This is a genomic window from Kosakonia sp. R1.Fl (genome assembly GCF_023516815.1).
Taxonomy (GTDB): domain Bacteria; phylum Pseudomonadota; class Gammaproteobacteria; order Enterobacterales; family Enterobacteriaceae; genus Kosakonia.
The window spans coordinates 3957057-4014727 of record NZ_JAMGSQ010000001.1 but is presented as its reverse complement, the minus strand read 5'-3'; the positions used below and the strand labels follow the sequence as shown (position 1 = coordinate 4014727).

At 55.2% G+C, this 57671-nt stretch carries 47 protein-coding genes (2 of these 47 cut by a window edge); 25 read left to right on the top strand and 22 right to left on the bottom strand.

The window, feature by feature from the left end; all coding sequences use genetic code 11:
- The 5 genes in view from M8Q36_RS18950 to nifH are tightly spaced (at most 55 nt apart) and all read right to left on the bottom strand, a layout consistent with a single transcriptional unit that may run on beyond the window.
- Window positions 1-364 carry the 5' portion of a NifB/NifX family molybdenum-iron cluster-binding protein gene (locus tag M8Q36_RS18950; protein WP_065368547.1) on the bottom strand. 299 nt of this gene lie to the left of the window's left edge, so 364 of the gene's 663 nt are visible here — the first part of the coding sequence; the start codon lies at window positions 362-364; its stop codon lies off the left edge, out of view.
- 11 nt (window positions 365-375) lie between these two features.
- Window positions 376-594 (bottom strand): putative nitrogen fixation protein NifT, encoded by a 219-nt coding sequence (nifT, locus tag M8Q36_RS18945; RefSeq protein ID WP_016496132.1) that lies wholly within the window; start codon window positions 592-594, stop codon window positions 376-378.
- 39 nt (window positions 595-633) lie between these two features.
- On the bottom strand, window positions 634-2196 hold the full coding sequence (gene nifK / locus M8Q36_RS18940) for a nitrogenase molybdenum-iron protein subunit beta (protein ID WP_016496131.1): 1563 nt from the start codon (window positions 2194-2196) through the stop codon (window positions 634-636).
- Window positions 2197-2251: 55 nt separating this feature from the next.
- Window positions 2252-3700, bottom strand: a complete 1449-nt coding sequence (gene nifD / locus M8Q36_RS18935) for a nitrogenase molybdenum-iron protein alpha chain (protein ID WP_249881943.1) — start codon at window positions 3698-3700, stop codon at window positions 2252-2254.
- Between the two features lie 16 nt (window positions 3701-3716).
- Entirely contained in the window at window positions 3717-4598 is an 882-nt protein-coding gene (gene nifH, locus M8Q36_RS18930; RefSeq protein WP_016496129.1) for a nitrogenase iron protein, read from the bottom strand.
- Between the two features lie 369 nt (window positions 4599-4967).
- On the opposite strand from nifH, the gene nifJ reads away from it, so the two are divergent.
- Together nifJ and M8Q36_RS18920 are read left to right on the top strand one after the other, a co-directional pair.
- Window positions 4968-8480 (top strand): pyruvate:ferredoxin (flavodoxin) oxidoreductase, encoded by a 3513-nt coding sequence (nifJ, locus tag M8Q36_RS18925; protein ID WP_249881942.1) that lies wholly within the window; start codon window positions 4968-4970, stop codon window positions 8478-8480.
- Between the two features lie 173 nt (window positions 8481-8653).
- Window positions 8654-9151 (top strand): cupin domain-containing protein, encoded by a 498-nt coding sequence (locus tag M8Q36_RS18920; protein ID WP_249881941.1) that lies wholly within the window; start codon window positions 8654-8656, stop codon window positions 9149-9151.
- A 45-nt stretch (window positions 9152-9196) separates the two neighbouring features.
- Here the strand turns inward: M8Q36_RS18920 and M8Q36_RS18915 are convergent, their stop codons facing one another.
- Together M8Q36_RS18915 and M8Q36_RS18910 are read right to left on the bottom strand one after the other, a co-directional pair.
- Window positions 9197-9925: a metallophosphoesterase gene (locus tag M8Q36_RS18915; RefSeq protein ID WP_249881940.1), complete on the bottom strand. Its 729-nt coding sequence runs from the start codon at window positions 9923-9925 to the stop codon at window positions 9197-9199.
- Window positions 9926-10105: 180 nt separating this feature from the next.
- Window positions 10106-11008: a LysR family transcriptional regulator gene (locus M8Q36_RS18910; protein WP_249881939.1), complete on the bottom strand. Its 903-nt coding sequence runs from the start codon at window positions 11006-11008 to the stop codon at window positions 10106-10108.
- A 101-nt stretch (window positions 11009-11109) separates the two neighbouring features.
- Here M8Q36_RS18910 and M8Q36_RS18905 point away from each other — a divergent pair, with 101 nt between their 5' ends.
- The gene (locus tag M8Q36_RS18905; protein WP_249881938.1) at window positions 11110-11934 is read left to right on the top strand and encodes an SDR family oxidoreductase; all 825 of its coding nucleotides are present in this window, start codon (window positions 11110-11112) and stop codon (window positions 11932-11934) included.
- Here M8Q36_RS18905 and M8Q36_RS18900 read toward each other — a convergent pair.
- The gene (locus tag M8Q36_RS18900; RefSeq protein ID WP_249881937.1) at window positions 11931-12872 is read right to left on the bottom strand and encodes a zinc-dependent alcohol dehydrogenase family protein; all 942 of its coding nucleotides are present in this window, start codon (window positions 12870-12872) and stop codon (window positions 11931-11933) included. The genes M8Q36_RS18905 and M8Q36_RS18900 overlap by 4 nt on opposite strands.
- 45 nt (window positions 12873-12917) lie before the next feature.
- On the opposite strand from M8Q36_RS18900, the gene bla reads away from it, so the two are divergent.
- The 7 genes from bla to glgX all read left to right on the top strand — a co-directional run bounded on the left by bla (window position 12918) and on the right by glgX (window position 25085).
- Window positions 12918-13787: a class A beta-lactamase gene (gene bla, locus M8Q36_RS18895; RefSeq protein ID WP_249881936.1), complete on the top strand. Its 870-nt coding sequence runs from the start codon at window positions 12918-12920 to the stop codon at window positions 13785-13787.
- A gap of 162 nt (window positions 13788-13949) precedes the next feature.
- Window positions 13950-17000 (top strand): formate dehydrogenase-N subunit alpha, encoded by a 3051-nt coding sequence (fdnG, locus tag M8Q36_RS18890; RefSeq protein ID WP_249881935.1) that lies wholly within the window; start codon window positions 13950-13952, stop codon window positions 16998-17000.
- 12 nt (window positions 17001-17012) lie between these two features.
- Window positions 17013-17900 carry a formate dehydrogenase subunit beta gene (gene fdxH / locus M8Q36_RS18885; protein WP_249881934.1) on the top strand — a complete coding sequence of 296 codons (888 nt, stop codon included), beginning with the start codon at window positions 17013-17015 and terminating at the stop codon, window positions 17898-17900.
- Window positions 17893-18534: a formate dehydrogenase-N subunit gamma gene (gene fdnI / locus M8Q36_RS18880; RefSeq protein ID WP_249881933.1), complete on the top strand. Its 642-nt coding sequence runs from the start codon at window positions 17893-17895 to the stop codon at window positions 18532-18534. Before fdxH ends, fdnI begins: the two co-directional genes overlap by 8 nt.
- Window positions 18535-18640: 106 nt before the next feature.
- Entirely contained in the window at window positions 18641-20428 is a 1788-nt protein-coding gene (gene treZ, locus M8Q36_RS18875) for a malto-oligosyltrehalose trehalohydrolase (RefSeq protein WP_249881932.1), read from the top strand.
- A complete protein-coding gene (gene treY, locus M8Q36_RS18870; RefSeq protein ID WP_349654606.1) occupies window positions 20425-22935 on the top strand; it encodes a malto-oligosyltrehalose synthase in 2511 nt (836 codons plus the stop codon). Before treZ ends, treY begins: the two co-directional genes overlap by 4 nt.
- A 71-nt stretch (window positions 22936-23006) precedes the next feature.
- Window positions 23007-25085, top strand: a complete 2079-nt coding sequence (gene glgX / locus M8Q36_RS18865) for a glycogen debranching protein GlgX (RefSeq protein ID WP_016496116.1) — start codon at window positions 23007-23009, stop codon at window positions 25083-25085.
- 42 nt (window positions 25086-25127) lie between these two features.
- On the opposite strand, the gene M8Q36_RS18860 is transcribed toward glgX, so the two are convergent.
- From M8Q36_RS18860 to M8Q36_RS18830, 7 genes are read right to left on the bottom strand one after another with little or no spacing between them, the layout of a single operon-like run.
- The gene (locus M8Q36_RS18860; protein WP_249881931.1) at window positions 25128-27329 is read right to left on the bottom strand and encodes a glycoside hydrolase family 2 protein; all 2202 of its coding nucleotides are present in this window, start codon (window positions 27327-27329) and stop codon (window positions 25128-25130) included.
- Complete coding sequence (locus M8Q36_RS18855) at window positions 27326-30025, bottom strand: response regulator (RefSeq protein WP_249881930.1); 2700 nt, start codon at window positions 30023-30025, stop codon at window positions 27326-27328. The genes M8Q36_RS18860 and M8Q36_RS18855 overlap by 4 nt, the downstream gene beginning before the upstream one ends.
- A complete protein-coding gene (locus tag M8Q36_RS18850) occupies window positions 30022-30459 on the bottom strand; it encodes a globin family protein (RefSeq protein WP_249881929.1) in 438 nt (145 codons plus the stop codon). The genes M8Q36_RS18855 and M8Q36_RS18850 overlap by 4 nt, the downstream gene beginning before the upstream one ends.
- A complete protein-coding gene (locus M8Q36_RS18845) occupies window positions 30456-31862 on the bottom strand; it encodes a DUF3131 domain-containing protein (protein WP_249881928.1) in 1407 nt (468 codons plus the stop codon). The genes M8Q36_RS18850 and M8Q36_RS18845 overlap by 4 nt, the downstream gene beginning before the upstream one ends.
- Complete coding sequence (locus tag M8Q36_RS18840; RefSeq protein WP_249881927.1) at window positions 31847-33394, bottom strand: DUF3131 domain-containing protein; 1548 nt, start codon at window positions 33392-33394, stop codon at window positions 31847-31849. The genes M8Q36_RS18845 and M8Q36_RS18840 overlap by 16 nt, the downstream gene beginning before the upstream one ends.
- Window positions 33391-34722 (bottom strand): DUF3131 domain-containing protein, encoded by a 1332-nt coding sequence (locus M8Q36_RS18835; RefSeq protein ID WP_249881926.1) that lies wholly within the window; start codon window positions 34720-34722, stop codon window positions 33391-33393. Before M8Q36_RS18835 ends, M8Q36_RS18840 begins: the two co-directional genes overlap by 4 nt.
- Window positions 34719-36533: a glycosyltransferase family 2 protein gene (locus M8Q36_RS18830; protein WP_249881925.1), complete on the bottom strand. Its 1815-nt coding sequence runs from the start codon at window positions 36531-36533 to the stop codon at window positions 34719-34721. Before M8Q36_RS18830 ends, M8Q36_RS18835 begins: the two co-directional genes overlap by 4 nt.
- A gap of 293 nt (window positions 36534-36826) precedes the next feature.
- Between M8Q36_RS18830 and opgC the strand changes: the two genes are divergently transcribed.
- From opgC to M8Q36_RS18805, 5 genes are read left to right on the top strand one after another with little or no spacing between them, the layout of a single operon-like run.
- Complete coding sequence (opgC, locus tag M8Q36_RS18825) at window positions 36827-38047, top strand: OpgC domain-containing protein (RefSeq protein ID WP_249881924.1); 1221 nt, start codon at window positions 36827-36829, stop codon at window positions 38045-38047.
- 11 nt (window positions 38048-38058) lie between these two features.
- On the top strand, window positions 38059-38958 hold the full coding sequence (locus M8Q36_RS18820) for a hypothetical protein (RefSeq protein ID WP_502825480.1): 900 nt from the start codon (window positions 38059-38061) through the stop codon (window positions 38956-38958).
- 8 nt (window positions 38959-38966) lie between these two features.
- Complete coding sequence (locus tag M8Q36_RS18815) at window positions 38967-40184, top strand: PP2C family protein-serine/threonine phosphatase (RefSeq protein ID WP_249882810.1); 1218 nt, start codon at window positions 38967-38969, stop codon at window positions 40182-40184.
- Entirely contained in the window at window positions 40174-40512 is a 339-nt protein-coding gene (locus M8Q36_RS18810) for an STAS domain-containing protein (RefSeq protein ID WP_249881923.1), read from the top strand. The genes M8Q36_RS18815 and M8Q36_RS18810 overlap by 11 nt, the downstream gene beginning before the upstream one ends.
- 5 nt (window positions 40513-40517) lie before the next feature.
- Entirely contained in the window at window positions 40518-40931 is a 414-nt protein-coding gene (locus tag M8Q36_RS18805; RefSeq protein WP_249881922.1) for an ATP-binding protein, read from the top strand.
- Window positions 40932-40935: 4 nt separating this feature from the next.
- On the opposite strand, the gene tehA is transcribed toward M8Q36_RS18805, so the two are convergent.
- Window positions 40936-41898 (bottom strand): dicarboxylate transporter/tellurite-resistance protein TehA, encoded by a 963-nt coding sequence (gene tehA / locus M8Q36_RS18800; protein WP_249881921.1) that lies wholly within the window; start codon window positions 41896-41898, stop codon window positions 40936-40938.
- Window positions 41899-42123: 225 nt separating this feature from the next.
- Here tehA and yahO point away from each other — a divergent pair, with 225 nt between their 5' ends.
- From yahO to M8Q36_RS18760, 8 genes are all read left to right on the top strand, one after another.
- Entirely contained in the window at window positions 42124-42399 is a 276-nt protein-coding gene (gene yahO, locus M8Q36_RS18795) for a DUF1471 family periplasmic protein YahO (protein WP_249881920.1), read from the top strand.
- A gap of 184 nt (window positions 42400-42583) precedes the next feature.
- A complete protein-coding gene (locus tag M8Q36_RS18790; protein WP_249881919.1) occupies window positions 42584-44149 on the top strand; it encodes a type 2 periplasmic-binding domain-containing protein in 1566 nt (521 codons plus the stop codon).
- The gene (locus M8Q36_RS18785) at window positions 44146-44547 is read left to right on the top strand and encodes a fucose-binding lectin II (protein WP_200551973.1); all 402 of its coding nucleotides are present in this window, start codon (window positions 44146-44148) and stop codon (window positions 44545-44547) included. Before M8Q36_RS18790 ends, M8Q36_RS18785 begins: the two co-directional genes overlap by 4 nt.
- Before the next feature lie 10 nt (window positions 44548-44557).
- Entirely contained in the window at window positions 44558-44959 is a 402-nt protein-coding gene (locus M8Q36_RS18780; protein ID WP_249881918.1) for a fucose-binding lectin II, read from the top strand.
- A gap of 193 nt (window positions 44960-45152) precedes the next feature.
- Complete coding sequence (locus tag M8Q36_RS18775; protein ID WP_249881917.1) at window positions 45153-47423, top strand: AAA family ATPase; 2271 nt, start codon at window positions 45153-45155, stop codon at window positions 47421-47423.
- On the top strand, window positions 47410-48468 hold the full coding sequence (locus M8Q36_RS18770; RefSeq protein ID WP_249881916.1) for an HNH endonuclease family protein: 1059 nt from the start codon (window positions 47410-47412) through the stop codon (window positions 48466-48468). Before M8Q36_RS18775 ends, M8Q36_RS18770 begins: the two co-directional genes overlap by 14 nt.
- Window positions 48469-48605: 137 nt before the next feature.
- The gene (locus M8Q36_RS18765; RefSeq protein WP_249881915.1) at window positions 48606-49046 is read left to right on the top strand and encodes a hypothetical protein; all 441 of its coding nucleotides are present in this window, start codon (window positions 48606-48608) and stop codon (window positions 49044-49046) included.
- Between the two features lie 14 nt (window positions 49047-49060).
- A complete protein-coding gene (locus M8Q36_RS18760) occupies window positions 49061-49615 on the top strand; it encodes an RNA polymerase sigma factor (protein WP_249882809.1) in 555 nt (184 codons plus the stop codon).
- A 28-nt stretch (window positions 49616-49643) separates the two neighbouring features.
- Here M8Q36_RS18760 and M8Q36_RS18755 read toward each other — a convergent pair whose 3' ends face one another.
- The 4 genes from M8Q36_RS18755 to lysC form a co-directional block, all read right to left on the bottom strand.
- On the bottom strand, window positions 49644-50378 hold the full coding sequence (locus M8Q36_RS18755) for a hypothetical protein (protein WP_249881914.1): 735 nt from the start codon (window positions 50376-50378) through the stop codon (window positions 49644-49646).
- A gap of 72 nt (window positions 50379-50450) precedes the next feature.
- The gene (locus M8Q36_RS18750; RefSeq protein ID WP_249881913.1) at window positions 50451-51749 is read right to left on the bottom strand and encodes a glycoside hydrolase family 10-like protein; all 1299 of its coding nucleotides are present in this window, start codon (window positions 51747-51749) and stop codon (window positions 50451-50453) included.
- A gap of 7 nt (window positions 51750-51756) precedes the next feature.
- Window positions 51757-52044, bottom strand: a complete 288-nt coding sequence (locus tag M8Q36_RS18745; RefSeq protein ID WP_249881912.1) for a VF530 family protein — start codon at window positions 52042-52044, stop codon at window positions 51757-51759.
- Window positions 52045-52308: 264 nt separating this feature from the next.
- On the bottom strand, window positions 52309-53670 hold the full coding sequence (lysC, locus tag M8Q36_RS18740; protein ID WP_249881911.1) for a lysine-sensitive aspartokinase 3: 1362 nt from the start codon (window positions 53668-53670) through the stop codon (window positions 52309-52311).
- Between the two features lie 639 nt (window positions 53671-54309).
- Here lysC and M8Q36_RS18735 point away from each other — a divergent pair.
- Together M8Q36_RS18735 and M8Q36_RS18730 are read left to right on the top strand one after the other, a co-directional pair.
- Window positions 54310-55695: a diaminobutyrate--2-oxoglutarate transaminase gene (locus tag M8Q36_RS18735; protein ID WP_016496095.1), complete on the top strand. Its 1386-nt coding sequence runs from the start codon at window positions 54310-54312 to the stop codon at window positions 55693-55695.
- A 17-nt stretch (window positions 55696-55712) separates the two neighbouring features.
- The gene (locus M8Q36_RS18730) at window positions 55713-57176 is read left to right on the top strand and encodes a pyridoxal phosphate-dependent decarboxylase family protein (RefSeq protein ID WP_249881910.1); all 1464 of its coding nucleotides are present in this window, start codon (window positions 55713-55715) and stop codon (window positions 57174-57176) included.
- A gap of 76 nt (window positions 57177-57252) precedes the next feature.
- Here M8Q36_RS18730 and M8Q36_RS18725 read toward each other — a convergent pair whose 3' ends face one another.
- A complete protein-coding gene (locus tag M8Q36_RS18725) occupies window positions 57253-57480 on the bottom strand; it encodes a helix-turn-helix domain-containing protein (protein ID WP_249881909.1) in 228 nt (75 codons plus the stop codon).
- 2 nt (window positions 57481-57482) lie between these two features.
- Window positions 57483-57671: the 3' end of a DUF2975 domain-containing protein gene (locus M8Q36_RS18720; RefSeq protein ID WP_249881908.1), read on the bottom strand. Its footprint extends 345 nt past the window's final position; 189 of the gene's 534 nt are visible here — the last part of the coding sequence; its start codon lies beyond the right edge, outside the window; the stop codon is at window positions 57483-57485.

The window sequence follows — 57671 nt, the reverse complement described above, 5'->3', positions numbered from 1 at the left end:
CAAATCCATAAATAAAGAAAAGTCGCCCCTGGCCGAAATGACCATTGATGGTGAGCCCATCCTGCGAGCAGAAGGCGACAACCAATTGCGGACGGCGGCTTTTGGCTTCCTGCACCTGCAAATGCGCGGGCAGTTCGCCGCGCAGGCAGGCTTTAACCCGCGCCCAGCGACCATTCGACATCAGGGCTTCCGCATACGGAAAATGGGCTTCCAGTTGCGGTAATTCGAGTGCCGCCAGCCCATTGGGTGTCAGCACTTCATCACTGCTGTGGGTAAGCCAGGCCATGATTTGCGCGGGTTGCAGCTCCGGCAGGCACTGAAACAGCGCCAGCATCCGCCAGAACAGCGTATCGTTGTCGGACATTGCTCACCTCCTTATGCCTGCGCGTCGCGGGTGGCGCGCAGGCTGAGCGGAAAAGCCGGGCGGCCGGGTTGCAGATTGACGTAATAACGGCGTCCACCTTCCAGTTCAAGCGCGCCGCCCCAGTGTTCCGGCGTGTCGTGTTCAACCTGTAACACGCGGGCTTCGAGATCCTGTTTCGCGATATAGCAATAGAGATCCGCGCCGCGCTGGCGAAGAATAATGACCGGCATAAAACCTCCTGGCCCCGCGTGGCGCGGGGCGCGTGATGGTTAACGGATAAGATCGAAGCTGTAGTCGGTTTTGCCGAGCTTGATGGTCTCTTTGTCCACTTTCTCCAGTACCGCATTCACAAGGGTAGTGAGAATGCTCATGGCGCCCTCATAACCCCAGGTGGTCTGACGGTGCAGATGGTGGCGGTCAAACAGCGGAAAACCGAGGCGGATCAGCGGAACTTCAAACTGTTCACCCTTGGCTAAGGTGTCGCGCTGAATAAACTTGCCGTACGAGTTGCCAATCATAAAGTCCGGCTGGCGGGTAAACATCAGCGAGCGGAAATGCCACAAATCGCAGTTGATAAACACTTCGCTCTCCTGGCCGTACGGTGAGGCGTCGAGCATTTTCTTCATCGCTTTCTGCCAGCGCTTGTTACCGTTATGGCAGAGGATAACGGTCGGTTCGCAGCCCAGCTCCAGCAGGAAACGGGTCAATCCCATGACAAAATCCGGGTCGCCAAACAGACCGAATTTTTTACCGTGCAGCCAGGTGTGGGAGTCGAGCATCATATCGACCAGCCGCCCGCGCTCCAGCGCCAGCGAATCGGGAATGGCCTTGCCGGTTAACTGACTGATCGCCATCAAAAGTTCATCCGTTCCTGCCAGCCCAACGGGAACAGAAACCTCGGTGGCGGGCTGATTCCACATCTCCTGTACCACTTTTTTGCTTTTCACCAGTTGCCAGGGTTGCAGCAACAGCGTGTCGATAGCGTCCGGCGCCTCGCGCATCTCTTGCTGCGTCGTCCCGCCCGCGTACATCTGGTAATGCCCGTTAGCAGGGGTATCCAGCACTTCCGACGGATCGGAGAGCACACTCGCCTGCACCTCCATTTGTTCCATCATGCGTTTCAGCACGCGGAAATTACCGAGATAGGTTTCAAACCCGGTCACCAGGTTGATGCGTGACAGTTTCCCGGGCTGTGCCTGATGGTCTGCCGTAAAGGTACGGGCAAAACCTTCAAACATGTTGTCCCAGCCGGTGATATGGCTGCCGATAAAACTGGGGGTGTGCGCGTAAGGCACGGGGATGGCGGCATCAAGAAAACCATCTTTTTTGGCGTTGGCGATAAAAGCCTGCAAGTCATCGCCGATCACTTCCGCCATACAAGTGGTAGAGACGGCGATAATCTCCGGTTTATACAGCGCGCTGGCGTTTTGTAAGCCGGTATTGAGGTTGTTATTCCCGCCGAACACGGCCGCGTCTTCCGTCATTGAATCCGACACGCAAGCCACCGGTTCTTTAAAATGGCGGTTAAAGTATGTGCGGAAATAGGCCACGCAACCCTGTGAACCGTGCACATACGGCAGGGTGTTGGCAAACCCCAGCGAACAGAGTACCGCGCCCAGCGGCTGGCAGGCTTTTGCCGGGTCGATAGTCAGCGCTTCGCGTTTGAAGTTCAGCGCTTCGTATTCCGGGGTGGTGGTCCATTGAAACACTTCCTGCACCCGCTCCGGCGAGTGCGCCTCTTCGAGTGCCCGTTTACCGGCAAATAACGTCTGGTAGGCATCCTGTTCAAACAGGGGATGGCAATTCTGTATTTTCTCAGCAGTCTGGCTCATGGTGTTCTCCTCCCGCGCCACAAATCGGTGAACAAACGGGATAACAGGATAAAAATCAGGCGGATTTCAGCCACGGCGCGGTCAACTGGCCCCACGCGGGGTTGTTGAGCGTCATATCCATATCGCGGGCGAAGATGGCGAAGCCGTCATAGCCGTGGTACGGGCCGGAGTAATCCCAGGAGTGCATCTGGCGAAACGGCACGCCCATTTTCTGAAAGATGTACTTCTCTTTGATGCCGGAACCGATGAGATCCGGTTTCAGCGCGTTGACGAACGCCTCCAGCTCATAGCTGCTGGCATCATCAAACAGCAGCGTGCCCTCTTTCAGATCCGGCAGGGTGCGGTCGTAATCATCGTTATGAGCGAACTCATAACCGGCTGCGATGATCTCCATTCCCAGGTCTTCATAGGCGCCAATCACATGGCGCGGACGCAGCCCGCCCATATAAAGCAGCACCTTGCGACCCTTCAGACGTGGGCGATATTTGGCGATAATGGCGTCGTTCTGCGCCTGGTATCGGGCGATCACCGCTTCGGCATTGGCGCGAATGGTGTCGTCAAACTGGTCGGCGATTTTGCGCAGCGATTCCGCGATTTTCGTCGGACCAAAGAAGTTGTATTCCATCCACGGAATACCGTGCTTCTCCTCCATATGGCGCGAGATGTAGTTCATTGAGCGGTAGCAGTGCACCAGGTTCAGTTTGACGAACGGCGTGTTTTCCATCTCCACCAGCGTACCGTCGCCGGACCACTGCGCCACCACCCGCAAGCCCATCTCTTCGAGCAAAATGCGCGAAGCCCAGGCATCGCCGCCGATGTTGTAATCGCCGATGATCGCCACATCGTAAGGGGTGGATTCGAACGGTTTACCTTCGCGGTTTTCCAGCACCCAGTCGCGGATCACATCGTTGGCAATATGGTGACCGAGGGATTGCGACACGCCGCGAAAGCCTTCGCACCGCACCGGAATAACCGGTTTGTTGATGGCTTTACGACTGGCGTTCGCGACGGCCTCTATGTCATCGCCAATCAGGCCGACCGGGCATTCCGACTGAATCGAAATGCCTTTGGTCAGCGGGAACAGTTCTTCCAGCTCTTCAATCAGTTTGGCGAGCTTTTTGTCGCCGCCAAACACGATGTCGCGCTCCTGAAAATCGGAAGTGAAATTGAGCGTGCCGAAGCTGTCCACGCCGCTGACGCCGGTGTAGTAGTTCCGCCGCCCGGCGCGGGAGTACTGCCCGCAGCCGATCGGACCGTGGGAGATATGCGCCATATCCTTGATTGGCCCAAATACCACCCCTTTCGATCCGGCATACGAGCAGCCGCGCACGGTCATCACGCCCGGCTGCGATTTGCGGTTAGAGATGATGCACTTACCGACGCTTTCCTGCTCCGGGTCCGTCACCATCATGTGTTTTCTGCGTTCTTTGCGCGTCTTCTCCGGGAAAACTTCGAGCACCTGCTCGATTATCTCCAGGTTACGTTCGCCTGTTGCATTGCTCATGGGTGTGCTCCTGTGATCAGACGGCGTTTTCTTCGGCGGCGGTTTTACCAATGATGCTGGTGTCTTCCACATCCATAATGCCGAACTCCATCAGCAGCGCTTCCAGCTCATCCATGGTGCAGGGGGTTGGCACCACCATTTTGGTGTTGTTGACGATTTTGCTGGCAAGGCTGCGATATTCATTCGCCTGATTGCAGGTCGGGTCATATTCGATAACCGTCATACGGCGGATTTCCGCACGCTGCACGATGTTGTCGCGGGGAACAAAGTGGATCATCTGCGTGCCGAGTTTTTCAGCCAGCGCAATGATCAGTTCATCTTCACGGTCGGTCTGGCGCGAGTTACAAATCAGCCCGCCGAGGCGCACTTTGCCGGATTTGGCATACTTCACGATGCCTTTAGAGATGTTATTGGCGGCGTACATCGCCATCATTTCGCCAGAGCAAACGATGTAGATCTCCTGCGCTTTGTTTTCACGAATCGGCATGGCGAAACCACCGCATACCACATCGCCCAGCACGTCGTAGAAAACAAAATCGAGATCCGGCACGTATGCGCCTTCTTCTTCAAGGAAGTTAATCGCGGTGATCACCCCGCGACCGGCACACCCCACACCTGGCTCCGGGCCGCCGGATTCCGCGCAGCGCACGCCGCCGTAACCGATTTGCAGCACGTCTTCTAACTCCAGGTCTTCCACGGAGCCGACTTCAGCAGCCATCTCCATAATGGTGTTCTGCGCTTTCGCATGCAGGATCAAACGCGTGGAGTCGGCTTTCGGATCGCAGCCGACAATCATGACTTTTTTACCCATCTCCGCCAGCGCGGCGACCAGGTTCTGTGTGGTGGTCGATTTGCCGATCCCACCTTTGCCGTAAATGGCGCATTGACGCATGGTCATGGTGTTTCTCCTGTTGGTTATGTGTTTGCCACACTTCCTTGTGCAGGGAACATACCAGCCATGCCAGAGTGATTAATTTATTGATTTTTATTGATTTTATATTTTGACGCAGAAGAGAAAAGGAACAAAGAGTTCACAAACATCTGACCAATTGTACGAAACAACACAATTCTGTTTGCGCTCGTTACCCGCGCTGACCGGCGTGACACTTTGTCGGCAGTTCAACAAGCTGTCGTGTCCGCTGTCTTATTCCACGCAATCCCTTTTCGGCGCCTGTTACTAATTGCTTGTATTCACTGAAATAACCGAGATGGCACAGGCTGTGCAATAGCGAAGGCATCACCACCTCTTAGAACCGAGGAACGAGCAATGTCCGGAAAGATGAAAACGATGGATGGCAACGCAGCGGCAGCCTGGATCTCCTATGCCTTTACCGATGTCGCGGCGATTTATCCGATTACGCCCTCCACGCCGATGGCGGAAAACGTCGATGAGTGGGCTGCGGCGGGCAAAAAAAACCTGTTTGGCCAGCCGGTGCGTTTAATGGAGATGCAGTCGGAAGCGGGGGCCGCAGGCGCGGTCCACGGCGCGCTTCAGGCCGGAGCGCTCACCACCACCTACACTGCGTCGCAGGGATTGTTATTGATGATCCCTAACTTGTACAAAATCGCCGGTGAACTGCTACCCGGCGTGTTTCACGTGAGCGCGAGGGCGCTGGCGACAAATTCGCTGAACATTTTTGGCGATCATCAGGATGTGATGGCGGTGCGCCAGTGCGGCTGCGCGATGCTGGCCGAGAGCAATGTCCAGCAGGTAATGGATCTCTCGGCGGTGGCGCATCTGTCGGCAATCAAAGGTCGTGTGCCGTTTATCAACTTTTTCGACGGGTTTCGTACTTCGCACGAGATCCAGAAAATCGAGGTGCTGGAGTATGACGAACTCGCGCCGCTGCTGGATAACGATGCGCTGAACCGCTTTCGCCGCAATGCGCTGAACCCGGAACATCCGGTGATCCGCGGGACGGCGCAAAACCCGGATATCTACTTTCAGGCGCGCGAAGCGGCTAATCGCTATTACGATGCCTTGCCGGAAATTGTCGAAAACTATATGGCGGAAATCTTTGCCCTCACCGGGCGCGAATACCATTTGTTTGATTACTACGGTGCGGAAGATGCCGAACAAATCATTGTGGCGATGGGGTCGGTGTGTGACACCATTTCAGATGTCGTGGACGCCCTTTGCGACAGTGGCGAAAAAGTCGGTCTGCTGACGGTGCATCTGTTTCGCCCGTTTTCACTGGCGCATTTCTTCGCCCGGATCCCGTCCAGCGTGAAACGCATCGCGGTACTCGATCGCACCAAAGAGCCGGGTGCGCAGGCCGAGCCGTTATGCCTGGATGTGAAAAACGCCTTTTACCACCACGATAACGCACCGTTAATTGTCGGTGGGCGCTACGGGCTGGGCGGTAAAGATGTACTGCCGGGGGATATTGTCTCGGTGTTTGAAAACCTGAAAAAACCTCTGCCCAAAGATGGCTTTACGCTGGGGATATTTGACGACATCACCCACACCTCACTGCCGCTGCCTGCCTGGGACGTGCAGGTTTCACGCGAGGGGATCACCGCCTGTAAATTCTGGGGGCTGGGATCGGATGGCACTGTCAGCGCCAACAAGAGCGCGATTAAGATAATCGGTGACAACACACCGATGTATGCGCAAGCCTATTTTGCCTATGACTCGAAAAAATCGGGCGGCATTACCGTGTCGCATCTGCGTTTTGGCGAACGGCCCATCACCTCACCGTATCTGATCAATAAAGCAGACTTTATTGCCTGCTCGCAGCAATCGTATGTCGATAAATATGATCTGCTGGAAGGGTTAAACCCCGGCGGGACATTTCTGCTCAACTGTACCTGGTTTGGCGAAGAGCTGGAGGCGCGGCTGCCCAACGCGATGAAACGTTACATTGCGCGCCAGGGGATCCGTTTTTATACCCTTAACGCGGTGGATATCGCCCGCAGGCTGGGGCTGGGTGGGCGTTTTAATATGCTGATGCAGGCGGCGTTTTTTAAACTGGCGGGCATTATCGAACCCCAAACGGCGTCGCATTATCTGAAGCAGGCCGTGGAGAAATCTTACGGGCGCAAAGGCCAGAAAGTGGTGGATATGAACAATGCCGCTATTGATCTTGGCATGGAAGCGCTGCAGGAAGTGATGGTGCCGGAGCGCTGGGCGTGGCTGGAAGATAATGTCAGCGAAGATACGCGCCTGGTGCCGGATTTTATTCGCGATATTCTTGAGCCAATGAATCGCCAGTGCGGCGACAAACTGCCGGTCAGCGCTTTTATTGGCCGGGAAGATGGCACATTCCCACCCGGCACCGCCGCCTGGGAGAAACGCGGTATCGCCCTGCAGGTGCCGGTCTGGAACCCTGAAGGCTGCACCCAGTGCAATCAATGTGCGTTTATTTGCCCGCATGCGGCGGTGCGCCCGGCGCTGCTGGATGAGGTCGAGCGGCAAGCCGCGCCGCCTGCGCTGTTGAGCAAACCGGCGCAGGGAGCGAACGGGTATGAATACCATCTGGCGATTTCGCCGCTGGATTGCTCCGGGTGCGGTAACTGCGCGGATATCTGCCCGGCGAAAGGCAAGGCGCTGACCATGCAACCGCTGGAGAGCCAGCGGGCGATGGTTCCTGTCTGGGATCATGCGGTAGGTCTATCGCCCAAAGCCAATCCCTTCAGCAAAACGACCGTTAAAGGCAGCCAGTTTGAAACACCGCTGCTGGAGTTTTCCGGCGCGTGCGCCGGGTGCGGAGAGACACCGTATGCGCGGCTGGTCACGCAACTGTTTGGCGACCGCCTGATGATCGCCAATGCCACAGGCTGCTCGTCAATCTGGGGTGCCAGTGCGCCGTCCATTCCGTGGACGACAAACCATAAAGGCCAGGGGCCGGCGTGGGCGAACTCGTTGTTTGAAGATAACGCCGAGTATGGCCTTGGCATGATGCTGGGCGGTCGCGCATTACGCGAACAGATCGCCAGCGATGCGCGAAACGCGCTGGCGTTACCGCTTGGCGCAGATCTTGAACAGGCGCTGCGCCAGTGGCTGGAGCATAAAGATCTCGGCGACGGGACGCAGGCGCGCGCCGGGCAGCTCAGCGCGTTACTTGAACAGCAGAAGGGCGATGACCCGCTGCTTAACCGGCTCTATCAAAACCGCGACTATTTCGCCAGGCGATCGCAGTGGATTTTTGGCGGCGACGGCTGGGCGTATGACATTGGCTTCGGCGGGCTGGATCATGTGCTGGCCTCCGGCGAGGACGTCAATATTCTGGTGTTTGATACCGAGGTTTACTCCAATACCGGCGGGCAGTCGTCAAAATCAACCCCTGCGGCGGCCATCGCCCGATTTGCCGCTGAAGGCAAGCGGACGCGCAAAAAAGATCTCGGCATGATGGCGGTTAACTACGGCAATGTGTATGTCGCGCAGGTGGCGATGGGTGCCGATAAAGCCCAGACATTGCGGGCGATAGTCGAGGCAGAAGCCTGGCCGGGACCGTCGCTGGTGATTGCCTATGCCGCGTGCATCAACCACGGGTTAAAAACCGGTATGGGATGCAGTATGCGCGAGGCGAAACGGGCGGTCGACGCGGGTTACTGGCATTTATGGCGCCATAATCCGCAACTGCGGGAAAAAGGGAAAAACCCGTTTATTCTCGACTCCGACGAGCCGGAAGAGGATTTTCGCGAGTTTCTGCTCGGCGAAGTGCGCTATGCCTCGCTCGAACGCATCTCACCTTCACTGGCTGAGCAGCTGTTTGCACAAACTGAACAGGATGCGAAGCAGCGTTTTGCCCGCTATCAGCGGCTGGCGGGAGAGTAAGACAATGAAGCCCGGCGGCGTCGCTACCGGGCTGATATACATCCGCAGTAGATATAGCGGATAAGCTCTTTCTGCCAGCGGCGTGATGAGCGGCGACCCGATCATTCTAGAACAGATTGACAGGCCGAAGGGGCGTTTCAATACTGAACGGGAACCCTTTACCGGAACTGTTTATGAACGACAAAACCCCGCCCGCGTTTGTGATCCGCAATTTTAATCATATTGAAATGGAAAACTTCGTGCGCCCGCCGCTGTATGAATCGCTTGGCGGCTCGCTGACCAAAGGCACTCTCGCCAGTAAACTCGGCGCGTCGGTCGATATTGTGCCGCCCGGCAAACGCGCTTGTCCGTTTCATCTCCATCATGCGCAGGAAGAGATGTTTATTGTGCTGAACGGCAACGGTACGTTGCGCATCGGTGATGAAGAGCGGCCCATCCAGGAAGGGGATGTTATCTGCATCCCGCCAGGCAAAGCGTGGCCGCACCAGATTATTAATACCTCCGATCAACCGCTGCGTTATCTCTCAATTAGCACCATGGAAAGCCCGGAAATCTGCGAATACCCGGATGCAGATAAATTTCTGGCGAAAGCACACAGCAACGGGCGCGAAGATTTTCGCCAGCTCAATTTTCGTGGTAAGAACGTGGATTACTGGGAAGGCGAACCGTGAAAGTTAGCGCCCATGCAGAGAAAAACGGCGCATGGGTGATACCCGCTACAGGCTGACAAAATGGCTAACCCGGCTATCATCGCGCAGTTCATGAATGAGAAGCGCAGGCGGATCGCTTGCCGCCGGGATGTGCTGTGCATTGAGCATCAGCGGGTTCGCCGGGCAGATGGAGCCGCAAAGATACGCCGGGATACCGGCAAAGGTGGCGGACATCGCGCGGTGGACGTGGCCGGCACACAGCGCCAGCGGCGGATGCGGTAAGCGCGCCAGCAGTTGCGCCAGTGCCTCGCCGCCATCGCACATGGCGTTATCCAGCGGGGCAATGCCGCTCGGGAAAAGGTGCTGGTGCAAAAAGACCATCGCCGGTTGCGGCTGCGCGCGCAGCGCCGCTTCCAGCCAGTGCAGATGTGGGCGGATATCGCCCCGGCTTTCACCGGTTACGGTCACATCCACGCCAATCACCGGCACGTTATCCACTTGCTCATGGAAATGCAGCGCGTCGTGCGCAGCGCGGTGAGCAAAAGCGGCCAGATTTTCACACATCACGGTTTTATCATCGGCATTGCCGGGCAGGATCAGCGAGCGACACGCCAGGCGCTGTAAGGCGCGGTCAATGGCGCGATAGCCCGCACCCCAGCCGTCATCGGTTAAATCACCGCTCACCACCAGCAGATCGGGTTTGAGCTCAAGCAACCAGTCGATGGCGCGCTGCAGGCGCTGCAGGTTGTCATTATCCGGCGCGGCATGAATATCGCTCAGTTGGGCAATCAGCATTCTCTCTCCGGGTTATCCGTTTTCACCGTCAAAGCATAGCCTGACCCGGCTCACTGTAGAAACGGCATAAGTAATTGTATTGATGACGTGGTACATGGCTCCGGCGACCGGGATCCGCCGGACGGCGGGCGCGATTTCCGCCTCGATCTGCACACCGGACAGTTAATTAACGACTGAGCGTTACAGCATGGCTTCGTTGGCCTCACGGATGGCGGCGATAAACGCCTTCAACGTCGCCGGTATTTGCCGGTGACCGGAATAATAAAGACATAAACCAGCAATCGGCGGGCTGAACGGCGACAGCACCTGTTGCGCCAGCCCGTTGTTGATCGCCGCGCGGGCATAGGGTTCAGGGACATAAGCAATGCCTAAGCCTTTTACCACCGCCTCGACCATCAGCGCGCTGTTATCAAGGCATAAATTGCCGGGCACGTTGAGCGTCATTGGCTTGCCATGTTGCACAAACTCCCAGCGATAGCGTTTTCCGCTCGGCAAACGCTGGGCGATACAGCGGTGGCGCAAAAGATCTGCCGGACTTTGCGGTATACCTGCGCTGTGCAGATACTGTGGCGAGGCGATGGCGATAAAGCGGATCGGCCCGCCGAACGGTACCGCAATCATATCGAGCGGTACGGACTCCGCCAGCCGTACGCCCGCATCAAACCCGTCGGCGACGATATCCACCAGCCGCCCTTCGGTCACGATATCCAGCACCACCTGCGGGTGCGCCTGTAAAAAACCGTCAACCACGTGCGCCAGCAGCCAGCGCGCGCCGCCTTCATTGGCGTTAATGCGCAGCGTGCCGTGCAGTTCCTGCGGGCGAAAGCGGGTGGCATCCAGCGCCGTATCTAACTGGTTGAGCAGAGGATCAATGCGCTGCAATAACGCCGCGCCTTCCTCCGTCAGCGAAACACTGCGGGTGGTGCGATGTAACAAGCGCACGCCAAGCTGGCCTTCCAGCCCGCGCATGGCGTGGCTCAGCGAGGAACGCGACACTCCCAGTTCATTGGCGGCTTGTTGAAAGCTGCGGTGCTGTGCGACCAGCAGGAACGCTTTTAAATCTGCGAGAGTGACATTTTTCATTGTTGAGTATTTTTCACCGCTGCATGCCGATTGGTGCGTCTTATCATAGTAGCGCCGGTTGCTTACGCTATCCACTTACCGGAAAACATGTGGAGGTATTTATGACGACATGGCTGATTACCGGCGCTTCGTCCGGGCTGGGATTACTGATGACGCAAACGCTGCTGGCGCGCGGCGACCGCGTGGTGGCCTGCGTACGGCGCGCGGACGCGCTGAATGCATTACAGGCGCAATATGCGTCGCGGCTGCACGTCAGTTGTTTTGATATGACCGATAGCGCGGCGCTGCGCCGCGAAGTGGACGCTGCGTTTACCACTTTTGGTGTGATTGAACGGGTGGTCAGCAACGCCGGCTACGGCTTGTTTGGCGCGGCAGAAGAGGTCAGCGATGCGCAAATTGAGCGGCAGATTGCTACCAATCTTACCGGCTCCATTCAGTTAGTGCGTGCCGTATTGCCGTGGCTGCGCGCGCAGCGCGGCGGGCGGATTGTGCAGGTCTCTTCGGAAGGCGGCCAGGTGGCGTACCCCAATTTCAGCCTTTACCATGCCAGCAAATGGGGCATTGAAGGCTTTCTGGAATCGGTGGCGCAGGAGGTGAAACCGTTTGGTAGCGACATCGTGATTGCCGAACCCGGCCCAACGCAAACCGGATTCGGTGCCGGGCTCGATCACGCCACGCCGCTCGCCGTCTATGACAACACGCCTGCGGGCGAGGTGCGCCGGGGGATCGCCAGTGGCAGTTTTGACATAAAAGGCGATGCGCAGCGCACAGTTGATGCGATTATCGCAGCGGCAGACGCCCCCGCGCCGCCATTCCGGGTGCCACTGGGCAGCCTTGCCTGGGAGCACCTGGTTGCCTCGCTCCGCGCCCGATTAGCGGAAATTGAACGCCAGCGCGATGTGGCGTATTCAGCCGACAGGGATTAAAACGACAACAGCGGTTTGGCTATCCGGCCTGGCGTCTGATACAGCGTGATAGCCTGCCGCCACTGCTGAAAATCTGTCAGCGTGACCTCGCTGACGGGCGTTGTGCGCAGCCGCTCCCAGAGTGTGCAAAACGCCTGCTGCCAGTCATCTGTCGTCATCGCGTCGAGATAGTTACGCACATGGAACCAGTGGACCGCGGGTAAGCGCTGGCGGATGCTGAACGGCTGCCCGGAGAGCAAACCGTAGCTGATAAATTGCCCGGTTTTCGGCATTGATTGCAGCAGCGTTTCTGCCAGTGTGCCGCCGGTGGCGTCATAGATAACGCTGGCTTTCCCCGCCGCCCGTTTGATGGCGGCGCTGTCCGTATCGGCCAGCGGTATCACGCCGCAGGCCGCCAGGCGGCTGGCATGAATGGCGGAACGATAAATACCGGTCACGCTTTTCGCCCCCTGAAGCCTGGCCCACTGCGCAAGGTAACCGGCGCAGTCAGAACCCGCCGCGGTGACCAGCACATGTTGGCCGTGAGCCGGGTAATGTTCCAGCATCATCTGCGCGGCCAGCGGATTGATGTAGGCGCGGGCGGCGAGCGTATCGTCAATATCATCCGGCACCGGCACAACCAGCTCCGCCGGGCAATCAACATACTGCTGCCAGGTGCCCTGACCGCGCAGCGGCAACACACGTTTGCCCAGTAAATCCGCGTTTGCATCGTGCGTGTGCATCACCACGCCCACGCCTTCGTAGCCCGCGATAGCGGGCAGGGTGATGCGGTGGCTGTAAGCGCCGGTGACCGGGATCAAATCCGAGGCGTTCACTGGCGCAAGGCGCATTTTGACACGAACCTGTCCTGCCGGAAGCGGTGCCAGCGCGGTGGTTTCAGCTTGCAGAACAGTCTGCGGTTCGCCGAAACTTCTGTACACTAACGCGGTGTTATACATGATGCCCACTCGTGATGTTGCTCTGTCTGAACAAGGATTATACCTATGTTTTTCCCAGTGAAATCAATCTGTTCTTTACTGTTATTGAGCGCCTTTGCCGCCAGCGCCGCCAATATTGATAACGCCACGCTGACGGCGGTGGCCCGCCTGCAGGAAGAACACTTAGGCGCGCGCATCGGCATTGCGGTAGTGGATACCGCCAGCGGTGAGACGGTGAGCTACCGCGGCGATGAGCGTTTTCCGCTTAACAGCACCCACAAAGCGCTGCTGTGCGGCGCGGTGCTGAGCAAGGTCGACAAAGGCGAACTGGCGTTAAATGAGACCACCCAGTTTTCCCAAAGTGAACTGGTTCCTTATTCGCCGGTGACCAGCAAGTTTATTGCGCCTGCTTCGATGAGCTGGCAGCAACTGTGCAGCGCGGCAATCACTGAAAGTGACAACACGGCGGCAAATCTGCTGGCAAAAAAGCTGGGTGGACCGGCAGCGGTGACGCGTTTCTTTGCTGAGATAGGTGACAGTGTCACGCAACTCGATCGCGGCGAACCTGAACTCAACAGCGCCGTGCCGGGCGATTTACGTGATACCACCACGCCGCTGGCTGTCAGCCACACGCTGCAAAAGCTGGCGCTCGGCGAGGTATTAACGCCGCGTTCGCGTGCGCAACTGGTACAGTGGATGAAAGAGGATAAAGTCGCTGACGCGCTGCTGCGTTCCACGTTGCCAAAAGGCTGGGTGATTGGCGATAAAACCGGGGCGGGCGATTATGGTTCGCGTTCGATAATCAGTATTGTCTGGCCGAAAAAAGGCGCGCCTCGTATTGTATCTATTTATATAACGGATACTAAAGCGACAATGGCGCAAAGTAATGATGCCATTGCCCGCATCGGCAAAGCCATATTCAGCGCGACGAAGTAATAAAAAGGGCAGAGAGAAAAATCTCTGCCACTTATTTTAGTTAAATAACTTTCTGCTCCAAATTACCCGCAAAAATAACCATAAATGGATAATGGTTAAGTGTTGAGAATATCCTTATAATCTCCGTCCCTTTTCATGTCTTAAGTTTAAGCTGGAGGACAAATGGAGCTCAACCGGAGGCAGTTCTTTCGGATCTGCGCGGGCGGTCTGGCAGGAAGCACTGTCGCATCTCTCGGATTTTTATCTTCTTTTTCCGTTCACGCGGAAACCCGTCAATATAAACTCTTAAAAGCAAAAGAGACGCGAAATAACTGCACCTATTGTTCAGTCGGCTGCGGCATGCTGATGTACAGCCTCGGTGATAATGCGAAAAATGTCAGTGAAAGTATTTATCACATTGAAGGCGACGCCGATCATCCGGTGAGTCGGGGTTCATTGTGCCCGAAAGGCGCTGGCGTTCTGGACTATATTCACAGCGAAAATCGTTTATTACATCCGCAATATCGCGCGCCGGGTTCAGATAAATGGCAGCGAATTAGCTGGGATGAAGCCATTGATAAAATCGCGCGGTTAATGAAAAAAGATCGCGATGAAAACTTTATTGAAAAAAATGCGCAGGGCGTAACGGTCAATCGCTGGACCACCACCGGCATGCTCTGTTCTTCCGCCGCCAGTAATGAGACCGGCATTCTTGACGGCAAATTTACCCGCGCGCTGGGCATGGTGGCGATCGACTGTCAGGCGCGGTTGTGCCACGGCCCGACCGTTTCCGCGCTGGCACCGACCTTTGGCCGCGGCGCGATGACCAACAACTGGGTGGACATCAAAAACGCCAACGTGGTGCTGATCATGGGCGGTAACGCCGCCGAAGCGCATCCGGTCGGCTTTAAGTGGGTGGTGGAAGCGCAAACCAAAAATGACGCCACCGTAATGGTCGTCGATCCGCGCTTTAACCGCAGCGCGGCGGTGGCCGATTTCTATGCGCCGATCCGCGCCGGTTCCGACACCGCGTTTCTGCTTGGCGCGATCCGCTATCTGATTGAACATGACCAGATCCAGCATGAATATGTGCGCCACTACACCAATGCCAGCCTGATTATTCGCGAGGACTACGCCTTTAACGACGGCCTGTTCAGCGGCTACGACGCGCAAAAACGCCAGTACGACAAATCCAGCTGGTTCTACCAACTCGACGCCCGGGGCAATGCGCTGCGCGACGAGACGCTGAGCCATCCGCGCTGCGTGTGGAACTTGCTGAAAGCCCACGTTGCGCGCTACACCCCGGAAATGGTCAGCCGCCTGTGCGGCACCACGGTAAAAGATTTCACCCATGTTTGCTCGGTGCTCGGCAGCACCAGCGTGCCGAATCGTACCGCTACCATTCTTTATGCGCTGGGCTGGACACACCACTCGGCCGGGGCGCAAATCATTCGCGCGGCGGGGATGCTGCAACTGCTGCTCGGTAATATCGGCATGGCGGGCGGCGGCGTGAACGCGCTGCGCGGCCACTCGAATATTCAGGGTTATACCGACTTAGGTTTGCTGTCGACCAACCTGCCGGGTTACATGCCCCTGCCGTCCGAGAAACAGCCGGATTACCAGACCTATATTTCGCAAATCACCCCGCCGTCGCTGGGGGTGAACGAAGTGAACTACTGGCAGAACACGCCGAAGTTTTTCATCAGCATGATGAAGAGTTTCTGGGGCGATCGCGCCACCGCGGAGAACAACTGGGGTTACGACTGGCTGCCGAAATGGGATCGTCTCTACGATGTGATGACCCAGGCCGAGCTGATGATCGAAGGCAAAATCAACGGTTATATCGTGCAGGGGTTCAACCCGCTGGCGGCTTTCCCGGATAAGAACAAGTCATCACGCGCGCTGGCGAAACTGAAATACATGGTGGTTATCGATCCGCTGGCGACCGAATCCTCCACTTTCTGGCAGAACCATGGCGAGATGAACGACGTCAATCCGGCGGAAATTCAGACCGAAGTGTTCCGTCTGCCATCCTCCTGCTTTGCTGAAGAGGACGGTTCCATCGCCAACTCCGGTCGCTGGTTGCAGTGGCACTGGGCCGCCGCCGAGCCGCCGGGAGAGGCATTGCACGACGCCAAAATCCTGGGACGCCTGTTTATGCGCCTGCGCGAGCTGTATCAGGCCGAAGGCGGAGCCAACCCGGAACCGCTGCTGAACATGTCCTGGGATTATAACGATCCGTACGATCCGCATCCGGAAGAGGTGGCCCGCGAAGCCAACGGTAAAGCGCTGCGCGATCTGTATGACGACAAAGGCACGCTGATTGCGAAAAAAGGCGAGCAGTTAAGCAGCTTTGCGCAACTGCGCGATGACGGTTCCACCAGCAGCTTCTGCTGGGTGTACTGCGGTAGCTGGACGGAGCGCGGTAACCAGATGGCGAACCGTGATAACAGCGATCCGTACGGGCTGGGCTGTACGCCGGGCTGGGCGTGGTCGTGGCCGGCGAACCGCCGCATTCTTTACAACCGCGCCTCTGCCGATCCGGCGGGTAAACCGTGGGATGCGAAGCGCGCACTGCTGCACTGGGATGGTCAGCGCTGGACAGGTATGGACGTTGCCGATTACAGCCAGGCGGCGCCAGGCAGCAATGTCGGGCCGTTTATCATGAACCCGGAAGGCGTGGCGCGCCTGTTCTCTATCGATAAGATGAACGACGGCCCGTTCCCGGAACACTACGAGCCGATTGAATCGCCGATTGGCACCAACCCGCTGCACCCGGAAGTGGTTTCCAGCCCGGTGGCGCGCATTTTCGCCGCCGACAACGCCAATATGGGCAAAGCGGATGCCTTCCCGTATGTCGCCACCACCTACTCAATAACTGAGCTGTTCCGCCACTGGACGAAACATGCCCGCCTTAACGCTATCGCCCAGCCGGATCAGTTTGTAGAGATTGGCGAAGCGCTGGCCAAAGAGAAGGGCATTCTCGCCGGAGACGACGTGAAGGTGATGTCGAAACGCGGCTTTATCAAAGCCAAAGCGGTGGTGACTAAACGCTTGCAGACGCTGACTATCGACGGGCGCAGCGTTGATACCGTCGGCATTCCGTGCCACTGGGGTTTTGAAGGAGCCACGCGCAAAGGCTTCCTTGCTAACACGCTAACGCCGTCTGTCGGCGACGCTAACTCGCAGACGCCGGAATACAAGGCGTTTTTGGTCAATATTGAGAAGGCGTAAGGAAGCGAAGCTATGTCCATGCAATCACAAGACATTATTAAACGTTCAGCGACCAACGGTTTTACGCCGCCGCCGCAGGCACGGGATTTCCGCGCCGAAGTGGCAAAGCTGATTGATGTGTCCACCTGTATCGGCTGTAAAGGCTGTCAGGTGGCCTGTTCCGAGTGGAACGATATCCGCGATGAGGTGGGGTATTGCGCCGGGGTGTATGACAACCCGCTCGATTTAAGCGCCAAATCCTGGACGGTGATGCGCTTTAGCGAAACCGAGCAGAACGGCAAGCTGGAATGGCTGATCCGCAAAGATGGCTGTATGCACTGCGCGGAGCCGGGCTGCCTGAAAGCCTGCCCGTCGGCGGGCGCGATCATTCAGTACGCCAACGGGATTGTCGATTTCCAGTCGGAGCACTGCATTGGCTGCGGCTACTGCATTGCCGGTTGCCCGTTCAACGTGCCACGCCTCAACCCGGACGATAACCGGGTCTACAAATGCACGCTCTGCGTCGATCGCGTCAGCGTCGGCCAGGAGCCTGCCTGCGTGAAAACCTGCCCGACCGGGGCGATTCATTTCGGTACTAAAGCCGAGATGCTGGAGCTTGGCGAGCAGCGCGTGGCGCAGTTGCAAAAACGCGGTTACGCCAGTGCGGGGGTGTACAACCCGCAGGGCGTGGGTGGTACGCATGTGATGTATGTGCTGCATCATGCCGACCAGCCGGGGCTGTATCACAACCTGCCTGCGGAACCGAAAATCGATGTGCCGGTTAATGTGTGGAAAGGCATTCTCAAACCCCTCTCCGCCGCCGGGTTTATCGCCACCTTTGCCGGTCTGCTGTTCCACTACATCGGTGTAGGGCCGAACAAAGAGACGGATGACGATGAAGAGGAGCACGACCATGAATAAAAGCAAAATGATCCTGCGCACCAAATTTATCGACCGGGCGTGCCACTGGACGGTGGTGATCTGCTTTTTCTTGGTGGCGTTATCCGGTATCGCGCTCTTTTTCCCGACGCTGCACTGGCTGACGCAAACCTTCGGCACACCGCAGATGGGGCGCATTCTGCACCCGTTCTTTGGCGTGCTGATCTTTCTGATCCTGATGTTTATGTTCGTGCGCTTTGTGCACCACAACATGCCGGACAAGAAAGATCTGCCGTGGCTGAAAAACATTGTTGAGGTGCTAAAAGGCAACGAGCACAAGGTGGCGGATGTCGGCAAATATAACGCCGGGCAAAAAATGATGTTCTGGACCATCATGAGCATGATTTCGCTGCTGCTGGCGACGGGCGTGGTGATCTGGCGTCCGTACTTTGCCCACTTTTTCCCCATCTGGCTGATTCGCTGGTGTTTGCTGGCGCATGCCACTTCCGCCATTATCCTGATGCTCGCCATTCTGGTGCACATGTATATGGCGTTCTGGGTGAAAGGGTCGATCAAAGGCATGATTGAAGGCAAAGTGAGCCGCCGCTGGGCGAAGAAGCACCATCCCCGCTGGTATCGCGAAGTCGACGCCGCAGAAGAAAAACAACAGCAGTAACGCAACTCACCGCCCGGTATGCGCGTGCATGACCGGGCGGCCCGCCAATGGCTTTGCAGTTTATCGACTATGATTGTTCTTCGTGACATCGTGGAGAGGTAATTGCATGGCGTCGAAATCGTTTTGTAAAAGCTGGGGAGCCGAATACCTCGCGAATGGTCGCGTGCGTTTTCGGTTATGGGCCACCGGGCAGCAGCAGATTTCACTGCGTTTACCGGCTGGCGAATTGCCAATGCAACGCCTTGATGACGGCTGGTTTGAACTGACCGTCGATAATATCGCCGCTGGTACGGCGTACCAGTATCTCCTGAGCAACGGCATGGCGGTTCCCGATCCCGCCTCGCGCGCGCAGGCCGCCGACGTTAACGGTCCTTCACTGGTCGTTGACCCGGATCATTACGTCTGGCAACACCCGCAGTGGCAGGGCCGCCCGTGGGCAGAATCCGTAGTCTATGAGCTGCATATCGGGACATTCACCCCGCAGGGAACGTTTCGCGCGGCGATGGAAAAATTGCCGCACCTCGCGCAACTCGGCATCACCATGATAGAAGTGATGCCCGTTTCCCAGTTTGGCGGCAATCGCGGCTGGGGCTATGACGGCGTGCTGCTCTATGCGCCGCACTCGGCTTACGGCACGCCGGATGATTTTAAAGCCTTTATCGACGCGGCTCACGGCTACGGCCTTTCAGTGGTGCTGGATATTGTGCTCAACCACTTTGGCCCGGAAGGTAACTACTTACCCGCGCTGTCGCCGGATTTTTTCCACGCCGAACGCCAGACGCCGTGGGGGCCGGGCATCGCGTATGACGTTGACGCGGTGCGGCGTTACATCGTTGAAGCGCCGCTCTACTGGCTCAACGAATACAACCTGGACGGGCTGCGATTTGATGCCATCGATCAGATTGAAGACAGCGCCGAACCGCCGGTGCTGGTGGAGATTGCCCGCCGTATTCGCGAGGAGATCACCGACTGGCCGGTGCATCTGACCACCGAAGATTGCCGCAATATTATTGCGCTGCATCCGCGCGAGCCGGATGGGCGGGCGCCGCTGTTTACCGCCGAGTGGAATGACGATCTGCACAATGCCGCGCATGTGTTTGCCACCGGCGAAACCCATGCCTATTACCAGGATTTTGCGGATAAGCCCGAAGTATGGCTGGCGCGGGCGTTAACTGAAGGGTTCGCGTTTCAGGGGGACGTTGCCCCGTCAACCGCTGAACCGCGCGGGGTGGACAGCCGCAGCCAGCCGCCAGTGGCGTTTGTCGATTTTATCCAGAACCACGATCAGACCGGCAACCGCGCGCAGGGTGAGCGGCTCATCACGCTGGCGGGCGAGGAGAGAACGCGCGTGCTGCTCGGCGCGCTGCTCTTTTCCCCGCACATTCCGCTGCTGTTTATGGGCGAAGAGTATGGCGAAACCAATCCTTTCCTGTTCTTTACCGATTTTCACGGCGATCTGGCGCGCGCCGTGCGTGAAGGGCGCGCGCGGGAGTTTCAGGGCCATGCGGGACATGAGGGGGAAGCGGTTCCCGATCCGAACTCGCCTGAAACCTTTACCCGTTCACAACTGGACTGGGCGAAAACGCAGCAGGAGAGCGGTCAGCGCTGGCTGACGCAAACCCGCGACTGGCTGACACTGCGCCAGAAATATGTGGTGCCGCTGCTGGCGCATGCACAGCGGCAAAATGGGGAAGTGATCGCTACCGCACCGGGGTTTATCGCGGTCCGCTGGCGCTTCCCGCAGGGGACATTATCGCTGGCGCTCAATATTGGCGAAGCCTCGCAACCGTTGCCGGAACTACCCGGCAAAACGCTGGTGGTCTGGCCGCGCGGGCAGGATGACTTACCGCCGAATGCGTTCATTGTTCGTCTGGCTTTGGGAGAGGGAATGTGAATACGCCAACCGCCACTTACCGCTTGCAGTTTCGTAACGGAATGACGTTTGATCGCGCCGCGGCGCTGGTTCCGTATCTTAAACATCTGGGTATCAGTCACCTTTATGCTTCGCCCATTTTTACTGCTGCCAGTGGCTCCACCCACGGTTATGACGTCACTAACGCCAATGAGATCGATCCCACCCTTGGCGGGCGCGGCGGGTTTGACCGGCTGGTGAGTGCGTTAAAAAACGCCGGGCTGGGGCTGATTCTGGATATTGTGCCAAACCATATGGCCGCCTCGCTGGAAAACGCCTGGTGGCGCGATGTGATAGCCAAAGGCGAGAAAAGCCCGTATGCCCACCATTTCGACATCGACTGGTCGCGGCGGCTGACGCTGCCGTTTCTCGGCGATGATTTTGACACTGTGCTTGCAAACGGCGAGCTGGCGATCAAAGCCGATCCGCTGACCGGTGAACCGGCGCTGGCCTATTACGACAACTTTTATCCGCTGGTGGCAGAGAGCTGGCAAGGGCGGGAGCAGGCACTTATCGGCGAGACCGATCACACGCTAATCGCTGACATTCATGCGCAGCAGCCCTGGCGGTTAATGAGCTGGCGCGATGCGGCGAATGACCTCTCGTACCGGCGCTTTTTTGAAATAACCGGCCTGGTTGGCGTGCGCGTGGAAGATGAAGCGGTCTTTGATGATGCGCACCGGCTGATCCTCGAACTGGTGCACAGCGGCGCGGTGGACGGTTTGCGAATCGATCATGTTGACGGGCTGGCCGATCCGCAGGGTTATCTGACGCGCTTACGCCAGAAGGTGGGGCCTGAGTGTTACCTCACGGTGGAGAAGATCCTCGGCAAAGGCGAGCATCTTCCGGCTGACTGGCCGGTTTCCGGCACCACCGGGTATGAATTTATCGCTGCGCTGTCGGATGTGCTGGTCGATGACGCCAAGCTTGGTAACCTGCGCAAAGCCTACGACAGCGTTGCCGGGCGGCGTGTGAATATGCGCGAGGAGCTGCGCGACGCCAAGCTGCTGATGGTCGATCGTAACTTTAACGGCGAATTCAGTGTGCTGGTGTCGCTGGCGCTCACTATTGGTCACGCGGAAATCCCGGTGCCGCAGGAGGACGCGGTGCGCCAGGCGCTGCGCGAACTGCTGATCGCTTTCCCGGTGTATCGCACCTATGGCACGGAAGATGGGCTACCGGAAGCGGATGCCGCGCTGTTAAACAAGGTGGTCGAGAGCGTTCAGCGCAGCCCGTATGCGCCGGACGCTGCCGCGCTCGATTTTGTGCGCCGCATTTTAGTGGGCAATGTGGCGAAAAGCGCGCTCGGTGCGGCGGCACGTTTTCGTACCCGCTTTCAGCAGCTTACCGGCCCGCTGATGGCGAAATCCGTCGAAGATACGCTCTTTTTCCGCCAGCATGTCGATCTGGCGCTTAACGAGGTCGGCGCGGAGCCACTACCGCGCACCTTTTCGCTCGATCGTTTCCACGCAGAGATGCAAACCCGGCTTGAGCGCCAGCCGGATGCGCTTTCCGGCACCTCAACCCATGACACCAAACGCGGAGAAGACGCCAGGGCGCGGCTCTATACCCTGACGGAAGCGCCCGAGCGCTGGGCCGATTGCGTGGCGCGCTGGCGGCAGATGAACCATAGCAAAGTGCAACTGCTGGACGATGGACACGCCCCGCGACCGATGGTGGCGTGGATGATCTATCAGGCGCTGGCGGGCGTCTGGCCGGTCAACTTACAAGCCGATGACGTGGAAGGTTTGCGTGCGCTGGAAGCGCGGTTTGTGGCGTTTGTCGAAAAAGCGCTGCGCGAAGCGAAACAGCGCACCGACTGGATCGAAACTAACGATGCCTATGAACAGGCGGTGCTTGATTACGTGCGGCATTTGTTGTCGCCGGAGAATCGCGAGTTTTTAACCGATTTTACCGCCTCGCTACAGCCCTTTATCCGCGCCGGGCTGGTCAATAGCCTGACGCAAACGGTGATCAAACTGACGGCACCCGGCGTACCGGATATTTATCAGGGCAGCGAAGCGCTCAATTTCAGCCTGGTCGACCCGGATAACCGGCTGGAGCCGGATTACGCCGAGCTTGAGCGCCTGCTGGTAGACGAAGAGCAGGCCGATCCGCATTCGCAGGAAAGCTGGTCGAGCGGGCAGTTAAAGCAATTTTTCATCTACCGGCTGCTGCATTTACGCCAGCAGATGCCGTCGTTGTTCCGTCGGGGCGCTTATCTGCCGTTGACCGTTGCGGGTGAAGAGGCGGAGCACCTGATCGCCTTTGCGCGCGTGGAAAACCAGGATGCGTTAATTGTGCTCGCCCCGCGTCTGCTGTTCGATGCCATCGACGGCAGCCTGGCGGGCGCCAATATTGCCCTGCCGGCGGAACTGGCGAATCGGCGTTACCGGGACATACTCAGCTCAGAGGAGGTTTTTCTTACCGACAAAGTGAATCTGCGATCGATAGGCGGTTTCACCTTTGCGGTACTGGTCAGTGCATGATTGCGAAGAAAAGGGTGCGGTTCATCAATCGTTATGTCTGGTGAGACTTTACAGGCGATCAAGGGGAAGCAATGTCTGACGGAAAACAGTTTTACATTACGGCGGGGCACGGCCAGCAACTCGGTGCGAATTACGACGGTGAGGGCGTTAACTTTGCCCTTTTTTCAGCGCATGCGCATCGTGTGGAGCTCTGCTTATACGCGCCCGATGGCAAGCAGGAGATCGCCCGGTTTGATCTGCCGGAAAACACGCACGAGATCTGGCACGGTTATGTGCCAGGCCTGCAACCCGGCGCGTTATACGGCTACCGGGTGCATGGCCCGTTTGAGCCGGAAAACGGCCACCGGTTTAACCCGAATAAATTATTGATTGACCCTTATGCCCGCGAACTGGTCGGGGATATCGAATGGAACGCGGCCCATTACGCTTATGATTTAGGCCATGAAGACAAAGATCTGACCTTTGATACCCAGGACAGCGCGCCGTTTACGCCCAAGTGCCGGGTTATCGATCCCCACGCGTTCGACTGGCAGGACGGCGCACGACCAAACATTCCCTGGCCGCGCACGGTTTTCTACGAAACCCACGTGAAAGGCTTCACCCAGCTTAATCCGGCGCTGCCGCCGGAGCTGCGCGGCACGTTTGAAGGGATGGGACATAAGGCCTCGGTGGAGTACATCAAAAGCCTCGGTATTACGTCTGTCGAACTGCTGCCGGTTCACTGGTTCCCGGATGACCAGCATTTGCTCGATAAGGGGCTGCGCAACTTCTGGGGCTATAACACGCTTGGTTTCTTCGCCCCGGCGTCGCGTTATTACGGGCCGCGCGGCATTCAGGGCTTTCGCGATATGGTGCGGGCGTTTCACGATGCCGGTATCGAAGTGATCCTCGATGTGGTTTATAACCACACGGCAGAAGGCAACGAACTGGGGCCAACGCTGTCGTTTAAAGGTATCGATAACTTCTCTTATTACCGCACATTGCCGGATCAGCACCGTTACTACATCAATGATACCGGCACCGGCAACACGGTGAACACGTCGCACCCGCGCGTATTGCAGATGGTGATGGATTCGCTGCGTTACTGGGCAGAATCGATGCATATCGACGGTTTTCGCTTCGATCTGGGCACCATTCTTGGGCGCGAGCCGGAAGGGTTCGACCAGCGCGGCGGCTTTTTTGATGCCATGACGCAGGATCCGCTGTTATCCCGGCTGAAACTGGTTGGCGAACCGTGGGACATCGGCCCCGGCGGTTATCAGGTGGGCGGCTTCCCGCCGGGCTGGGCGGAGTGGAACGATAAATACCGCGACACGCTGCGTGAATACTGGAAGGGCGATAACGTGTCGACGGACTTTGCCGCCCGCCTGCTGGGCTCCGGCGATCTGTACGATCAGCGCGGGCGTCGCCCGTGGGCAAGCGTGAATTTTATTACTGCCCACGACGGTTTTACGCTGAACGATCTGGTGTCGTACAACGAAAAACATAATGAAGCCAACGGCGAAGACAATAACGATGGTCACAATGACAACCGCTCCTACAACTACGGTGCGGAAGGGGTGACCGACGACGAAGGCATCAACACCGTGCGCGAACGGCAAAAACGCAACTTCCTTGCGACGCTGTTCTTCTCCCACGGTACGCCAATGTTGCTGGCCGGGGATGAGTTTGGCCGCACCCAGCAGGGCAACAATAATGGCTACTGCCAGGACAGCGAAATCTCGTGGATCGACTGGGACGCGCCGCACAGCGGCAACGGGGAAGCGCTGCGGGAATTTACCCGTCATGTCATTGCGCTACGGGCTTCGCAACCGATCCTGCGGCGCGAAAACTGGCGCGATGGTATGGAGATCCGCTGGTACAACGCCGGTGGCGGCGAGCAGTTACCGGAGCAGTGGGATGAAGGTACGACGCTCGGCGTTTATATCGGACGCCCGGATTTGCAGGAAGAAGAGGGGATCTGGCATGACGTACTGATGCTGTTTAACCCGTTTGAAGGCACGGTGCCGTTTCGTATTCCGCAGTTCGGCGAAGGCGGCTGGGTGCTGGAATTGACCACCGCCGATAGCGCGAAACGCGGGGTTGTTATTACTAAAGAGAAGGATTTCGAACTCGAAGGGCGCAGCATTGTGCTGTTCCGTCGTCCGTAAGCAGCGATGCGCCAGGGGAAATGCCTGGCGCATTATGTTGGGTCAGTTTGCCGCCTCGATTACCTCGGTTTGCCAGTCATTTTCCGCCACTATTTTTCCCTGTGTATCGAAGATTTGATAGCTCACCTTCAGTACCCCGGTGCTGTCAGGCGTGACCGTCAGATCGGCGATTTGCACCACGCTATCGACATTCAGCGTCTGCCGCGCATGTGCCGCCGTAAGCGGACGATCATCCTGTGTCACTTGCCATTTCAGCGTGCAATCTTCGCAGGGGGTATAGGTATCATTTACCGCCCACAGACGTAGCGTGGCGGGTTTTCCGCGCTGCCACTGCGCGCTGACCGGTTCAATGGAGGGTAACAACGGTTGGTAGGCTTTTTGTAGCGCGTAATACCCGGCTTTCGGATGGCGTAAATAATCCACCACGCCCCAGTTTATCGACGGCCAGGTTTCGACAAACATAAACTGGAACAGGGCGGTGACCGGCTTATAGCGCTGACGTCGATAGCTCTCTGCCGCCATTGCCACAAGCTGCGCCTGATACTGCTGGGTATTGTCAATAAACGTTTGCAGGTTCTCGCCGCGCGGGATGTTGGCAAATTTAAAGGTCTGAAACGGCTGGAAGTTATGGTATTTCCACTTCACCCAGCCAGGATCGTCCGCCGCCGTGGTTGCAGGCCACAGTAGAGAAGCGGGAATAATGGTTTTCAGTGTGGCAAGGCGCGGCAGCGCCTGCGCGCCAAACTCGGTGATAATGCCGGTTTTCGCCGGGGCGAGCAGATCGCGCATCACGCCGAAATACCAGCCTTGCCAGTAGTGCTCTTCGACGGCGGAAAAACGATGTACGATCCGCGAATTATCTTCGGCCAACGTATCCGCCACTCGCGCCGTCAGCGTCTGGTTCAGATTTTTATGCCAGTCGGGAAAGCGTTTTTCCATCCAGGGGGAGTTCCACGGCGGTTCGTTATGCCCGCCCCAGACGATGATGGACGGAGAATTGCCAAACTGCTCGACCATCTCGCGGGTTTGTCGCGCGGCGTTATCGGCAAAGGCCGCGCTGTCATCATATCCCCATTGCAGCGGCACATCCTGCCAGAGCATCAGCCCCAGTTCGTCGGCAACCTGGTAAAGCGGGCGGTTGGCTACATGACCATGCACGCGAATAGCGTTGGCGTTCATTGCCAGCACCATGCGCAGATCGCGCCGATATTTCTCCGCGTCCATGGTGCTCAACCACGGCGAACCGATGTAGTTGGTGCCTTTGATAAACAGCCGTTTTTCATTGATGAGCCAGCCACGGTTATCCGTTTGTTCTTCCACTTTACGCAGCCCGGTTCGGCTCTTGGCGCTATCCATTACGCCGCGATCGTCCGCGAGGGTGACGCGCACCTGGTAGAGATTCGGTTTACCCAGACTGGCGGGCCACCAGAGCTTTGCGCCTGCCATGGGCAGCGTCACCGTCATCGTTGCGGTTTCCCCGCCGGTGGTATTCAGGGTCACAGCCTGTTCAAGGCGGAATGCGCGGCCGCTGAAATTCGCCGGTTCGGCAAGCAGTTTCAACGTCGCTGGCCCACTTTTTCGCGCCCGGTAGCGGATCTCAGCGCGTAAAGCAGGGTTCGCCAGACCGTTTTGCCAGTCCGGGCGCAGAATAATTTCGTCGATCACCGCGCCCCGGCTCAGGTGCAGACGCACCGGCGACCAGATACCGCCGGAATTGGCATCCTGGCCGTGCGGCGACCAGGCGCCACCGGGGCGGGTATCGTGCTGATTCAGTACGCCTTTGATCAGTGCTTTGTGCAGCGGCCAGAGCGTTTTCGGATCTTCATACGGGCTGTCGACGCGCACCGCCAGGCGATTATGGCGACGTACCGTGTCGGTAATATCGACGGCAAAACGCTGGAAGTAACCTTCATGACGCGCCAGGTGCTGACCGTTGAGCGAGACATCGGCATAGTAATCCACTCCGTCAAACACCAGTGTCGCCAGCGTATCCGGGGCAAGAGCGGGCAGGGTGAAGTCGTGCCGGTACCACATTGCGCCCTGGTGATCGTATCCGGCGCTGTACCAGTTGGCCGGAACCGCTACTCTTCGCCAGTCGCCGACAGGCGCGCGAACGCCGTCAAATTCAGCCTGATTGGCATCATGCACACGCCATTGACCCGCCAGCGACCAACTCACCGGCGTCGGATGCGCCTGGGTGAAGGCTGACAAAAATAATAAAACCGTGACGGTGTAACGTTTCATGATGAGGCCTCCCGCGTTTGCAACCAGTTGAGCGCGCGCTGGCGCTCATGTCGCAGTGCCTCCAGCAGGCGCGCCAGCTCCGCGTTGCTTAGGCTTTGCGACTGGCTTTCCAGCTGCTGAAGAACCTGACTCAGGCTTTGAAAATCAAGCGCAATGGCTTCACCTCGCAACTTATGGGCGTTGCGGCGCACGCTCTCGCGATCGCCGGTTTGTACCGCCTGCTCAAGGGCGGCGCTGACCGTAACCACGCCTTCGCTGAAAATGGTCATCAGTTCGTCGAGCAATGCCCGATCGCCGCCCAGTTGCTCAAGCAGTGTGCTTTCGTTGGGTAGGCCTTGCGGAGTTACCGCTGCGGCGGGCTGTGGGATCGTGCCCGCCACACGGGTCAGTTCCGCATTCAGCGCCTCGCGCGTCACGGGTTTGGCGATATAGCCATCGAAACCCAATTCGAAACAGCGCGCTTTGTCGCCCTGCATGGCATGGGCGGTCATGGCGATCACCCGCTGTGGCGGCACACCGCGCCGGGCTTCTTCTTCTCGCAGCAGACGAATAGCGGTTTCACCGTCCATACCCGGCATTTGCAGGTCCATGAGGATCACATCCCAGCGACTTTCCTGCCAGCGGTCGAGCGCGGCTCTGCCGTCGCCAACGATTTCACAGCGGTGTCCAAGCTGCTCCAGCAGCCGGTAGGCCAGTTTTTGGTTTACCAGGTTATCTTCTGCCAGCAACACATGCAGGCTCTGCTGCGGTGTCTGCGGCGCAACGGCTGTCATTGCAGCGGGGTTGGCAGCGGGCGCCGGATCGATGACCGGCAGTAACAAGGAGGCAATGGCCTGTTGCAGTTCGCTGTGATCGACCGGTTTATGCAGATAGTGCGCAATGCCAATGCGCTTGAGCATGTTTCTGTCGAAATGGCGGTTCATGGAGCTGAGCATAATAATGCGGCTCTGGCTGGCTTCCGGCAGCACGGAGAGTTCCAGCGCCAGTGAAATGCCGTCCATGTCCGGCATTTGCGCATCCAGCAGGATCAACGGAAATGGCGGCATCTGCGCCGCCAGCGCCAGTGCGTCCAGCGGTTTACTGATACAAACCGGCGTCAGCCCCATTGCGGTCAGTTTTGCTTCAAGTAAGCGCAAGTTGGTGGCGTTATCGTCAACGACCAGCACCCGCTCACCGTGAAATTGTTGCGCCTTTGTGGCAGTCATCTCTGCAATGGGCTGGCTTTCAAGCGGCAACGTAAAGGCGAATTCGCTGCCGATGCCGGGCGTACTGGTCACCGTTAAATTTCCCCCCATCATCGCCACCAGCCGCGAGGAGATTGTCAGCCCCAGCCCGGTGCCGCCATAGCGGCGTGTGGTGGAGCTGTCCGCCTGGCTGAATGCTTCGAAAATCAGTTGTTGTTTGTCGGGCGGAATGCCGATGCCGCTATCGCGCACGCGAAATCGCCACTGCGTGCCGCTCGCGGCGGGTTCAATACCGAGCAGCACTTCGCCCTGGTGGGTAAATTTCAGCGCATTGCTGATGAGGTTGGTCAGGATCTGGCGCAGACGGATGCTATCGACGCGAACAACTGTCGGCAACTGCGGGTCAATATCGACCAGCAGTTCCACCCCTTTTTCGCTGGCGGCAGGCATATGTGGGCGAATTAACGACTGGATAAACGGACGTATCTCCAGCGCTTCATCGTTAATCAGGATCTTCCCAGCTTCAATTTTAGAGAAGTCGAGAATGTCATTGATGATATGCAACAGCGATTGCGCCGAACTCATCACCAGCGTCAGGTATTCGCGCTGCTCGTCACTAAGCTGGGTTTCAAGGCACAGTTGTGTCATACCGAGTATGCCGTTCATTGGCGTGCGGATCTCATGACTCATATTGGCGAGAAACGCGCTTTTGGCTTCATTCGCCTGTCTGGCGACATGGGCCGCTTCAATGGCGATCAATTCGGCTTCTTTGCGGCGGTCGATATCCTGCAGGGTGCCGATCACCCGCTCCATCGCGCCGTTGAGACTGAGGGTAGTAACCTGGCCGGACAGCAGCATCCAGCGCCACTGATCCTGCTTATAGCGAATGCGAATTTCGCATTCAAACACCGGAAAATGATGCGCGCGTGAACGCAGCACTGTCCTTATCAGGTGAAAGCGATCCGCCGGATGTACCAGCCCCAACAGGGAGCTGACCTTATGGTGCCAACTGTCGCGCGGTTGACCCATCAGGTTTAACAGCGTGTCGCTGAGCTGAAGGATGTCTGGCGACACTTGCCAGTCCCAGATGCCGATGTGAATAGACTCCGCCGCCAGCAAAAAGTCAGCGTGCAGATCCTGACGCGAACGCTGCGCCACATCGAGATGAGAGATATCCGTGTGCAGGCTGATGATGCCGCCATCAGGTAAACGCTGGTGTTGGACAAACAGACGTCGCTCACCGTGATTACGCACCTCGTAGTGGCTTTCCAGCCGGCAGTTGCGCATCACCGACTCTTTCAGCGCCTGCCGCCGGGCAGGATCGGTATTGTACGCGGTATCGATAAACTGGCTGGCCAGCGTTTCCAGTGTTACGCCTGGGTGTAACCGGGACGCCAGCGCCGGGTAAAATTGCGCGATTTTGTCATTCCACGCTACCAGTTGTTCCTGGGCGTCATATAGCATTACCGCAATCGGCAGCGCATTGAGGTCGAAGCGCGAGGCGGCGTTCATGATTGCTCCCCGGCCTGGTAATGCAGCTCTGCCTGGCGGCGCAGATATTCAAGCCCTGGTGCTATCGCCATGGCCCAGGCGGTGAGGATCTCTTCGTCGCATAAGGGATCGCGCTGGCGCACGGTATCAAGCATGGCTTGCCGCCAGAGAGCAAAAAAACGGGGAGGCAGATGCAGGCCGCTGGCGCTCTGGTCACGGGCCAGCCTTTCAAGAAAATCGGGCACAAAAAGTGAGCCATCGACCGCCAGCATGGCAAAGAAACTCTTAAATATCAGCTGGCGGCCTTGCTCGGCATTGCCGAGCAAAAAGTGACGTTCGGTTTCAGGCGACATGCGAACGAAGGCTTCATAAAAGGCGTTGAAAAAAGGCTTTTTATCATCCTGCGGGAAAACGCGGCTCAGACTGGCCTCAAAAAGATCGCGGTAAAATTTCATTTTTTTGTCTCCACCCGTTGCTCGCCGGGTAAGCAGAGTCCCGGCGCGCTGAAAACATCTGTCGCCTGCAGGTTGAAATAGCTGCCGTTATCGATTAATCCGTTGCGGAAAAGCGGGCCGCCGTGCGCCTTATAAAACAGGCTTTCCAGCACAATGGCGTTGGTCGAAAGGGTGAGGGTGCGGTTAACGTCGCCGGTGGCTTCTACCCGGCCTTCAAACCAGCCGCGTTGTGGATCGTTTATGCGGCGGGTGACGTTCATCAGCGCATCGGTAAAAGGAGCGTCCCACAGCACCCAAAGGGGGAACACCGCTTTGGTCGAGACCTGCGCCAGGCGCGGATAGTATTTCCCGTCGGCGCCCAGCGTGTTCCAGGCGTAGCCGTTGCCCCATACCGTATCGTCAACGTGCCACGGTGCCTGCCCGAGCGCGAAATCGGCTCTGGCAGTCAGCACTTTTTCTGTTTCCCAGCGGGTCTGTTGCGTCAGCCACACTTGTCTGGCACGTTCGCGCAGCGCCTGGTGGGTTGTGCGCTCCACGCCGGGCGGTTGCCAGCCAAATTCCAGTCCCGGCAGCATGTAGGGCAGCGTGGAGATGAGCGAGGGTTGCCAGGTGGTGCGCGGATCGCGGGCATCAACCTCCAGCGCACGGCGGTAGATGATCACATTGCGCGCGGGTGGCGCGAAAGCCTGCACCGGCGCAAAGCCCCATAAACGAAAGGCGGTGGCCGCGTATTCGCTTTCGCCGAGCCGCAGCTCCTCGCGGATCACCGGTTTGCCATTCTCAATGGAGGAGGACCACAATTCGCCGCGAGGATCGATGACCGGGCAAAAATTCCAGCGCAGAACGATTTTATCCAGGTACTCCTGGTACTGCGGTGCCCATTCGCTAACGAGGCGTAAAGCCAGCATCAGACGCGCCATATCCCGCGCCGACCAGCCGTTTTTCTGCACCTGACCGCTAAAGTCAACCAGCGTGGCGTTCTGTGTCGAGTAGAGGCGGCCCGGTGTCCGGATGTCGGTCAGCGTCAGGCGATTCAGCGTCCCGAGCAATTGCGAAAGCCGGCGATCGAACTCATCCTCTTTGATCAGCCCCAACTCTCTGGCCGCCAGCAACGCAATCAGCGTATCGCCCATCTGCCAGAGCGTGGAGCGGGGCTGTTTATCACTGCCGTTGACCAGCCCGGTTTGCGGCTGGGTATTGTTCTCGAAGTAGCGCCAGGCAGTTTGCGCCCACTGGCGTTCCTCCGGGTTCAGGGCACTGATTCGGGCGCTGGTGTTCCAGCCGCCTTTGCTCAGCCAGCGCCAGCCTGCGCCGCCATCTTTAACAAGGGCAAACAGTGCCAGCGCAACCAGCAAGAAACCGAGCAGCGCGGCCAGGGCTTTGCGGCTTACTGTTTTAAGCATGACGCCGCCACCGGGGGTAATTTCACCGGCTCGTCCGCATTACAGGACGCGCACTGGCATGCCTGACAACTGGATTTCGTGCGCAGGGCGGTGCCTGTCTGTTCACACCAGTTTTTCACGGCGGGCGTCGGGTTCAGGAACGGGCGATTGCGACGGGTATTGTTTTCCTCAAACAGATCGACCAGTTTTTTCTCCCACAACGAAGGGGCGAAATTCTTATCTTTTGGATTATCGCTATTAAAGCGCAGCAGCTTGCCGCTCTTTTTAAACATCAGGGCTTCAAGCATGATGCCGTTATTGTTGGCGGTGAACTCTTTAATCGGCCCACTGCCGTTCTCATACAGCCCTTCGTAGTATCCTTTTCCCTCTTCGTTGGCGTTTTCGATGATGTTTAACAGCCGATCGGTATAGGGCGAATTCCACAACACCCACATGCCCAGCGCAGCTTTTAGCGAGACGGCGGCGGTTTCAGGCACGTACTGGCCTTTGTCGGTAATGGTGTTCCAGTTAAAACCGTCGCTGAATACCGTGTCGTAAACAAAGTAAGGCGCTTTATCCAGTTGATGCTCGGAGCGGGCGGTAAGCATACCGGTAATGGTGTAGCGGTTCTCCTGCGCCTGATACACCCGGTCAGCGAAGTTTTTCATCCACGGATGCGAATAGTGGTTTTTGGTGTTACTGCGATCGTCGGCGGTATCAAAGCCCATCTCCAGGCCATACAGCAGATAAGATTCTGTCACCACGTAGTTATGCTGAAAGGTACGGCGCGAGTCGCGCGAGTCGTACGGCACCAGCACGCAGTAGATCTCCGCCAGATCGTACGGTTGCGGGCGGCTGGCCTGGCAGGTATTAAAACCCCAAAGCTGGTAACCCGCCGAGGCGTACTCTTCATATCCCAGGCGTCTTTCCTGAACATATTTCGGCTGGCCGTTCTCCAGATAGGCGCCATACAGCGTGCCGCAACCGTCGACCACATGGCTGAAATCCCAGCGCAGAACGACGTTATCAATACTGTTGCCGTACTCCGGATAACGTTCTTTGATAATTTTCATCCACAGCAGCATGCGACCAATGTCCAGCGCGGAGAAGCCAATCTCGCCGGGTTTGTTCAGGTAGTCCACTTTCTGCGCGTTGATGGTGTTGTAGACCTTGTTGGGCAGTTCATTGCGAAATAACTGGATGGTGTTGAGGGTGGCGAGGAATTTAATTAATCGCTGGTCAAACTCGGCTTTATCAATGATGCCCAGCTCACGCGCCGCCGTCAGCGCTGCCAGATAGGAGGCGCTGTCCCACATGGTGGTGGAGGGGTATTTATTAACCGCGTTCACCAGCCCGGTGGTGGGTTGATAGTTGGCGACAAAGTATTGCCAGGCGTTTTTCGCAATCTGCATCTCCTGTGCCGTCAACGCGCCGCTGCGCACCGGATAGTCGGACGCGGGCAACCCCGGCGTGGCCCGGGCGCTGGTCATCACCAGCCCGAGAGCCACAATGCCTGCCCACCGGCGAAAAAGCGTCAAACAAGTCAACTTCATGGTGTTGCTCCTGCTGCTGGGGTTGTACGGGCAGTGGTGTTCATACAGCTCAGGCACAGCATCTGTCCGTGCGCGATAAACGAAAGGCTTTCAAGCACGACGGCGTTGGTGTCGGCATCGATGACGTTATTAACGCGGTTGTTGAGATTAAACCCTTGCTGCCAACCTTTACCGGGAACCTGCAACGTCAATACCTGCTCGCGCAGGGCTTCACTCCACGCATTACGAAACAGGGCATACCACGCAAATGCCGAGCGGGTTGACGTGATAGCGCGTTGTTCAGGCGGGGCGTCGTTGATGCTGGTCTGTTTGTCCGGCTGGCGGGTCGGCAGGTCGTTAACGTAATCGGGCGCGGGTTCGGCGTAATCGGTACTGATCGGCGGTTTGCGAACCTGCAGGCTGTGGCGACGCTGCTGAATTTGCATGATGCGCCAGGCGATCTCTGCGCTTTGCGCGTCGAAGCCGGTCTCCAGCCCGGTAAGCAGATAGGGCAGGCTCACCAGCGATGGCTGGCGTCCCCATGGTGTGCGTAGCCCTTCGTCAGGAACCATAATGCCGTCGATATCGATCATCGCCTGGCCTTCCGGCGGATTGGTGACGGCTAAACCCGCCTCGTTGTTAATCAGACGCAGCGTGTGGCTGGCATACATGCGGTAGCCAAAGCTGTTGCGCGGCTCATCCGTTGCCAGCGTCCAGTGGTGAACGGGCAGCGAGGCGCGCGTGGTTTCACCGCTCTCCACCAGCGCGCCGGTCTGCCACTGATTAAACAGATCGCGGATTTCCGCGGCGTGCTGCGGGTAGTGCCACAGCAGGGTTTGCAACGCCGTCAGTAAACGCCCCATGCCAATCGCGGAACCCTCCGCTTTACCGAGAATTTTCAGCGTATCGGCGTGGTAATAACTGGCGGGTATTCCCTGCGTATTAAGGGGTAACTGACCGAGGCTGAACAGCGCGGCAGTGATGCGCTCGTCAAATTCCGCCGTGGTGATGATGTCCAGACGCTGCGCGGCCATGGCGGCGAACAGATAGCTGCCGGTACTCCATAAGCTGAACCACGGTTCGGCATCGCGGGCGTTAGCCAGGCCGTTTGGCTGGGTATTATTGACGTAATATTGCCATGCGACCCGCGCCCAGATCGCTTCGTTAAAGGTTAAGTCGCGCGTGGTGGGCAGTGGCGGAAACGCTTTACTCAGCGTCAGGCCCGAGGTGCTCTCCACCCGGGTTGGCATCTGGCGTTCCACCCAGACAACAATGGCAAAACCCAACAGGAAACCGAGCAGGATGGTGATATAACTGCGGGCGTTCAGCAGCGCGTCGCGCATTCTCATGGCGTCGGCTCCTCATCGGGCGGCGTCCACATCGCCGCAAGGATCAGCGGGAGCATGGCGGCAATATTCACCGCACCCCAGAAAATGTTGATCACGTAACCTGAAGGGTCATCCACCTGGCCGCGTGCAACCTGAATCCCGCCCCATAGCAGGCCAAGTAGCGTCAGCACAACAATTGCGATTTGCGGTTTGACAAGGTAGAGGAAACGCCCGGTCTGGCGCTCTTTTGGCGTCACATGGAATTTGATCTGCTCACCGCGCAGAACGGTGTTGAGCGCACGTAAATTCATCGAGAAAAAAGAGAGATAGGATGCCCGTCCATCCCAGGCGGAAATACCCCATGTCCCAAACATGAACGCCAGCTCCGAAACAATAAAAAACGGTAAGAAATGCAGATAAAACGGCGTGGACCACGCAGAGACGGGGGGGATGCCGGTAAACAGATAAATAATGGGCGAAATCAGGAATACGGTATTCCAGATACAGGCGAGATAGGACCAGAACGTGGTGGCGTACATCAGCGTCTGAGGCAGCGACAACTTGAAGCGGCGGCGGGAAAAAATGTTGTCGTGAAACAGGATATCCAGCGAACCGGCGGCGTATTTAAAGCGCTGGATCATCCAGGTCAGCATATCCTGCGGCGAGAGCATCTTAGATTCGATGCGTGGATGCATCACCGAACGCCAGCGGCGTGCATCGTCGCCATGCAGGACAATGGAAGTATAAATATCTTCCGAAACGTGGAATTTGTACGGCGTCAGTTCGGTGTCGTAAATCACATGCGGGCGCATCGCCTCCTGAAGCGCTGCTCGCATAGCCGGATCGCGAATATCGCGGGTATGACGATTGATTTCGGCGTCGACGTTCCACACGTAGCTGCGCAGTGCCGCCTGCATCACCGCTTCGCGGCGATGAATTGACGCTGCGCCGCAACAAAACGCGGCGTTTGCCCAGTTGCGGCGGCGCAAAATGACATCATAAAACATGCGCGGATCGTTAAAAAACGGGTCGCGGCCAAGGGTGACCGGGCCACAAATTTTTTCCAGCGTCCAGCCGAGCGCATACCCGGTTTTGCCTGTCCGGCGTGCAAGCCAGCGCGGCAGCCGTTCACCTTCCGGCAGATCGTAAAACCACTGGGGGGTTTGCACCCAGGCGACGTCCGGATCGCGAAAATAGCCCAGCGTATGGCTGAGCAAGGTGGGAAAGACGCGGGTATCGGCATCGCAAATCACAATAAAGTCGCCGTCGGTCTGCTCCAGTCCGTTGCGCAGATTTCCGGCTTTGTAGCCCATATTGTTCTGCCGGGTGATGTAATTAACGCCTTCTTCATCGCAGACGGCTTTCATTTCAGCGCGCCGCCCGTCATCCAGCACATGAATGCGGTAATCGAGCGGGCAAGGGTAGGTAACGTTAAGCGCGTCGCGAATCGATAACCGCACCAGCTCGACATCTTCGGAATAGGTGGCAATAAACAGATCCACCTTGATTGGCCTGGAATCAATGGCTTCTTCTGCGCCATGACAATCGTTGATATCTGCCGGTGGATTTTGCGCCGGTACATCCTTTTCCTGCCACAGGTTAATGGTAAATAACGCGGTACCAATCCATGCCAACGTCTCTGCCAGTACAAGGGGAATGGCGTACCACAGCGCATCCATATTCAGCGATTCCATCCAGCGCCAGCGAATATAATTTGCCCCCAGAATCAGCGCCGCCACCGCCAATATTTGCCATGCCTTTTTTACCCATCCGGGAGTGCAAAGGGGTTCTGGCGGGCGACGCGCTTCAAATCTGGAAAAATAAAAACCCATAGTCGCAGATATCCTGATCTGTTAATCATTCGCAAATGAATAATATGCGCCGTGAAGATAAATCTGAGTTGCTTTTAATAGCCTGTGGGAAATTCTTTTAAAGTCATTGTAGAACCCCATCGGTAACTTTCAAGAATGACTACAATTGCCTTTAAGTAACGGCTGATTAACTGGGGTTCCTGTTTAAGGATATATTTTATAATCTGGCGAAGCGAATTCAGTTTGCCGGTCAGAGTGTACTACGCTATGTAAATATTAACTTCGCAACCTCATTTCAGGGCAACGTTTACGAGATGGAAATAAGCCAGTCTGCGCCTGTCGCTATAGCGAAAAACCGTGAAAAAACAACGTGGCGTTATGTATTAGCCGACCGTCGGGATCTCCGCATTGATATGATGCGCGGTGTGGCGCTGGTGATGATGGTGGTGGCGCATACGGAAGTGATGTCGGTTTTTAATATTTTTACGTGGGAGCGATTTGGTCTGACAACCGGCGCGGAAGGCTTTGTGATTCTTTCCGGATTTATGCTCGGTATGCTCAATCGCCTGCGTCTGCAAAAAGCGGTGTTATTAACGATTTCCTGGGGATTATGGCGACGCGCATGGAAAATATATCAGGTTAATATCATCATCATAGTTTCTATTCTATTACTCTCGCATCTGCATTTTATAAATACCTTTGAAGTTACCCATTTTACGGATCGTTACTCAGGTACGCATTGGTCATTATTTCCGACCAGCCCGCAAATTCGTGAGACCTGGTTTAATATCATCCTCTATTTGCAAATTGGTCCGCATCAAACCCAGATTCTGGGGTTATATATTTGCCTGCTGTTAATAAGCCCATTATTTCTGGGACTACTGCACAAAGGAAAAGTGGTCTGGCTATTGCTGCTCTCGCTGGCGGTTTATTGTTGCTGGCAAGTGTGGCCGATGCGCGTCACGGTCTCCGAGTTTGAATTCGCCTTTCCGCTCATGGCCTGGCAACTGATCTTTGTGCTCGGCATGTGTTGCGGCTGGTACAAAGAGGAACTGCTTTCACTGGCACAAACACCTGCGGGTAAAGCCGTGGTCGCGGCACTGGTGGGGGTGGCGATTGTGCTGGGGTTTGTGGCGCAAAACCATACCAATCCCTTTATCCCCCCGGCCTTGTTACTGCAGGTGATTCCACCCGCCGATTTTAATGCCTTTTACCATACCTGGGCGGCAAAAAACGGCCTTGGCCCGGTACGCGTTCTTAATGATATCGCCCTGATGGTGACCGTTTATCTGGTGCTGACCCGTTGCTGGACGCCGCTTTACCGCGCCACGGGCTGGTTTTTTATCCCGCTGGGCCAGCACTCGCTTTATACCTTCATTTTGCATGTGTATGTGGTGCTGGCGGTCAGCCAGTTTGTCACCTTCGATTTATGGCGCCAGGCATGGCTGACCAATACGCTGATCCATGCGCTGGCGCTGGGTGCGTTATGGCTGATGGCAAAATATAACGTCGCCGGACGCTGGATACCCAATTGAGGGAATACGTTATGCGGGAAAAATTGTTGCTGGTGGCTGTAATGTGCAGTGTTATTGCACCAGCGTATGCCGTCGATCGCACTTCTGACGCCGGTCAGCAGGAACGCACGACCGAGCAGATCCCGGCGGGCGGCATCAACAGCCGCTGGGGGCGTCTGTTCGCCGGGAATAAAGATAAATTTTCCGCTGCGTTGAGCTTTAACTCAGGGCTGAAACAGCAATGGGTAACGATACCGAACAATTCGGAATCGGCCTCGCAAACCAAAAAAATCAACCAGACGCTCAATCTGAGCCTGCAATATTCCCCCTACAGTTTCTGGTTCGCGAACGTGATTACCCGTCTTCCGGTGAGGGATACCAGCCGCTATACCACGGATTTCCGCTACAGCTTCGGCTATGACGACTGGCACCCCAACACCGTTAGCCTGGTTTACAGTAACTACGGCGATAACCATTTCTGGACGACCGGCAATAAACGGCACACCTATTTTGAGCAGGGGGCATTTACGCTGGCGTATAAGTTCTCGTTGCCAAAGCCCATTGAAAATACGCTTTTAATTAATAAAGGCGATGCGCTGACCTGCCAGCTCGGTTATAGCTGGGTGCCGCGCTACTACGACGCGCAAAGCGACAGCGTAAAAGCAAATAAGAACGTTATGCTCGGAGGCTGCGGCTACACCTTTAAGCAGCACTTTTTTGTGCGTGCCACCGCCTTCTGGTTTCCTGATAGCAGCCAGCAGCAGCCGTGGAACGGCGATTATAGCTACAGCTTTGGCTACGCCACCTATGCGCCAGGATCGTTCTCTATTCAGTACAGCAACTATGCCGGAACGCGCTTCCCCGGCCATAAAAACGGCAATGCGCGGTTCCGGGAAGGCACGGTGAGCCTTATCTGGTTGTTACCGCTTTAGGAGCCATGATGACAGAGCAAAAACGCGTATTGATCGTGGATGATTCGCAGGTTTATCGCCGTTTGCTGGTTAATCTGCTTTCACAGTGGGGCTACCAGGTGAGTGAAGCGCAGAACGGTGAAGAAGCGCTGGCGATGATGGCGCGAACGCCCGTCAGTATGGTGATCAGCGACTGGGAGATGCCGGTGATGGATGGGCTGGCGCTGTGCCGCGCCATTCGAAACATAGAGTATGGTCACTATGTGTATCTTATTTTGCTGACGGCGCGCGAGAGCGCGGATGACATTACCGAAGGGTTTGACGCGGGCGCGGATGATTTTCTCAGTAAACCGGTCAACCAGAGCGAGCTGCGAGCGCGCTTGCATGCCGGGGCGCGCATTCTGGCGCTGGAAGCAAGCCTTGCCGCGCACAATACACGCTTAAGCGAGGCGTTAAACCAGATAGAGCAGGATTTACAGGTGGCCGCGCGGTTGCAGCGTTCGGTATTACCCGCGCATCAACTGCGTTATGAACACTATTTTGCTGACTGGCTGTTTCTGCCTTCGGCCTGGGTCTCCGGCGATATATTTAATGTGTTCCCGCTCGATGGTCATCTGGGGTTTTATTTTGTTGATGTCGCCGGGCATGGGGTTGGCGCGGCGATGATGTCGCTGGCGGTTGCCCGGCAGTTTCTGCATGGCCGCGTGGTGGAGCGTTTTCTGTTTGATGAACATGGCGAGGTGGCGTCACCCGCGAAGGTTGTGCAGATGCTGAATGCGCGTTTTTGCAGTGAAGATACGGAGATAGTCAGCTATTTCACAATGGTTTATGGCGTTATTAACCTGCGAGATGGCAGCGGGATGTTGTGCCAGGCCGGGCATCCTACGCCGTTTATCGTCTCGCCTGACGGGCAAGTCCGCCAGACTGGCGGTGGCGGAGCACCAGTCGGGTTGCTACCAGATATGCAGTGGGAAAACACTGCTTTTAGTCTGCATAACGGCGAGCGCCTGTGCCTGTTCAGCGATGGCATTACCGAGTGTGAAGGGCCAGAAGATGAGCAGTTTGGTGAATTACGCTTACAACACTGGTTACAGCAGCAGACCGGCAAGCCCGTTGAGGCGCTGCTGCCGTTATTCGGCGAGCATTTGACGCGCTGGCGTAATCATGACGGCGGGAGTGAAAGAACCATGACGGATGATGTTTCGTTGTTAATTATCGAGCGCGGAGGGGATGGGCATGAATATTGAGATCGAACGGTTGCCGCAGGCCATCATTATGACGCCGGTTGTCAGACGTCTGGATGCGTCGGTGGCGGCGACATTCAGGGAGACCCTCTCACGGGAAATGGCAAATGAGCAGAAAGCGTTAATCATCGATTTTAGCCGCGTTGATTTTATCGACAGTAGCTGTCTCGGCACGCTGGTGTCGCTTCTTAAAATGATGAATGGCAAAGGTGAAATGCTCGTTTGTTCGCTTAAGCCCGGCATCCGCAATATGTTCACTCTGACGCGTATGGACAGGGTGTTTCGCATCTGCGAAGACCGCGATGCCGCCTGCGCTGAGCTTGCCAGGTAAACATAATGCATGAGGCGATTACCCTTCAGGCTACGCTGGGCGCATTAGCTCCGCTGGCGCAGTGGTTGCAGCGCAACATGGCGGCGCTGCCCGTTGATGATGCGTGGCGCTTTGCGCTCGACCTTGCTGTTTGCGAAGCGGCGACCAATGTTATTCGCCATGCGTTAAACGAAGACAGCCACCGCGAATTTTCTGTGACATTCAGTTGCCACAACGATGCTGTGCAGGTCGAGTTGACAGATGATGGCGTCGCCCTTTCACCAGATAGCCTGAGCAAAGCGCGGAGAAAAATTGGCAGCGATGAGGAGCAGGAGCTGGAAAGTGGCAGGGGAATAATGCTGATGTTGCTTAGCGTGGATAACGTGAGCGTTGAGCGGGAGGGTGGCTGTAACAAAACCACCCTCGTAAAGCGCCTGTGATGCCTTAGCTGTGCGCCGTGCGTATCAGTAACTTACCCCGTAGTAACAGCGCGAAGGTTTTCACTATCAGCAGCGCGATCACCAGGTTAGCCGCGATAAACAGCGGGAATGACATCCAGTACAGTGCGCCGCCCGGCGTGCCATGTCCCAGACGAATCGAGGTGGTCGCCAGCGACGCCACGCCGAATGAAAAACTCCAGAACGACGGGTTAAAAGGCTGCGAACTGTACCAGGGGATCAGCCTTATCATGAACAGCATCTGCAGCAGGCCATAACCGAATAACAGTTTGGCGAATACATCGGCCTGCCCGCCGTTGACGCTCAGCCAGGCGCTACAGGCCACGAATGCAGGAGCCATCTGAATGCCAAGCGATGTGCGCACGGCGGGCGACATTTCATCAAGATTACGCATCCGGCTGAGAATGGCAGGCTCAAGGCTAAGCCAGGAGAAGATCCCGGCACCGAGAAACAGCATCCCGACATCGTTAAAACCGAACGCGCCGCAGGCCATCGCGCTGATAAAGTTGTTGGCAACCGTGGGCAGATAAAGCCCTGGCGTCGTCGCTTCTTTCGGGTGTTGACCGCGCCATAACCCGGCGGTTTGCCAGGCGGAGTAGGTGAGCTGAATAACGACAGCAACAAGAAACAGCCCCAGCGCCAGCGTGTGGAACCACGGCGCAAGGCCAATGGCGACCAGCATCGAGGTTGCCGGTGCCAGGCTGACAAAACTGCTTTTCAGCGGATGGGAGATCTCTTCCAGCACGCTCGCGCCGTGGCGAAACATTCGGCTAATAAATGCCAGCATCAACAACGCCCAGATGACCATCGCCAGAATGATTAAGCCATCCGCAGGCAATAGCGTGACCGGCCAGATAGTGGCGGCGAAACGCCAGGAAAAGCCCAGCCCGATAATGCCAAGCACGATGCCAAAGTAGCCCGCTGGCAGGTTGAGGTGTGAATCTTTCATCACCAGACTCCTGAAATGTGTAAACCTCTGAAGTAAGACGCGCGCCATTATATATGACATTTCATATGCACGTTTCACTTTTTATTCAGCTTAATATGTTGATTAAATAACCGATTAATTAATGATATTGAATTATTTTGGGCTTGGTCTACCGTTAAAGAGTAAATGATCGACTGTGCTTTTCTGTTATTTACAGCCATCTCAAAACAATCCGGAGAATGCCTGATGAACAAAAAAAGTTTAGTGATTATTAGCGCGTTAACATTATTGGCGAGTAATGCCTGGGCCGCCAAATTAATGGAAAAATCAGAGTTTGATAAAGTTTCTTCGCAATATGAAAAGGTTGGCGAAATTGCCACATCCGATGAGATGTCACCCATGGATGCCCGCCATGCGCTGAGCAAACTGACGGATGAAAAGGGTGGTGATGTGTATGTCGTAACCTCCGATCAAACAAGGAAAAAAATTCACGCAACGGCCGATGTTTACAAGAAAAAATAGCAGAATAAAGCCTTCCCTCGTGGGCGGCTTTTATTTGCGAAATAATCTGGTCTGAATATATCGAATATCGTAATAGATGGCTTTTAAATTAAATTATTCTTTTTAACTAAATATATAGGTGCGCAGCGTGAATACCCCTGCGCACCTATTTTCGTTTTTCTACCGCAGTAATAGAGGAGTTTATATGGGCGTCATCTCACGAATGACGATGCGCGTCTTTGCCATCGTTTTATTTATCTTTGCCAGCGCTGGCGTGTTTGCAGGTCAGTTAATCCTTAAAAATACTTCATCATCACCGATAACCTGTACGGTTGATGGCTGGACCCGCGCGTCTGGCGGCAGCTTTGACTGGTTTATTAAGGTTGAACCGGGGCAGAGTTTTTATGTCGGGCAAAATACCAGCCGGCCAAATCCGCCGATCATTAACTGGGCGAACTGTAATAACCTGCAAACCCGCGCCATGACGCTGACACCGAAAGGGCCGAACCAGACGCTGGTGCTCAATGGTCAGCAAACGCGTGTGCTTAATGTCTCGCTCTATTCGTACCTGCCGACATTGCCGACGGATAATTTTGAAAGCCTGGTCGCGTATGTGGTGAAAAGCTGGCAGGCACAGCACCCCGACGTGTTGCTCAATGCTGTGCTTAGCCAGGAGGTCAAGATTTATGACTTTACGAAGCTGCGCACCATTCTGGGAAACGACGGTTTTGATGTTGTCGAACTGGATGTGCTGTATCTGGGCTTCCTGGCCGATAACCAGCTTATCAACCCCGCACAAATCAGCGGAGATGCGCCGTGGCCGGTGGCACTCGCAGGATCGACCTATAAAGGCCAGTTGTGGGGTATTCCCAGCTGGCTGTGCATGAATTTTATCTATGCGTTTGACAAGGCGATTACCCGGCAAAAGACGCTGGATAATTTACTGAGTTATATGAACTCGCTGCCCTCTGCGGTTCCCGCGCTGGCCGGGAGTTTTAATGGTCACTGGGCGGTACCCTCCAACTACATCAATGCGTATGTGCAACGTTACGGCCTGAATGCAATGCCGAAGGCCATGCAAATGCCGCCGGATAATGCAGTGATTTCACAACTGGTGGCCTTATCGGACACCTGCCAGAAAAACGGTATCAATCAATGTACCAATGGCTATTTTTACAACGGGACCGGCGTTACGCCTGAGCAGGCGTTTGCCACCGGGCAATCCAGTACGGAGATGGGATTTTCTGAACAGTCGTTCTACGTGAACCTTTATCGCCCGTCGCAAAGCGCTCCGTTGTATGTCATTCCGGTACCGTGGGGGCAAAACCCCCAACCGCTGCTGTTCCAGGATAGTTTCGTTTCCAGCGCGGCCACCTGTAAGCCGGGCAGTCAGTGCAGCCGCGACGCGCAGGCATTCACCACCATGATGACCGGCGTGGCAATGAAAAATTATATTGTGCAGTCGCAGGATCTTCCTGCCGGCACGCCGTGGCGCACGCTGCTGGTGGCCACCCAGCCTTTCTGGCAGCAGTCGCAGATTGTCAATAACGCCTATTACCAGCAACTGCGCCCGATATTTGATTCGGCAGCACCGTTCCCGAACAACTTCACCGAATCCGTTCAAACGACAATGGATACCCAGATTTGCGCCGCGCTGAAAGCACAGCGCCCGCAATTTGACTGTGGCGACAGCGCGAAAACTTTGCTCGCGACCGGCCACGCGAAGACGCAGCCGCGTCCAACTTCAGGCGAAAGCAGGAGCAAACTATGAGTGTCGGCCCGGTTTCAGGAAATGGCATCGCGATTACGTTGCCGCCAGGTAAAACGGTCTTCTGGACGGCAAATGTGCAGGCATCCTGGGCGCAATACGTCCAGGTAAGGGATTTCGCGAATAACCCGGTCTTTCAGGCCAATGGCGCGTCGACAGGCGGGCATTCACCGACGCAGATCGGCCAGGGAACGTTTGTGGCGTCCGGAACGGGTGCGTATACCGTCTACCTTGGCTACAACAATGGGCAATCCTGGTCGCAAGTGATGTGGGAGGAGATGACGCTCAATATCGGTAGCCAGATCTATTCCAGCAGCTTCAATTTTATTGCCGAAGATGGTGCCGATCAGGACTTTAACGACACCTGCCTGACATTAACCTGGTTTAACAGCATTGGCTGAGGAGAAGAACATGTCGCCAGGACCTGTTAGTGGCAATGGCATTGCTATCGTTATTCCGCCGGGTAAAGTCGTGTTTTGGTCGGTGCTGGTACAAAGCTCGGCAAACCAGTTTATTCAGTTGAAAGACAGCCTTTCCAGGGTGGTATTTACCGTGCAGGGCGCCAGCTCCAGCGGCGGTACGCCAACGCAAATTGGCAGCGGTTTTTTTCAGGCGGATAACGTGGGAAATTATACTGTCTGGATCGGCACCAACGGCGGTCAGCGTTATTCAAATGTTCTCTGGACGCAGGATATTATTACTCGCGGCGCGTCGGTCTTTTTCGGCAAATATATCTTCGCCAGCGAGGATTCAACCGACAAAGATTACAATGACTCATTTTTCCAGCTGCAATGGTTTGAAAACGTAGGCTAAGGCGTTTTCCTCTTGGCAGGAGTGCTTCGGCGCTCCTGTCTCTCACCGAAACGGCCCATTTCCCTGATATGCCTTGATTTCCCTTGTTGGTTTGGCAAAATCATTTATCCATTCGGTGAATGCTTTCTCTCGCAATCTGTCTGTTTTGCGGGCGGTAGCGTGCCTGCGCAAATATATTTAAAGGGAAATAACGATGTTATTCGTAGACAGGGGGCGTGTCGCCATTCCATCCGTATTACTGCCTGGTGGTGCGGCAGAGACGGAAAAAGAGAAAGCGGCTGAGTTTTATAAGCAGGCGCATCATTTGCAGAGTCGCTTTGAATTTAAGGTTTTCAAAAGTAAAGAAGTTAAAAGTGCGCTGTATGATCTCTTTCAGGGTAAGTGTGCGTGGTGTGAATCACGGATAAGCGCTACTTCTGCTGATATTTGTCACTATCGTCCTAAAGCGGGTGTTGCAGAGAGCCGGAATCACCCAGGGTACTGGTGGCTGGTCAATGAATGGGGCAATTTATTGTTAAGCTGTGCTGATTGTAACCGTCCGCGCAGACATGATGATGTCATTGCCGGTAAAGCCAATCGTTTCCCGCTTGAAGATGAAAACCAACGGGCATTGTCACCGGGACATGAGATTAATGAACGTCCTTTATTGCTCGATCCTACCGTGGATAATCCCGATGACTGGTTTGTGTATGACCAACACGGGCGTGTTGCCAGCGATATGCCACGCGGCCAAATGACCATTGCTATCCTCGGGCTTAACCGTTCTTCTTTGCTGATTGAGCGCCAGCGAGTGATAGTAGAGTTACGTGCCACTATCGACAGGTTGCAACGGTATCAACAGGCACCGTTAATGGACAATTTTATGTTGTCTGAACTGAACCGGTTGGTCGCTTATACCGCAGATGACGCTGAGTTTGCCGCTATGAAGCGACAACTGCTTTTACCCGAGCTCCGAAAAATTGCCAAAGTCTCGGGAGTTAATTTCTTTGACTGGCTGGATTCAACGCAGGCCGTTACCAGGAAAGAGCAAAATAAGAAAAAGGTTGAGCAGAAAAAATTCGAAGAAGAACAGTCGAATTTTTCATTAACCAGTAGTGTGGGTATTACGATTTCGCGGTCGCAAAGCCGAAAAATACAAAAAGTGACGATCACCAATTTTAAAGGCATTGATGAGTTAACGTTTAATGTCGGCAGTAACTGGCAAATGCTGTTGGGCGAAAATGGCGCGGGTAAAAGTTCAGTTTTGCAAGCCATCGCGCTCTGTTTGGGGGGCGCGGATAACTTCGCCAAAGTGGTGAACGAAAACGGTATCGATCCTAGAACCTGGATCAGGTCTAAACGGCAAAAAGCCACCATTGAAATCCAGGTGAGCGGTTTTGTTAAACCTCATTTGTTGCATATTTATCGTGACCGGGCTGTGTTTTTACGTGCTGCAAATAAATCAGCATTAGTCGACTATGCAAAAGGCAGCGCCACGGCGACAGGTGCAAAAGAGGCCAAAGATGTCCAGTTTGTTCTTCTTGGCTACGGCGCAACGCGTTTATTAAAACCTGCGCCGAAATTGTCGGAATTGCGTTTTCGTGAAGCAGAACCAGTGCGCTATGCGCGCTTCGATAATTTGTTTGATCCGCTTTCGTTACTGATTTCCGCAGAAGAGTGGCTGTTAAAGCAGAAACGAGAGATCTTTGATCTCAGCGCGCGCGCGTTAAAAGATTTGTTAGGCCTGGACAACAACGACATTTTGGTCAAGCGAAATAACACCATTATGGTTGTTATGGATGATAAAAAACCTTTACCGCTGGCCGCGCTTAGCGATGGTTACAAGACGGTGATTGCCTTGTGTGTGGATATCCTCGCGATAGCAACGGAGTTTTGGGGCGATCCTGGCAGTGCCGAAGGCATCGTGCTGGTGGATGAACTCGATTGCCACCTGCATCCAACGTGGAAAATGCGCATTGTCAGTGCGTTAAAACGGGCATTCCCGGAAATGCAATTTATTTGCACCACCCATGATCCGCTCTGTTTACGTGGCTTGGGCGCTGGAGAGGTGTGTGTGATGCAGCGTGATGGTGAAGGTATCACCTTGCTGAGCGATTTGCCAAACCCGGCGGATTTCCGTGTGGAACAGTTGTTAACCTCTGCATTTTTTGGCCTGAACAGTACGCAGGATCCGGAAAATGAGGCGATCTTCGATGAATACTATGCGCTGCTCGCTTTACCTGAAAAGGATCAAGAACAATCTGAGCGGCTTGAGCAATTAAAGATTGAGTTGAAGGATCGACGCTATATTGGCGAGACGCCGCGCGAACAGCTGATGTTTGAAGCAATCGATCAACTTATTGCCAATAAAAAGGATAAAGGGTTCTTGCGCATTCATGATATGAAGCCGGAAACGATCAGCACAGTTAATAATATCTGGCAGGATGTATTAAATAACAGGCTGCAAAACAATGATCAAAATTAATCGTCGTCAATCAGCACCGCTTATCGGCATTTATACAGCGTCGTTTGATCAAAATGGCCAGCCAGCTCCGACAATGGCTATGAGTGAACGCAATGAGGCAATAACATTTTTCACCGATCCGAACAATTTTGCCAACAATAAGAAATTAACTAAAGTTCCGTTTCAATTCACTATTTATCAAGACAAAGAATTGGCTACAGAACTTGAGAAAATATTTGGAAAAAAATGTGCTTACTGTGAATCTGATTTCGCAGCAGTAACCTCAGCAGAGGTAGAACATTTTCGGCCTAAAAATCAGATCTCGACGCAGGACAAAAAAACACTTCGACCAGGCTATTACTGGTTGGCGGGTGATTGGCTGAATTTATTAGTGGCATGTCCACATTGTAATCGGAAAGTGAAACACCAGGTTCCGGGTCAGCCTGATAAAATCTCACTAGGAAAAGGCACACAGTTCCCTCTTGCTGATGAAACAAAACGTCTTCGTCTACACACCTGTAGTGACATGCAATTCAAAAGCGAAGAGGATCATCGACTGCTGATCAATCCTTGTATTGAAAACCCAGAGCTCTATTTCACCTATGACGATGATGGATTAATACATCCTAAAAATAGCCGTAATAAAAAAGCAGTTTATTCAATCCATGTCTACGCTTTGCAACGTAAGCACTTAGTTGAAGCGAGGAAAAAGAAGCTGGTTGATCTGGAAGAAAAGCTGATGAATTTAGAGGATCCGATCATAGAATTAGATGCACTTGATCCACGAGAGGTGGAGCGCTGTACGGCTAAGAAACAACAAATTGCAAGATTGTTGGGGCAGGTTAAGAAGATGCTGGAGCCTGGTGAACCTTACCTTGGCCTGCTTCGGGATTATATTCGTCGACACGTTGCGCTAGGGACTTACCAGAGATATCGCGCAGCAGGCATTCATATTGAGGCACTTCTGGATCTACCTGTATCACATCCGCTTCCGGTGCCACGTCTTAACCTGAGTACTTTCAAAAACATGACGTCAAGGATCCCTGTCGGGTTGCGGTTGAGATAACTTATTATTTTTCAATAAGTTGATTGGTTATTAAACTGTGACGGAATTTATTTGCATTTTCCTGGCAATATTTTTACCGCTCATCCGTCTACTTCATCACAAGCAATTATTCACTAACCTGATCGAGTAGAAAAAAGATGAGAGATTTTGATATGCATGAGCACAGACACGGACACCGTCACGGCTTTGGTCGGCACCGCATGATGAAGCCGTTGATTATTGGCGTGGTGGTATTCATCGCGTTAGGGTTGCTGGTGATGTCGTTGTGGAACGCGCTGTTACCGGCCATTCTTGGCGTGAAAAGCATTGGTTTCTGGCAGGCGCTGGGGCTGTTAGTGCTGAGCCGCATTCTGTTTGGCGGGCTGGGATTCCACGGGGGAATGTTTGGTATGGCGCGTCGGCGTATGCACGAACGCTGGATGCAAATGACGCCGGAGCAGCGTGAAGCCTTTATCCAGCAGCGCCGCGAAGGGTTTGGTCGCCGCGATCGCTGCGGCTGGCGTGGACGCTGGGATGAAAGGGCAGATGACCGCCATCAGCCTGACGATAGCAGCGCCAAAAAACCGGACGCTGAGTGAGCACGGTGAAAACCATGGACGGCGAGTCTTTGCTGGTTAACGCGCTGAATGCCTGTCGCTCACGCCTGAAAGCGTTTATTCGTGGGCGCACGGCAGTGCGGGATGACGCCGACGACATTTTGCAGGAAGTGACTTACCAGCTGATGAATGTGGAACACCCGGTGGAAAATGTTACCGCCTGGTTGTTCCGCGCCGCGCGTAATGAAATGACGGACAGGGCGCGTAAAAAACGCGAGTTGCCGTTGTCCGGTTTTTTCAGCAGCGGTGATGATGAGAGCGATTTTGCGGAAGATGAGCTGGCGGAAACGCTGTTTGGCGTGCCGCAAACGCCGGAAGAGGAGTATCTGCGCGAACTGTTATGGCAAGAACTGGAAAGCGCGCTGGCGGAACTTCCACCCGCCCAGCGCGAAGTGTTCGAAAAGACCGAGCTTGAAGGCTTGAGTTATAAGGCGCTGGTGGAGGAGACGGGCGTCAGCATGCAGGCGCTGTTATCCCGTAAGCACAAGGCGGTGCGCTATCTGCGCAGCAGGCTGCGCAGTGTTTATGATGCGCTGACTGACGATATTTGAGGTTGCGACAGCTGGAAACCACCCGCTTTTACTTCCTTTTTTCCGTGATACCAAACAACATATTTAATGGTGTGGTGGCAAAACGGCGATAAATAATAGCTAAATCATCTTTAATATGCTGATGACGTTCTATTCGCTCTATATATTCTTTAGGGCTTATGGTGTCATCAGGGTAATCAATATAAGAAATATAGTGTGCAATTTCATACATGAACCCAAGGCTTTCGGTAAATGCATTAATAAAAGAATTGAAACTTTCTTCTTGATTGCTTGCCAGAGACCAGCGGCTCAATAGATCCATACTTGTTTTTATATTGGCAATATCAGCATAAAGCGCAGTGATTTCCTCAAGTGAATTTTCTGCGCTTTCAATCACTTTTTGGTAATGCACTCGATAAGGATCGTCAGTTTGTGTAGAACCAGCAAGCCTACGAACATCTAAAAGAACTTTTAACGAAAGAGAGTTGTGCTTTTTATAAACAACATCAATGTTATCCATCAAAATTGATGCGCGATTGAACCCTTCCGCATGTATTCTTTCACTAAAGAAATCTTTTGCATTCCTGGCAACAACAATCGTAATAAAAGCAATGAACAGATTTGTAATCCAGCTTAACCAGTCCGGCCATGAGCCAAAGTCCGGGCTTGAATAGTTATAAACCAAAGCAAGCAGTTTACATCCCAGAATAATCAATAGCAGCAACGGTGCAGCACAAAGCGTATAAAAAATAATATTGTCCAGATGCGCTAATTTTGATTTCACAGCTCCATTCCTTTTTTATTAATTATCGCTGGCAGGACATGCGTCATTACGCATGTCCTGGTTGATTCCTGCTTAACCGCCCCAGCGGCTCTTCAAATAATTCACTGCCTGCTGAGTTTGCGGCTGTTCCAGATAACTTTCGCGGAACAAAATCGTGCCGTTAATCTGCGGCAGCGATTCGTTTAAATCGAGCTGTTTTTTCAGCTCAGGCACGCCGCCGTTGACGGTCCAGTCGGGCTCATTCTTCGAATATTCCCCCACCTTATACAGCGCCACGCCGATGTAGAGGCGTGTTTTTGTCGGTTTCACGACATCCGCCCACCATTTTGCCAGCACATCGTAACGCGCCGCATCGCGCGCGAATGGCCAGTAGATTTGCGGGGCAATGTAATCCAGTAACCCTTGTTGCACCCAGCGGCGCGTGTCGGCGAACGATTCGTCATACGCCGCGGCACCACGCGTATCGGAACCGGCGGCGTCAAATGAGCGGTTACGCCAGACTCCCGCCGGGCTCACGCCGAATTCGACATTGGGATTGAGTTGTCGGATGGTGCGTGAAACCTGTTCAATCAACTGCTGCGTATTGTTGCGCCGCCAGTCTGCTTTTGAACTGAACGCCTGGCCATATTGCCGGTAAGTCTGGCTGTCATTCAGCGCAGAACCGGGGGTTTCAGAGTAGAAGTAGTCGTCAAACTGCACGCCATCGACCGGGTAGTGTGCCACCACTTCTGCAACGATGCTAGTTATCCAGTCGCGCACTTCCGGAATGCCGGGATCGAGCACAAAACGGTCGCCTGCCGTGCGGATCCAGTCACGATGCAGCACGAAAATGCTGGCCGGATGCAGGGATAAGGTACGGTTTAGTTCCGCGGTGGTCGACGGTTTGGTATTAACCGAAACGCGGTAGGGGTTAAACCAGGCGTGCACTTTCATGCCGCGTTTGTGGGCTTCATCGAGAATAAACTGCAGCGGATCGTAACCCGGATCCTGCCCAATCGTGCCGGTCAGCATATCTGACCAGGGTAAAATCTTTGACGGCCATAGCGCGGTGCCGTCGGGTTTGACCTGGAAAAAGACGGTATTGATGCCAAGGTTTTTTAGCTTATCCAGCTTGTGTCTCAGCGCCTCTTGCTGCTGGCTAACGCGCAACGAGGCACTCATGTTCACCGAATTTACCGGCGGCCAGTCGAGACGCGACACGGTTGCCAGCCAGATACCGCGCACCGGTTGCGTATTTTTTGCAGGCGTCGTTGCGAGTGGCTGTTTTGCCACCGTCGGCAACGGCGTGACGAGAGATTTCGGCGCTTTCGAGGCGCAACTGGCGAGTAAAAGCGCAGTGGCAATAAGCACGCCTGACTTTTGTAGTGACATCTGAAAATTAGCTCTTAGGCGTTCGACCGCTGGTCCACGGGTTAAACGCAGGTTCGTCTGATTTGGCCGGGGCGCGCTCTTCCAGCGATTCGAGATACAGCGCCTCAACTTCCGCACGCGCCCAGGGCGTGCGTCGCAAAAATTTCAAACTGGATTTAACGCTTGGATCGTTTTTAAAGCAATTGATATTGATGCGTTTGCCGAGTTCTGGCCAACCGTAGCGGGCGACCAGCGCGTTAACCTGCATTTCAAGCGTCACGCCGTGCAAAGGATCTTTTGAAATATGAGCGGCCATGTGAAGTCCGGTTTTCGGGGAAAGTTTTGCGGAAGGTTACAAGAAAGCCCGCTAAGCGTCACGGGCTTTGCGCCGCTAAACGTTACCGTCCAGACAGGCAAGGGCAACTTTCTGCGTTCCGGTCACCTTGAGTAAGGCGGACTCTCAGCGTGACGGTATTACAGGAAAAGGGAGGAAGTAGCGGGAGATTGATCATGAGGTAAGTGCTGGCAGACGCGCTGCCAGCACTTAGCGTTGCCCGCGTGCGGGGCGCGTTAACCGCCGTTATTCTAGCAGGTTACGGTGTAACGTTTTGACAGCACTGTCAGCGCATTCTGCAGGGAGCAGGAAGCAAAGATTATGGCTGGAGGCGCCGTGGCAAATCATTCGCACGGAATGGTTTTCCAGTTCGGCGAACACCTCTTTGCACACCGCCGGTGCCTGCGCGAGCGTATTACCAATAAGCGAAACTAACGCCAGCCCGGTCTCGATTTCGACATGGCAGTGCGACGACAGTTCAGTAAGCAGCGCGGTGGTCAGTGTGTCCGCTTCACCGGACGTAGAGCCGGTGGAGTTGAGGATAAGCGCAATGCTGGCTTCCGAGGTGGTCACCAGGTCCATTGCTACATCATGACGCGACAAAATGGTGAACATCTCGGCTAAAAAGCGGTGAGCGGGTTGCGCATTGACGCTGGATAATTTCAACAGCGTTTGCTGGCGACGCACGGCCAGCGCACGGTAACGCGGCGGTTCGTGCGTGTCACGGCAGACCAGCGTTCCGCCCGCGCGCGGCTGGGCGCTTGAACCGACAAAGACCGGAATATTTTTACGCATCGCGGGCAACAGTGTTGCCGGATGCAAAACTTTCGCGCCAAAGGTTGCCATTTCACTGGCTTCAGAGAATGAGAGCGTATCAATGCGCTTCGCCTGGGGGACGATTCGGGGATCGGTAGTATAAATCCCGGCGACATCGGTCCAGATATCCACTCGTGCTGCCTGCAACGCTTCCGCCAGCAATGAGGCGGTGTAATCACTGCCGCCACGGCCGAGCGTGGTGGTTTGCCCCGCCGCGTCGCTGCCAATAAAGCCTTGCGTGATCACCAGCGACTGCGCAATGCGCGGGCGCAAATGCTTTTCCACCCGTTCTGCAATCTCGCTTATAACGGGTACTGCGCAGCCGAAAGTGTCGTTAGTGCGAATCACTTTGCGCGCGTCAAACCACTGCGTTTCCACGTCACGTTCGCGCAGGACTTCCACAAACAGCAAGGAGGACATCAGCTCCCCGTGGCTCACCAGTTCATCGCATAGCGCGTCTGAGCGGGAATCAACAGCCATGGCCGCAAGGTGACTGATATTGTCGAGCAGGCGGTCAATCTCCTGGCCGATGGCTTCTGGCTGTTTCAGGCGAGAAATAATGTTGTATTGCAGGGTGCGCAGGGTGTCGATCTTATCTTGTCGAACGCTGCTTTCCAGACCGCCTGAAAGTTCAACTAACAGGTTGGTGACGCCAGCGGAGGCAGATAAAACAACCAGACGAACGTCTTTATCAGCAAGGACAATGGTGGCGCTGCGGCTCATCGCGTCAAAATCGGCGACACTGGTTCCGCCAAATTTGGCAACGATGGTGTGTGGATAAATGCGAGTCATAACAATCTCATATCAGGGCGCCATAATTTTATGGCATGAAAATTTTCATTCTCGGCATAAGGGAAGCGTGCTTCGCCTTACGAAATGTCCGCCCGCGAACATTTCTTTTTACAACCCAGGATTCTGCTCCCGTTGTCGATAACCTGTATTGCCTCTCACGAGTTACCGGGTGTGATGCGCATTAATGGTTAAATAGAGGCTTCCTTTTTTTCGGCTTAGGGTTTTTATCGCGGGGCATAGTAAGTGATTTAACTCGCTGAATCGATATTTTCCTTACCATTTGCAATAAACCAATGGAAAATATCATGATTTATTCAGTGCTTGCTGGCGAAGTTTGGCTTAAATAACGTTCTAATAACATAAAAAGAGCATAAATATTTAAAATCGAGTCTTATCATCGCGTTGTTCACAATGCCGTCTGGAATATTCTTGTAACAGAATTGGTTACAATTCATGCTGAACAATCCCCACGCATAAATATTTTTTGTCATTGATTTTTAAAGAAAATGACATAAATAGCCTGACAAAATAAAAGATTGAGTCCGCTGCTGAAAACACATATATTAGCCGCGTTTTTTACAAGCCCCCTTAAACCCTTATTCAACCCGGTGTTAAATCAACCCAGGTTGTAGGAGAGATATGATGACGGATAAAGTCCGTATTGATTCTTTGAGTGCTAAATCATTCCCGCAAAGCAATGAGACCTTTTTAGCAAGACAGGCCGAATTTGAATCCAATGTCAGAAGCTATCCGCGCAAATTGCCGTTAGCGATTGCCAAAGCGCAGGGCGTCTGGATCACCGATGTTGAGAATAATCAATACCTTGACTGCCTTGCAGGCGCCGGTACTCTGGCGCTGGGCCATAATCATCCTGATGTGATTCAAAGCATCCAAAGTGTCATTACCAGTGGCTTACCGTTACATACGCTCGACCTGACCACGCCGTTAAAAGATGAGTTTTCAGAATATCTGCTCTCTTTGCTGCCGGGTCAGGGCAAAGAATATTGCCTGCAATTCACCGGGCCTTCCGGCGCGGACGCCGTGGAAGCGGCGCTGAAGCTGGCGAAAAAAGTGACCGGTCGTTCCGGGATTATCAGCTTCTCTGGTGGTTACCACGGTATGACGCACGGCGCGCTTTCCGTGACGGGCAACCTGTCGCCGAAAGAAGCGGTAAACGGCATGATGCCGGAAGTGCAGTTTATGCCTTACCCGCACCAGTATCGTTGCCCGCTGGGCATCGGTGGCGAAGCCGGTGTGAAAGCGCTGACTTACTACTTCGAAAACCTGATCAACGACGTTGAAAGCGGCGTGCGTAAACCGGCTGCTGTGATCCTGGAAGCGGTGCAGGGCGAAGGCGGCGTGAACCCGGCGCCGATCGAGTGGCTGCAGCGTATCCGTAAAGTGACCCAGGAACACGGCATTATGCTGATCCTGGACGAAGTGCAGGCTGGTTTCGCCCGTACTGGCAAACTGTTCGCCTTCGAACACGCCGGTATTGAGCCGGACATCATTGTGATGTCCAAAGCGGTCGGTGGCGGTTTGCCGCTGGCGGTACTGGGTATCAAAAAACAGTTCGACGCCTGGGCGCCGGGCCACCATACCGGTACCTTCCGTGGCAACCAGCTGGCGATGGCAACAGGCCTCACTACGCTGAAGATCCTCAAAGAAGATCGCATTGCCGATAAAGTGGCAGAGCAGGGCGAATGGCTGAAAGGCAAACTGGCTGAAATGCAAAAACGTTTCCCGGTTATCGGTCACGTTCGCGGCCTGGGCCTGATGATCGGTATTGAGATCGTTAAGCCGCACGAAGCGCAGGATCACATGGGGTGCTACCCGGCAGACGGCGAGCTTTCTGCACTGTTGCAGAAAAAATGCTTCGAATCAGGTCTGATCCTCGAGCGCGGCGGCCGTGGCGGTTGCGTACTGCGTCTGCTGCCTTCGCTGCTTATCAGCAATGCAGAGCTGGAAATTTTCCTCGATAAATTTGAAAACGCGCTGCTGAGCGCTGGCGTGAAGCCTGTTTAATCGGAGTAAGTGAGCGAATGTCTGATTTAAATCCGATTCTCTCGGGTTCCGCGCAGAGTATTGCTGCCTATCAGGAAGCGATTGAGCAGAGCACGCAAGCGGTTGTGCAGTGGCTCAAGCAACCTGAAATGTATCAGGGCAAAACTGTCGCGGAATTACGTGAGCGCATCAATTTAGAATTCACGTCTCAGGGCCTGGGCAACCAGGCCGCTATTGAGCGCGCTGTTGAATATTTCCTTAAAGACAGCTTGTCCGTGCATCACCCGCAGTGTGTGGCGCATTTGCACTGCCCGAGCCTGGTGATTAGCCAGGCGGCGGAAGTGCTGATCAACGCCACGAACCAGAGCATGGATTCGTGGGATCAGAGCCCGTCGGCAACCATCATCGAGATGAAACTCATCGAATGGCTGCGCGCACAGGTGGGTTATCCGGCCGGTGACGCAGGTGTGTTTACCAGCGGCGGCACACAGAGCAATCTGATGGGCTTGATGCTGGCGCGCGATGCTTTTTTTGCACGCCAGGGCCACTCCGTTCAACAGCACGGTTTAACCGGTAATCTCAGCAAAATTAAAGTGTTATGTTCTGAAAATGCACATTTTTCAGTGCAGAAGAACATGGCGCTGATGGGGCTGGGTTACCAGTCCGTGACGCTGGTGAAAACGGATGCGTTTTCGCGCATGGACCTGAACGATCTGGCGCAGAAACTGGCCGAAGCGAAAGCCAACGGTGAGCTGGTGATGGCGATAGTTGCTACCGCCGGCACCACCGATGCGGGCGCGATTGATCCGTTAGCGGACATCGCCGCGCTGGCCGCTGAACAGCAGATTTGGGTTCATGTTGATGCGGCCTGGGGCGGCGCGTTGCTGCTCTCTGAAAAGTATCGCCATTTCCTCAATGGACTTGAACTGGCTGATTCCGTGACGCTGGATTTCCATAAGCAATTCTTCCAGACCATCAGCTGTGGCGCGTTCCTGCTGAAAGATGCGCGCCATTATCAGTTGATGCGTTACCAGGCGGCTTACCTGAACTCTGACTTTGACGAAGAGCAGGGCGTACCAAACCTGGTGTCGAAATCCTTGCAGACAACGCGCCGTTTCGATGCGCTGAAGCTGTGGATGGGTCTTGAAGCGCTGGGTAAAAAGCAGTACGCCGAAATTATTGATAACGGCGTCACGCTGGCGCAGCAGGTAGCGGAGTTTGTTGGCGAACAGCCGCAGCTGGAACTGGTGATGCAGCCGCAACTGGCCAGCGTATTGTTCCGTTTCCGCCCGGAAAAGGGTGATACGGCAAGCGTTGCGTTGCTGAACCAGCGTATCGGCGATGCGCTGTTGGCCTCCGGGAGCGCCAACGTTGGCGTAACGGAAGCGGACGGGGTGACCTGCCTGAAGCTGACATTGCTGAACCCGACCGTTTGCCTGGAGGACGTCAAAGTTCTGCTGGCAAGTGTGGTTGCCTGTGGGCAGCAGTTACAGAACGCCTGATTCGCGTCGTAAATAAAAAAAGCCGACAGCAGCGATGTTGTCGGCTTTTTTATTGTCTGCAAAACGTCTCTGCGCGTCACTCTTCGTCGGGCGCAGCCGGATCGGGTTCCCAGGAGATAATGTCACCGGGTTGACACTCCATGGCTTCGCAAATTTTCGCCAGCGTATCAAATCGAATCCCCTTTACTTTACCGGATTTGAGCAGTGAGAGGTTTTGCTCGGTGATACCGATAAAGGTCGCCAGCGCTCTGGACGTCATTTTTTTCTCTACCAGCAGTTTGTCCAGATGAACCACCACAGCCATAGTCAGATAAACTCCCTGGTTTCTTCTTCCGCTTTGATCCCCGCGAGCATGGCGTGAAACGTGACAAATAACAAGCCGCCGGTGAGTAACAGGATCACATCGCCAATCAGCAGGGTGACCTGATAATATTTTTCCGGCCACCAGACGATCAGCGGTATTAAAAAGCGGCACACCGGCAATACAATGCCAAG

Coding starts and splice junctions, on each gene's coding strand:
- nifT (WP_016496132.1), bottom strand. CDS start 594: ATGCCGGTCATTATTCTTCGCCAGCGCGGCGCGGATCTCTATTGCTAT.
- nifK (WP_016496131.1), bottom strand. CDS start 2,196: ATGAGCCAGACTGCTGAGAAAATACAGAATTGCCATCCCCTGTTTGAA.
- nifD (WP_249881943.1), bottom strand. CDS start 3,700: ATGAGCAATGCAACAGGCGAACGTAACCTGGAGATAATCGAGCAGGTG.
- nifH (WP_016496129.1), bottom strand. CDS start 4,598: ATGACCATGCGTCAATGCGCCATTTACGGCAAAGGTGGGATCGGCAAA.
- nifJ (WP_249881942.1), top strand. CDS start 4,968: ATGTCCGGAAAGATGAAAACGATGGATGGCAACGCAGCGGCAGCCTGG.
- M8Q36_RS18920 (WP_249881941.1), top strand. CDS start 8,654: ATGAACGACAAAACCCCGCCCGCGTTTGTGATCCGCAATTTTAATCAT.
- M8Q36_RS18915 (WP_249881940.1), bottom strand. CDS start 9,925: ATGCTGATTGCCCAACTGAGCGATATTCATGCCGCGCCGGATAATGAC.
- M8Q36_RS18910 (WP_249881939.1), bottom strand. CDS start 11,008: ATGAAAAATGTCACTCTCGCAGATTTAAAAGCGTTCCTGCTGGTCGCA.
- M8Q36_RS18905 (WP_249881938.1), top strand. CDS start 11,110: ATGACGACATGGCTGATTACCGGCGCTTCGTCCGGGCTGGGATTACTG.
- M8Q36_RS18900 (WP_249881937.1), bottom strand. CDS start 12,872: ATGTATAACACCGCGTTAGTGTACAGAAGTTTCGGCGAACCGCAGACT.
- bla (WP_249881936.1), top strand. CDS start 12,918: ATGTTTTTCCCAGTGAAATCAATCTGTTCTTTACTGTTATTGAGCGCC.
- fdnG (WP_249881935.1), top strand. CDS start 13,950: ATGGAGCTCAACCGGAGGCAGTTCTTTCGGATCTGCGCGGGCGGTCTG.
- fdxH (WP_249881934.1), top strand. CDS start 17,013: ATGTCCATGCAATCACAAGACATTATTAAACGTTCAGCGACCAACGGT.
- fdnI (WP_249881933.1), top strand. CDS start 17,893: ATGAATAAAAGCAAAATGATCCTGCGCACCAAATTTATCGACCGGGCG.
- treZ (WP_249881932.1), top strand. CDS start 18,641: ATGGCGTCGAAATCGTTTTGTAAAAGCTGGGGAGCCGAATACCTCGCG.
- glgX (WP_016496116.1), top strand. CDS start 23,007: ATGTCTGACGGAAAACAGTTTTACATTACGGCGGGGCACGGCCAGCAA.
- M8Q36_RS18860 (WP_249881931.1), bottom strand. CDS start 27,329: ATGAAACGTTACACCGTCACGGTTTTATTATTTTTGTCAGCCTTCACC.
- M8Q36_RS18855 (WP_249881930.1), bottom strand. CDS start 30,025: ATGAACGCCGCCTCGCGCTTCGACCTCAATGCGCTGCCGATTGCGGTA.
- M8Q36_RS18850 (WP_249881929.1), bottom strand. CDS start 30,459: ATGAAATTTTACCGCGATCTTTTTGAGGCCAGTCTGAGCCGCGTTTTC.
- M8Q36_RS18845 (WP_249881928.1), bottom strand. CDS start 31,862: ATGCTTAAAACAGTAAGCCGCAAAGCCCTGGCCGCGCTGCTCGGTTTC.
- M8Q36_RS18840 (WP_249881927.1), bottom strand. CDS start 33,394: ATGAAGTTGACTTGTTTGACGCTTTTTCGCCGGTGGGCAGGCATTGTG.
- M8Q36_RS18835 (WP_249881926.1), bottom strand. CDS start 34,722: ATGAGAATGCGCGACGCGCTGCTGAACGCCCGCAGTTATATCACCATC.
- M8Q36_RS18830 (WP_249881925.1), bottom strand. CDS start 36,533: ATGGGTTTTTATTTTTCCAGATTTGAAGCGCGTCGCCCGCCAGAACCC.
- opgC (WP_249881924.1), top strand. CDS start 36,827: ATGGAAATAAGCCAGTCTGCGCCTGTCGCTATAGCGAAAAACCGTGAA.
- M8Q36_RS18820 (WP_502825480.1), top strand. CDS start 38,059: ATGCGGGAAAAATTGTTGCTGGTGGCTGTAATGTGCAGTGTTATTGCA.
- M8Q36_RS18815 (WP_249882810.1), top strand. CDS start 38,967: ATGACAGAGCAAAAACGCGTATTGATCGTGGATGATTCGCAGGTTTAT.
- M8Q36_RS18810 (WP_249881923.1), top strand. CDS start 40,174: ATGAATATTGAGATCGAACGGTTGCCGCAGGCCATCATTATGACGCCG.
- M8Q36_RS18805 (WP_249881922.1), top strand. CDS start 40,518: ATGCATGAGGCGATTACCCTTCAGGCTACGCTGGGCGCATTAGCTCCG.
- tehA (WP_249881921.1), bottom strand. CDS start 41,898: ATGAAAGATTCACACCTCAACCTGCCAGCGGGCTACTTTGGCATCGTG.
- yahO (WP_249881920.1), top strand. CDS start 42,124: ATGAACAAAAAAAGTTTAGTGATTATTAGCGCGTTAACATTATTGGCG.
- M8Q36_RS18790 (WP_249881919.1), top strand. CDS start 42,584: ATGGGCGTCATCTCACGAATGACGATGCGCGTCTTTGCCATCGTTTTA.
- M8Q36_RS18785 (WP_200551973.1), top strand. CDS start 44,146: ATGAGTGTCGGCCCGGTTTCAGGAAATGGCATCGCGATTACGTTGCCG.
- M8Q36_RS18780 (WP_249881918.1), top strand. CDS start 44,558: ATGTCGCCAGGACCTGTTAGTGGCAATGGCATTGCTATCGTTATTCCG.
- M8Q36_RS18775 (WP_249881917.1), top strand. CDS start 45,153: ATGTTATTCGTAGACAGGGGGCGTGTCGCCATTCCATCCGTATTACTG.
- M8Q36_RS18770 (WP_249881916.1), top strand. CDS start 47,410: ATGATCAAAATTAATCGTCGTCAATCAGCACCGCTTATCGGCATTTAT.
- M8Q36_RS18765 (WP_249881915.1), top strand. CDS start 48,606: ATGAGAGATTTTGATATGCATGAGCACAGACACGGACACCGTCACGGC.
- M8Q36_RS18760 (WP_249882809.1), top strand. CDS start 49,061: ATGGACGGCGAGTCTTTGCTGGTTAACGCGCTGAATGCCTGTCGCTCA.
- M8Q36_RS18750 (WP_249881913.1), bottom strand. CDS start 51,749: ATGTCACTACAAAAGTCAGGCGTGCTTATTGCCACTGCGCTTTTACTC.
- M8Q36_RS18745 (WP_249881912.1), bottom strand. CDS start 52,044: ATGGCCGCTCATATTTCAAAAGATCCTTTGCACGGCGTGACGCTTGAA.
- lysC (WP_249881911.1), bottom strand. CDS start 53,670: ATGACTCGCATTTATCCACACACCATCGTTGCCAAATTTGGCGGAACC.
- M8Q36_RS18735 (WP_016496095.1), top strand. CDS start 54,310: ATGATGACGGATAAAGTCCGTATTGATTCTTTGAGTGCTAAATCATTC.
- M8Q36_RS18730 (WP_249881910.1), top strand. CDS start 55,713: ATGTCTGATTTAAATCCGATTCTCTCGGGTTCCGCGCAGAGTATTGCT.
- M8Q36_RS18725 (WP_249881909.1), bottom strand. CDS start 57,480: ATGGCTGTGGTGGTTCATCTGGACAAACTGCTGGTAGAGAAAAAAATG.